The sequence below is a fragment of the Bacillus sp. SDLI1 genome, assembly GCF_001553895.1.
In the GTDB taxonomy this organism is placed as follows: domain Bacteria; phylum Bacillota; class Bacilli; order Bacillales; family Bacillaceae; genus Bacillus; species Bacillus siamensis.
The window spans coordinates 2,235,001-2,292,671 of the sequence record NZ_CP013950.1 but is presented as its reverse complement, the minus strand read 5'-3'; the positions used below and the strand labels follow the sequence as shown (position 1 = coordinate 2,292,671).

Here is a 57,671-nt window from a genome sequence, read left to right as displayed (position 1 = left end):
CGACTCACTTTTATTTAAATCTCCGACTTGCACAGAGCAGGATATCGCGGCGGCAAAAGAGCTTGCTGAAATTGCCGGCGTAGATGCGGAAGAGTACGGCTTAAACATGCTGAAAGCAGGCGCCGACTTAAGCAAAAAAACGGTGGAAGAGCTGATTTCCCTTGATGCGAAAGAGTTCACGCTCGGCAGCAAAAAAGTCGAAATCGCCCAAGTCAACACAGTTGATATTGAAGATGTCAAAAAGCGTCAGCCGGAATTAGAAGCGGCCCTTTCAAAAGTCATTGCTGAGAAAAACCTTGATCTGTTCCTTCTCGTGATTACGGACATTTTGGAAAACGATTCCCTTGCGCTTGCCATCGGCGATCAGGCGTCAAAAGTGGAAAAAGCATTCAATGTCACTTTAGAAAACAACACGGCTCTTTTAAAAGGCGTCGTATCCAGAAAGAAACAAGTCGTTCCTGTTTTAACAGACGCGATTGCAGAATAACCAAAACGCCCCGGGAACCCGTCGGGGTGTTTTTTTTACGACCTTTTTTGTAAGCGCTAACTAAAAAAATCGCTTTGACGCGTTTTGATATGTAATATATAATATATCACATGAAAGGCGTTTTCTATTAATTGTAAATCAATACAGCAAAGGGGGGTTCTACACTGGAGAAACACGCTGCTCTTTCCTATTCACGAACAACAGGAATTTGGCTTGTGCTTACAGGAGCTATCTTATGGGGGGTCTCAGGAACAGTTGCCCAGTATCTGTTTCAGGACCGCCATTTTAATACAGAATGGCTGACCTCTGTACGGCTGCTGCTTTCAGGGGCGCTTCTGCTCGGAATCGCGTACCGCAAAGAAAAAGGACGCATATGGGCTGTTTGGAAAGACAGACGGGACAAGGTTCCTCTTCTTTTATTCGGGATTTTCGGAATGTTAGGCGTTCAATACACCTATTTCGCGGCAATTGAGTACGGCAATGCGGCCACCGCTACCGTTCTCCAATATTTAGGGCCGGCCATTATTACATGCTTTTTAGCGATCCGCGCAAAGAGAATGCCTTCAGCGAAAGAACTGCTCGCCGTCTTATTAGCGGCTGCAGGCACATTTATTTTGGTCACGCACGGGAATGCCGGCAGCCTGTCCATATCCGGCCTGGCCGTGTTTTGGGGTATCAGCTCAGCCTTTGCGCTGGCGTTTTACACTCTTCAGCCGCATCGGCTTTTGAAGAAATGGGGATCGGCCATTATCGTCGGATGGGGCATGCTGATCGGCGGGGCCGCTCTCAGCTTAGTCCGGCCGCCTTGGAAATTTGAAGGCCAATGGTCATTATCCGCATATGCCGCGATTGTATTTATCATCATTTTCGGAACGCTCATCGCTTTTTATTGCTACTTGGAAAGCCTGAAATATCTGAGTGCCTCTGAAACCAGCCTGTTCGCCTGTGCGGAGCCGCTGTCGGCAGCTTTTTTAGCAGTGATCTGGCTGCATGTTCCCTTCGGACTATCAGAATGGCTGGGTACTTTATTGATTTTAGCCACCATCGCTTTATTATCTATCAAGAAAAAATAACCTCTCTTTTTTTAGAGAGGTTTTTTCCTAGGCCTGGAGCATCCCTTAGTCTCAATTACCCATATATTAAAGGGTCTTTTTTCATTTTACTATCTTCCAAAAGAGGAAATTAGACCAGTTGTCAATAGATTCAGAGTCGAATAGAATGATGTCGACAAGTAAATCACGCAGGATTGTTACTGATAAAGCAGGCAAGACCTAAAATGTGTTAAGGGCAAAGTGTATTCTTTGGCGTCACCCCTGGCATATTTTAGGTCTTTTTTTCTGTAACAAACCTGCCATCCATGAATGCGGGAGGATCGAATCGGCAGATCGCAACAAAGTACATACAAAAGGAGACATGGACATGAACATCAAAAAATTTGCAAAACGAGCCACAGTTCTAACTTTTACGACTGCACTTCTGGCAGGGGGAGCGACTCAAGCCTTCGCGAAAGAAAATACCCAAAAACCTTACAAAGAAACGTACGGCGTCTCTCATATCACACGCCATGATATGCTGCAGATCCCTAAACAGCAGCAAGACGAAAAATACCAAGTGCCTCAATTCGATCAATCAACGATTAAAAATATTGAATCTGCAAAAGGACTGGATGTGTGGGACAGCTGGCCGCTCCAAAACGCTGACGGAACAGTAGCTGAATACAACGGCTATCACGTCGTGTTTGCTCTTGCTGGAAGCCCGAAAGACGCTGATGACACATCAATCTACATGTTTTATCAAAAGGTCGGCGACAACTCGATCGACAGCTGGAAAAACGCGGGCCGTGTCTTTAAAGACAGCGATAAGTTCGACGCCAACGATGAAATCCTGAAAGATCAGACACAAGAATGGTCCGGTTCTGCCACCCTTACTTCTGACGGAAAAATCCGTTTATTCTACACTGACTTTTCCGGTAAACATTACGGCAAACAAAGTATTACAACGGCGCAGGTAAATGTGTCAAAATCCGATAGCACGCTCAACATCAACGGAGTGGAAGACCACAAAACGATTTTTGACGGCGACGGAAAAACATATCAGAACGTTCAGCAGTTTATCGATGAAGGCAACTATACATCCGGCGACAACCATACGCTGAGAGACCCTCACTACGTTGAAGACAAAGGCCATAAATACCTTGTATTCGAAGCCAACACAGGAACAGATAACGGATACCAAGGCGAAGAATCTTTATTTAACAAAGCGTACTACGGCGGCAGCACGAACTTCTTCCGTAAAGAAAGCCAGAAGCTTCAGCAGAGTGCTAAAAAACGCGATGCTGAATTAGCGAACGGCGCCCTCGGTATGATAGAGTTAAATAATGACTACACATTGAAAAAAGTCATGAAGCCGCTGATCACTTCAAACACGGTAACTGATGAAATCGAGCGCGCGAACGTTTTCAAAATGAACGGCAAATGGTACTTGTTCACTGATTCACGCGGTTCAAAAATGACGATCGACGGTATTAATTCAAACGATATTTACATGCTTGGTTATGTATCAAACTCTTTAACAGGTCCTTACAAGCCGCTTAACAAAACAGGTCTTGTACTGCAAATGGGTCTTGATCCTAACGATGTGACATTCACATACTCTCACTTTGCAGTGCCTCAAGCCAAAGGCAACAATGTCGTGATCACAAGCTACATGACAAACAGAGGCTTCTTTGAGGATAAAAAAGCAACTTTTGCGCCAAGCTTCTTAATGAACATCAAAGGCAAGAAAACATCCGTTGTCAAAAACAGCATCCTTGAACAAGGACAGCTTACGGTTAACAACTAATCATAATAAAAAGAAAATGCCGATATTTCATTGGCATTTTCTTTTATTTCTAAACAAGATGGTGAATTCAATCATGGCACGAAAATGGCCCATTGCAATATTGATCATTCTGGGTGCGTTCCTGTTTGTCGGCTTACTGCCGGACAAAAGCAACAATTCCTCTAAAACAAACACGAAGAATAAACCGGATTACCGGGCGGCATATCATTTCACAACCCCGGACAAATGGAAAAACGACCCTCAAAAACCCGTTTTTTTCGATGGGAAATATCATTACTATTATCTTTATAATCGGGATTATCCGAACGGCAACGGCACTGAATGGCGGCACGCTGTATCAGAGGACTTGGTGCACTGGACGGACGAAGGCACGGCTATTCCGAAATACACCAACCCAAACGGCGATATATGGTCCGGTTCTGTCGTCATTGATAAACACAACACGGCAGGCTTCGGCAAAAACGCACTGGTCGCCATCACAACGCAGCCGACGGCCAAAACCGAAGCACAAGAACAATATTTATGGTACAGCACGGATAAAGGAAAAACATTTACATCCTATAGTGATCAGCCCGTCATGAAAAACCCGGGCACTAAAGATTTCCGGGACCCGAAGGTGATTTGGGATGAACAGGATAATAAATGGGTGATGGCCATGGCCGAGGGCGAAAAAATCGGCTTTTATGAATCACCCGATTTAAAGAATTGGCATTACACGGGCGGTTTTATTACCCAGCAGATCGGCCTCATCGAATGCCCTGACCTTTATATGATGCGTGCAGATGACGGAACGGCCATGTGGATTCTCGGCGCAAGCGCAAACGGCAAACCTCAGGGCAAACCGAATACGTACGCTTATTGGACCGGAAACTTTGACGGAAAAGAATTTACTGCCGATCAAGCGGAGCCGCAATGGCTCGATTACGGGTTTGACTGGTACGGGGGCGTCACATTTGAGGACGGCAATAGCAAAGATCCGCTGACAAAACGCTATGCGCTGGCATGGATGAACAATTGGGATTATCCGAATGAAACACCGACACTAAAGAACGGCTTTAACGGCACGGATTCTATCGTTCGTGAAATCCGCCTTCAGCAGCAGGACGGCGGCACCTACAGCCTGATGTCAGAGCCGGTTGAAGCATTGAACCAATTAACCTCTTCAACGGACGGCACTGAAGACAAACAGGTGAACGGTTCTGAAACACTGCCGATCAAGGGTGATACGTATCAGCTTGACATGGATATCTCTTGGTCTGATATCAAAAATGCAGGCGTCAGACTCAGAGAATCAGCAGACCAAAAGCGGCATATTGATGTCGGTATTTCAGCAGAAGACGGCTGTGCCTATGTGAACAGATCATTTACAGATCAGCCTGATAAAACCGGGACATATACTGAAAGCAAAGCACCATTTGACGGAAAAAAAGGGCGCGTTCATCTGAAAATTCTCGTGGATAAAACGAGTATTGAAGTATTTGCAGATGACGGAAAAACCGTTCTCACAAATGAAGTGTTTCCAAAACCCGAAGATCAGGGAATCACGCTCTATTCTGAAGGCGGTTCCGCTGACTTTCAGCATATTGAGATAAAGCATCTCGGTTCAATTCAACCTTAGATCTCTCTTCATTTCTAACCGGCGTTCAGACTGTGTTAAAATGCTTGTATGTATACTACGATTCATGAGGTGTTCCATTGGATAATCAAAACAAAGAACCTGTGCTGAAAAGAACCATCATGCGGGACGAAGTGTATCACACGCTCAGAAACTGGATCATAACAGGCAGGCTCAAACCTGAAACAAAGTTAAAGGACAAGGAACTGTCGGAAACATTGGGAATCAGCCGCACTCCGATACGGGAAGCCTTATTGCGCTTGGAAGATGACGGCTTGGTCATGACAAAGGCAAACAGATGGACGCTTGTCGCTCCGATTGAGTTAAAAGAAGCGGAAAACTTGTATTCCATTGTCTGGACGCTTGAAAAACTCGCCCTGCAGCAAGCCCTCCCGCATATGGACGCTGCAGTGATTCAGGAATTGAAACAGCTTAATGAAGAGCTGCTTCAAACGGTGAAAGCCGGCGATAAAATGGCCATTCTGGAAGCGGATAATGCATTTCACCATCGCATCATTCTGCTTACAGACAATGCCGAACTCTGCAAATTGCTTGCGGGCCTGAAGGTGAAAATCCAGAGAATGGAGATCCGCTATTTCAGCGAAGATGATGCATTGACCAGATCATACAATGAACACGCTGCTATCATTCACGCATTAGAACAGCAGGATGACGCCGCTGCCCTTGCAGCGCTTGAAGCGAATTGGAAAAACAGTTTAGAACGTTTGCAGAACATGTCTTAGCAAACGAAAAAGCCAAATCATATGATTTGGCTTTTTACGGATATAACAAGGCAGCCGACTTGGCTGTCTTGTTTACTTTTTGTTTATATATAAATAAATACCGTAATCCGTCGGCACAGAAGCATACCCCATCTGTCTGAGCATGGCTGTTATATTCCCGCGATGATACGTTCCGTGGTTCACAACATGGAGAATCATATCGGCCGCCGTGGTTTTCATGATGTCACCTGACGGATGCTCTATTTCAAGGGAGAGATTGATATTTTCCTCCTTTTGCAAAAATAGTTGATATCGGTCTGACAATTCCAAAAATAGATCTTCCAGCTCTTCTATCTCTTTAGACAAGATGTCCTCTTTTTGCTGTTCAGCTGATTTCAGCGTATCCTCCAGACGCTCTCCGGAGAACACATCAAACCACCCCTTATCCGACAGATACACATGAGTCAATACACCGGCTATCGACGGAAAGACACTTTGAATCTCTTTACGGTACACATCCTCCGGAAGCTCTTTAAGCCGGGTGAATATTTGCTGATTTGCCCAAAGATGATAATCATACAATTGCAGTGCCAGATGTCCCACAAAACCCTCTCCTCTCTCGATACAGAACGTACGTTCCTCATTATACCACGCTACATGCGGCTCTGTACCGTTTTCTTCATTTGCAGCTGAGAAAACCCGATAAAGGCTGAAAATAATAAAAGAATCCCCGCGCTTATATAAATAAACCGCACGCCGAATACATCCGAGATCATCCCCGTCCCGATAATGGAAAACATAAAAATGAACTGAACTAATGCTGATCTCGCCGCTAAAATATTGACTCGTGTCTGTTCGGTCGTGATGTTTTGAAGAAAGGTTTCCTGCGTCAGATCTCTTAATACACAAGCCGGCCCCATACACAGCACCAGAAAAAGGGCCAGAACGGCACTGCTGGTCAATCCATAAATAAAAGTGAGCATTCCATATGCCAAGGCTCCCGTCAGCATAAGCGGAATGAGGCTTCGCTGAAACTTACCGGATAACCTATAGATGATCAATCCGCCGATCATCGTACCTGCATAATAGGCTCCGTTCACATATCCCCACCACGCTTCTCCTTTTTGAAGGACGTCATGCACATAAGTTAAGGACACAGATCCGATCCATATCATGCCTGCCCACGATTCGATCACATCCATCACCATAAGGGCCCGCAGCTGTTTCTGCTGAAATAAATACACCCAGCCGCTTGCCGCATCTGCAAAAAGTGAACGTTCCCTGACTGCTGCCGGCGCACACATGCGTACTTGAAGAAACAGAATGATGCCCAAAACCGAAGAAACCAGTAACATGACAGTGATGATTATTGTATAGCTTTCTCCCAAAAACGAGATGATGACGCCGCCCAGAGACCATCCGGCAAACTGTACGGTCTGATCCGCCGCAGATAATAAGCCGTTCGCCTTCGCCCTTTGATCAGGAGGAATGATTTCTCCAATCAGCGCGCTTTTTATCGGAGCGAACCAGCCGTTGCAAAAAGAAATCCCTCCGATCAGACAAAACAGCAGAAAAAAGAATGCGGATGAACCGGTTTGGATCACATAAAACAAACAGACTAACAGTGTCACCTGTATCAATTGAGAACCGATTAACAAAGACCGAAGCGTGAACCGGGCGGTGACCAGCGGCAAAACGGCGCTTCCCAATACGCGAAAGACAATGCTGACGAACGTCATGAGAGAAGCCGCCGCCGTCGAACCGGTTTTTGTAAACAAAAACAAGATAACAGCCATTGTATAAAGTGAGAATCCTAAATTGATAGCGGTCTGGCTGTATAAAATAGAGTAATACGCCCTCTTCAAATTCATCTTCTGCAACCCCGCTCCCTAATTATGTAAATCATACCATATTTGCCGATCAGCTCTCTTAAAAACAGAGTTCACTCCATCTATTAGTCTTTCATGAGCAGAAAGGAAACTTTCAGCAAAAGAATAATGAAACACCCTGGCTCATAGCACAACGAAGGATATCAATAGAAAAAACCGAGATTTTCGGTTGTGTACATATATGCCATTGCCATACTGGCACCTGCCCCTTATGATGTATAATGCATAATAAATATATCTATAATGCCTATAAGTAATAAAATGAAAGAGGTGACATTGATGGAATGGGAACAGCTTGAATATTTCCAAACGCTCGCACAAACTGAGCATGTCACAAAAGCCGCAAAGCTATTGTCCATCTCACAGCCCGCACTCTCCCGCTCAATTTCCCGATTGGAAAACCACTTAGGCGTCCCGCTGTTTGACAGACAGGGCCGTTCGATTACATTGAACAAATACGGAGCAATGTTTTTAAAACGGGTTCAGACCATGATGAAAGAGTATACTGACGGCCGAGAGGAAATTCAGGCTTTATTGCAGCCGGATCAAGGAGAAGTATCTCTTGGATTTTTACATACACTCGGGACAGCCATCGTTCCGGATGTCATCAAGACCTTCCGGAAAAAACACCCCGGAATCGGCATTACATTAAGACAAAACCATTCCTATTGGCTGCTCGATCAGCTGAAAGAAGGTAAGCTTGATCTCTGCCTTCTCGCATCCACTAAACCCGAAAAGTCGATTCGATGGGTGCAATTATGGAGTGAGGAACTCTTTTTATATGTACCGAAAGGACATCGGCTGGCGCATCGTGAAACCGTCACCCTGGACGAACTCGCCGAAGAACCTTTTATATTGCTGAAAGAGGGGTATGCGCTCCGTATGACGGCTGATCAGCTATTTGAACAGGCAGATATCCATCCGAAGATTATGTTCGAAAGTGAAGAGGCGGCAACTGCGGCCGGCTTCACGGCCTCCGGTCTCGGCGTTTCCATTCTGCCTGATTTAAAAGGCTTGGATCAAAGCAACCTCTCAAAAATACGCATCAGCTGGCCAAAATGCCAGCGCGTGATCGGCATCGCCTGGATAGAAGGCAGATTTTTATCTCCTGTTGCTGAAACGTTCAAACAGCATGTGATTGAACATTTCGGCTGAACAATGCCGTCCTGACAAAAAAAGCCGATGCGCGCAAGCATCGGCGGCCGAACCTGTTCTTCAAAACAGAATAAAAAAAGAGGGCTTCCGAGAAGGAAGCCCTCACTCCGTCTGCTACGCCGCTAAAAGAAAAATAAGCGCTAAAACAGCCGGAAGTCCTTGTTTTACGATAATTGATTTGTTTGAAGTAAAGCCGCCGAAAAGAGCAGCGATGACCACGCAGATGACGAAAAACAATTGAATCATATGGCCAATCGGATCAGCTTCGAGGATCAGCCCCCAAATGAGGCCGGCAGCCAGAAATCCATTATACAGGCCTTGATTTGCAAACATGACCGCCACATTCCGATCACCTTCTAAATGCTTAGGCAACTTGAAGGACCGCTTAGCTGCCTTCGAATTGATAAAAAACATTTCAAGTATCATGATAAATATATGTTCTAAAGCTACAATTCCGACGAAAACAGCTGCAATCATGTCCACTGTCTCTCTCCTCTCAGCTTCACTTCAACCTTATTTCCATTGTGCGATGGTTTCGATAGGAAGACGGTAGGAAGCATATCCTTCGTCCGCCGCTTTTCCGATTGATAACAGCATGACCGGTACATAACGCTCTTTATCCATTCCGAAAACCTCGGCGATCTTTTCTTTGTCGTAGCCGCCGATCGGGTTTGTGTCATAGCCGTGCGCACGTGCCGTAAGCATCAGCTGCATAGAAACGAGGCCTCCGTCAATCAGAATCGTTTCACGGTTTACTTGCTCCGGCAGTTTTTCAAAGTGTGCCGTCAGCGCAGCGATTTGTCTGTCTTTTACTTCCTGCGGCATGTAGCCCAGTTCGACCGCTTTTGAATAAATTTCTTCTAAATAGTCATCACTGTTCATATCTGCGAAAACCGCGATCACCGCAGATGATGTGCTGACTTGCGTTTGGTTAAAGCTGGCGAGCGGCGCGAGTTTTTCTTTTCCTTCAGGGCTGTCAATGACGAGGAAACGCCATGGCTGCGCGTTAACTGAAGACGGCGCTGTCGTTGCTTCTTCCAAGATTTGAGTCATTTCTTCTTTGCTGATTTTTACAGCCGGATCGTAATTTCGAATGGAACGGCGGCCTTTCATAATGTCCATAAAGTCGTTTGTTTTCAGTTCTGTTTCCATGTGTAATACACTCCTATGCTTTCATATTTTCTATATTATTCTGCATCTGCGACAATACGTTTTTTAACATACTGCGCTCTTCCGCGCTGACACCGGCAAGCATTTCCTTTATGAAACGCTCCTTCTCTTTTTTGGAAGTCTCAATTCTCTCCCGTCCCTGTTCAGTAAGCCGGACAAGTATAATGCGGTTGTCCTCAGGTTTGCGCCTTCTTGTGACCATTTCTTTGGTTTCAAGCTGTTTCAAGTGTCTTGTAACAGCCGCACCATCAATATTCACCTTTTTCTGAAGATCGCTTTGACTGATCTCGTCGACGTGAAAGAGCACGGCGAGAAGCTCAAGACGGGATTGGCTGATTCCGGTGCACGCTTCAAACTTCGCTCCGATTACTTTATGCAGTGATTGAAGCTGATATAAAATCTCGCCTTCCTCTGAACAACATGCTGTCAAAACCCATCCCTACTTTCTTTTGCGCAATTAATTGACCAGTCAATGTTTGATATATCAATAATATACATCCGTTATTCTTTTTTTGCAAGTGTTTTCTCCTTTTTAAAAAAAGCTGCCGGTGAACGGCAGCTCGCTTCTTAATGATTATGAACTTTTCTGAAATTACTGCCTTTTACTTCAGCCACATCATATACCGTTACAAAGGCGTGCTTATCAATGTCATTAATAATTTCCTTCAGTTTGGTCTCTTCCAAACGGTTGATGACACATGTGATTTCTTTGAATTTTTCATGAGAAAAACCGCCGTATGCTTCTTTATACGTAGCGCTTCGGCCTAATTCCTCACGAATGGTTTCGACCATTAATGCAGGCTCGTTGGTGATAATCTGAAATGTTTTCGAACCGCTTAAGCCTTCCTCAACCACATGAATCACCTTAGACGCAATATAGTAAGCAATCACGGAAAGCAAAGCACCTTGCAGCCCGAATACAAAAGAAACAAAAATAAACACAAAAATGTTTAAAAATAAAATGAGGTCGCTCGTGCCGAACGGCAATTTCCGTGACAGCAGCACGGCCAGCATATCAATTCCGTCTAATGCGCCGCCGTTGCGCAATGCCAAGCCCATTCCCAAGCCGATAATAATCCCGCCGACAACGGTGATTAACAGAGTGTCTCCCTCGATGATAGCCGGCGTGTGATGGAAAAAGCTTGTACCCGCGGCAAGTGAGATAATGCCGATAATGGATAGAAACGCAAAACCTTTCCCGATTTGCTTATATCCCAACCAGACAAACGGTATATTGATCACCGCAATTAAGATCCCTAGAGGCAAATGAAACAGCTGTGAACCGACAATGCTGAGTCCGGTCACCCCGCCGTCAGATACACTATTCGGAATCAATACGGTTTCCAGCCCATACGCGGCAATGATTCCGCCGATGATGACCATGATGGCCCGTACGATGGATTTTGCTTTGGATTTCTTACGTTTTTGTTTTTCGATTGTATTCATATCATTCCCCGCTTCAATTATTTTTGTCTAATTTAAATATACCATAATTGATACTTTTCGTTACAAACAAGCCTATCGGCCGATTGTGAAGCAGGTGCCGAGGAAAGTGATTTTACAGATAAAGTATCCATTTACGGCTTTAATCATTCAAAATACAATCACACAGCAAAAGGAATTATTATCCTTTAGTAATCCCTTTTGTTTCCCTTCTTCACATATTCCCAATCATGTTCTATATTTTTTCTCACCCGCTGTAGAAGGCTGAAAATGGTTTCTTTTTCTTCAGACGTAAAGCCGGCCAAGGCTACTTCCGCAGAGTGCTCTCCTTCTCTTTGCAATAACGGATAAACCTTTCTTCCTTTTTCGGTCGGGAACAGTTTTTTTATTTTTTTATTTTGATCATCAGGACGTTTTTCAATAAACCCTTGTATTTCCAGTTTTTTTATCGCTCTCGCCGCTGTTGTTCGGTCGACTTTAATCATTTCCGCCAATTTTTCCTGTATCATTCCCGGGTTTTCACATATACGAACAAGATAGAGATACTGCCCTTTTGTTAAGTCTAATTCTTTAAATTCAATATTGCTGATGGAATCCAATGCCCGTGCAATCATGCCGATTTCCCGCAAAATATCAGTCATATCTTTTCAAACCCTTCGTATTTTTGTTGCATTTACAATATAATTGTTTTATCGTTACTTCTATAAGACCACAAGCAAGCCGTGCAGTCCAGACTAATATGTGAAAAGGATTGGTTAATGATGAGGATAAAAAGAATAACGACGGAAATTGATTTACAAGCAGCGCTCGAGATTAGAAAAACAGTATTCATTGAGGAACAGCAAGTACCCGAATCCGATGAGTTTGATCAATTTGATACGCTTCAGGAACAGTGCGGGCATGTCTTGGTTTATCATGAAAATCAGCCTGCCGGCACAGGACGCGTCCGCATCGTAAACCATTCAGGCAAGCTCGAACGAATCTGCATCCTGAAGCCTTACCGCAAATACGGGTTGGGCAAAGTCATCATAAGAGAATTAGAAAACATGATAAAAGAAAAAGGCATCACCCAATGTAAACTGCATGGACAAACACAAGCGGAAGGCTTTTATCACAAACTGGGCTATCAGACAGATTCACCGGAATTTATGGAAGACGGTATCCCGCATGTCTTAATGACAAAAGAGTTGGCTTAACCGAATAACAAACGGCCGGATGCAAGATTGACCGTAGTTAAAGGAGATTAGAATATTCTGATCTCCCTTAAACTTTCTTATCTATCTCTGCCTTGTCACTCACTTCATCCCGATTCGCCAAGTTTAAAACGAACCATGCAGTTTGAATTCCGGCATGCTGCTGTCTTTTAAATTTATCTGCTTGCCAATTCCCCAATAATCAAACCCAATTCATAAATTCCCTTTTGAAGGTCTTCCAAGGATGCGTAAGCATATGACAGGCGAATATAATTTCCTTTTTCTTGAGCATAGATACTGCCGAGATTAAGCAGAATTCCCTTTGCTAAAGCTTTTTTATAAAGTAATTTCATAGATATTGAAGGGATTATTTTTAACCAAATAAAAAATCCCCCCTCTGGAATACTCCATTGAGCCGCATTCTTCATATAGGTTTCCAAAGCAATCGTCACATGTCGCCTTCTCATCTTTAATTGATGTCTCACATAGTCTAAGTGCTGCTGATATTCCCCGGATATCAGCCACTCCGCCGCAACCCTTTGAGATAATGAACTGGAGCCGTAATCTGTCTGCATTTTAATATCAGATAAACGTTCAATCACTGGTTCCGGCCCCACCATCCATCCAATTCTCAATCCCGGACTTAACGTTTTCGATAAACTTCCCAAATATAAAACATGGCCATTCTTATCCATTGTTTTAATAGGCGCCGGCGGGATGTTATCTATCCACAGCTCACGATATATATCATCTTCAATAATGGGCAGCTGGTTTTTCTCACTTGCCGTAAGGATTTCTTCCCGCCGCCGTTCTGACATTAAAATGCCGGTTGGATTATGAAAACAGGGATTTGTATATAATATGGCTCTTCCCCGTTCTCCCTTTGTCATATGAATGTGGTTTGGCAGAAGTCCCTCTTTATCCATAGGGAGCCCGGTAAGATTCATCCCGGCTGACTGAAATACGTGCAGCGAATAAAGATAAGACGGCTGATCGAGAAATACGGTCGATCCTCTTTGCAAAAGCCCCATTGATATAAGCTGTAAGGCCTGCAGCGCTCCAGAAACAATAAGAATCGAAGAAGGCGAAGCTTGAATCCCGATTGTTCTTAAATAGCCGCTTAATGCTTCTCTCAAAGGCAGATATCCTTTTGGTTCCTCATATCCGAATGCCTCTATGTTTTGAGAGACCTTTCCCATTATGTCTTTCATAACAGCCAAAGGAAAAATCTCATTTGAAAGCTCCCCTTTGCTGAGCTGAATAAGTTCCGGATTTGATTCTGATGTATTGATTTCTTGGACGATTCTTCTGCTTGGCTGCTGAATTCCGGAGTTTACATACTGATCCCAATCTGGGGAGGAATTTTTAGCTAAAAGTGTCCATGTATTATTGATAACAACTGTCCCTTTACCCATTCTGCCTTCGATTAATCCATCCGCCGTCAATTCCTCTAAAGCTGTAATGACTGTGCTTCTGTTTACCTCAAAGTGTTTAGCGAGCGTGCGCTGGCTTGGAATCTTACTTCCAATCGGCCATTCTCCATTTCCTATTTTCTCTTTTATATAATCAATGATCTGTAAGTATTTCGGCCGTTTTCTAACCGTTTTTCCCTCTGTAAAACTCATAAAAAGCGATCTCCTTTACCAAAAGTGGTTGGGTCAACATTTGATTAACTGGTTGAAGCCATTTTATCAAATCTTTATTAGTATAAAACACATTAAATAACTGGTTGGTTTTTATCAGATAAGGAGTGAAATTTTGAAAAAGAATACGGTTCGAATCTGTATATCTTACAGTCTGATGATTGGATTGTGGGCATCAGCTTTTCCGGGAATCCATGCGGGTCTTGAGAGTTACACGCCGGAACACCTCGCTTTGTTTCGCTTGTTGATTGGGTCAATGGCACTGTTGGTTTTTGCTGTTTTGACTCATATGCGTTTACCTGACATAAAGGATATCCCTGCGATTTTATCTTTAGGATTTTTAGGTTTTACACTCTATCACATTTTGCTGAATATCGGAGAAAAAACAGTCAGTGCTGGAGTTGCAAGCTTACTCGTAACCATGACACCGATTTTTTCTGCAATGTTATCTCGTCTGTTTTTTGGTGAACATTTCGGTCTTCCCAAATGGGCCGGATCTATCATTAGCTTATTGGGTGTAGCATTAATTTCATTTGGGGCAGCAGACTATGCTCATTCAATAAAAGGCATTCTTTTCATTTTGCTGGCTGCTTTTTCAGAGAGTATCTATTTTGTCTTTCAATCCCGCTTTATAAAAAAGTATGGTTTTATTCCATTTGTGACATTCACCATTTGGGGTGCAACATTGCCAATGCTGGTATTTCTTCCGGGGTTATGGGGAGAGGTTGTTCACGCATCGATGAATTCTACATGGTCTGTCGTTTACTTAGGCCTATTACCAACGGTTATCCCATACTTTGCACTTGCATACGTCACTTCAATCGTCGGCGCTTCAGAAGCAGCCATTTCACTTTACGCAACACCCGCTTTATCCTTACTCATTTCTTGGATTTGGATAGGCGAAGCCCCCGCCTTTATTTCTCTTTTAGGCGGAGCAGTCACAGTCATCGGGGTGTGTTTTATCTATTTGGAAGCAAATAAAATCAGGCTTAACTGAATTTTTCAGAATTGTGATATGTTAAGTATATCAATATTAAAAGGAAGAAAATCCATGATGCGATAGGTTGCAGCTTCTTTGCCATGCTTGGCGCATAAAAGGGGTGTAAGGAAAATGAAGATAACAGATAGTATTTATGGCGATTATGTTGTAGATGGAATTCTTGAAGAGCTTATTTTCAGTCATCCAGTACAAAGACTAAAAGGTGTTTACCAAGGAGGAGCAAGTTATGTTGTGAATCAAAAGTGGAATGTCACGAGGTATGAACATTCCATAGGCGTAATGCTTCTCATAAAAAAATTGGGCGGCTCTTTAGAAGAACAAATCGCAGGTTTACTTCACGATGTATCTCATACTGCATTTTCACACGTTATTGATTTTGTGTTTAACAATAAAAATGAGGATTATCACGAAAACATTTATCATCAAATCATAACTGATTCAGAAATCCCCCATATTCTCAGTACATATGGATTACATTACAAAGACATTCTATTAGACAACTCTAATTGGAATTTGCTCGAACAGCCAGCTCCTGAGTTATGCGCTGACAGAATCGATTATACCTTAAGAGATATGTATCGGTACGAAAACATCACAATGGAGGAAGTTGATCATTTCTTAGATCATCTAATAATTAAAGAAGGAAAAATATACTTAAAAGATATAAAAACTGCTGAATGGTTTGTAAGAACTTATTATCATGTTCTAAGTGTTGCTGATATTGATCGGATATAAACCACTCCCGCTGCAACCCTTTGGGATAATGAACTGGACCCGTAATCTATCTGCATTTTAATATCCTGGTTCGGCCCCACTATCCATCCAATCCTTAACCCCGGAGTTAAAGTTTTCAATAAATTTCCCAAATATAAAACATGGCCATTCTTATCCATTGTTTTAATATGCATCGGCGGGAGGATATACTTCCCGTTGATATAGATGATGTGCCGGCAGCCTTTTTTGCAATTAACAGTTCCGTCGCTTTTTACCGACTATAAAAGTCATTGTCCTGACAAAAGATGAAGACGTCATGGGGGATACTTTCATCCGTGGTCTCTTATTCGAATTGACGTTGTAGGGTATAGCTTTTTTATTTCACACTTCATACAAGAGTATAATCATGGGTTGCTTGTCATTCGCCAATGTAAGTATTGTTCTGACGGATTCAGAAAAGGGGGATACAAAAGGCTCCAGATAAACAGCATGTGCTGAATTTTTATTTCAGCAAGTCGAAGATCCAGTTTTAAACCAAGGAAAAAAGTTTGATAATAAATTCAAAAGCTACTTTAAATTTCAAGACCCTAGATTAGTGTATTTAAGTTATATTATTCCATTTTTGCATCAGATATCAATTCACACTTTGATAGATATAAACCTCCTCCAATTAAGAGGGTAATACAAACAGTAAGTATTGTGACTAATGAAATACTAATAGAAACAACAGGAGAGAAACCAAATAAAGGATGTCTAATCAACATGCTTTCATTTCCAAGTAATATCGGGCTATCTGAAAAAATTGAGAAAAACAAAATACAGCTACAAATTACGAAGCTATAAATTGTTTTAAAGATTAACGAAAAAAACGCAAAAATAAAAGTAATGAGAAATGTTCCGCCTATATTTAAAACAATAGAATAAATAATTATTTGACTATAGGATAATTGAAATGATGAGTATCTCAGAATGCTTTCGCCGTAAACTGTCAACTCCCTTGTTGTACCCCCACTCAATTTCCAAACAACCCAAGTTAAGGACAATAATGATATGTAAAACACAATGATTACAGTACAAGAAAAAAACAGCTTGCTTACCCATAATTTGAATATTGATTTTGCTCTGATCCTGACAAAAGCACTGTGAGCAAATAGATCATCCTTTATGTATGTGTTGATCAATATTGCCCCGCTTAGCTGAAATAGTAACCACCCAAAAGGAAACTCAAATGTATGTTGTTGGACAAGTTCAAAAGGGACACCTAAAAAGGTTTTACCAATGAGATCCCAAAAGGCGATAGAACTGTCAGGTATGTTAGTACGAAGAAAATACAGAGGATAAAGAAAATTCAATAGCGCAATCATAAATAATATAATGAAAACCCTGGTGGTTTTATTAACTCCAAGGGCCAAGTCCCTTTTAAAAAGCAAGAATAAACTATTCATAAAATAAATTCCTTTCCTATAAATCAACTAGGTATTAGCATAACACAGCATTTGAAATAAATAAATTAAAAGGTATTATTTTCTTTTAATATATGTTATAATCATTTAGTACCGGTACAAATTATGGGTTTTTTGGAGAAGAAAGTGAAAAAAATATTTTTGGTTTATTTTAGTCTAATTGCTATAACTATGCTTAGTGCATGTCAAACAAACAAATACAATAACGTAATAAAAGATAAAACCCCAGATCCTTCTATAAGGATTGAAGATTTGGATAACAACAATAAAGAAAGACCGAATATTTTTTATTTTGATACCGAACAAGGTCGAAGTTTGTTTGAGGTTATATTTTGGGACAAGATGGAAGATGATCATTATTATCAAGGTCAAATAAAAAATAATGATGTGAGAATTGATAGGGTTTTTAAAGGCAAGAAAATAGAAGTCGGACCGCTTCCTAAAAATTATGAACTGGCGATGACCTTTAGTCAGAAAGAGCCGTTTCCGTCAACCATATTGGGAAAGGTTCAAGATGATAAAGGACATACATATAATTGGAAGCAGTCTTACGAAAGTGAAGCTGCAGATCATGATTATTTAATCAACTTGCCTAAGTTTAAAGGCAAAAAAGCAAAGATAGCGCTAAGAATGATTTGGTTAAATAAAAATGGCGATTGCATCGGCGTTGCAGATAAATTTTTTATTTTAGAAAAACAATAAGGAGAAACACATGATAAAGAAGCTAATAACTACACTAACTTTAGTACTAGGGTTATCTCTTTCTACTATAGGAATTATGCATGCTTATGCAGGAGAACCGACCGCAAACTATAAGAATACAGATTATAATTTTCGGTTTCTAAAAGGAAATCCTTATGACGAAACCACATCCAGAACAAAATTTACTGATTCTTATTATTATATGTTTAATACAGAAAATAATACTTCTTATGAAGCTTGGGCAAGATCTCGCGGAAAAGATGTTTCAGGCGGGCACTATTATACAATAAAGAAAAACTACTATGGAAGAAAACTACTATGGAACTTGGCTGTTGAAAACACATGGTTTGGCTTGGGAACACCTTCTGTTACAATAGGTGCAAAGAAAAATGCGGCTGGTCATGCATATGGTAAGTGGAGTCCTGATTATGATCCAAAGAGTCCTTGATGAGATCAGAAGACTGAAATTATGAAAAAATCATATGAAAGTCGGCGACTCAGGTTTTTCTGAGTCGCTTCTATATTTAATAAAAGTGAGAGAAGGAAATTTATGTTTTATTTACTGCTATTTCGATTACTAAAACGACCGTCTTTTTATGTCTCATTGGCAATTGGAGCAGTTTTGGCCACGGCCTATTTTTGGACAGAGGAAATGCCATTAACAGAACATTTGGAACTAACTGGAGGGGTTTCTTTTACACCCTATACAAAATGGATGGGGATAGGTGGAATCTCCGATTATCCGGCTCTTTACATGTTCTTGCTCCCAATTCTGGCAACACTTCCATTTTCGGATCTTTACGCAAGAGATCGTTCAACTGGGTTTATTCGTTTTTTAATGATCCGAGGCAAGCATACACAATACTTTTTCAGTTTATTTTTCATTAATTTCTTAGCTGGAGTCGTGACTGCCATTTTTCCTCTATTGTTAAATATCTATTTGTCATTTATGAAACTTCCAAATATAAGGCCTGATAGAGCTATTAACAACGAGATGCCCTTGGCATCTGATAATACCTTCTTTCCAGAATTATATTATACACATCCCTTTGTTCATATGATGTTATATGTAATTATCATTGGCATTTTTTCCGGCATGTTTGCAAGTGTAGCTTTGGGAGCGGGAATGTTTATCAAAAGATCATTTATAGTTTTACTTATACCCTTTGCAAGTTTATACGTAATTAACATGCTGCTTTCAACGATTGGCCATCAAGAAATGATTTCAACTAGCTTTTTGCAGGAACAGGCTACAGATGGTGTTAGTTTGAAGAGTCTTATTTTACACTTGATCGTTGGGTTCATCTTAGGTCTTCTACTATACATTCTAGGAGCTAAGAAAAATGTTGTTCGTTAACGAGCTTCGTTTTGTTTTAGTAGATATGTGTCGTCATAAAAGGCGGTTAAGCTTTTGGTTCTTGTGTTTTTTGCTTTGTATAGTATATCTGGTAAAAGAAGGTATTCCGAAAGAAGGGATAATGGGACCGCCTCAGGCGCTTAATTTATTTTTCTCTTCCTATACATTTGCTTTTCCAGTGTTGCCCCTGTTTTTAATGTTCCTTTCTTTCGGGGTACTGCCTTTTTTTGATTCAGTCCGTTTTATTCGTTATCAAAAACGAGAGAGAGTATTTTTATCATTATTATCTCGTGTTTTTTGGATTTCTTTAATGTTTACCATTCTGTATCTCGTTGGCGGAGTCCTTCTCGGCGTTTTTCTGTCTGGAAGATGGGATAATGTATGGCTATCGCCAGAAGGGGCTCCTTATTTTTTATATGGCAATAAATTACCTTTGGATCAATACTATTCATCGAATGTGATGATAGTTAGATATATCATTACAAGCTTATTGTTGTTTCATATGATTGGACTATTTGCAGTCGTTTGTTATGTCTTTATTAAGAAGTATATATACAGCTTTATCATTGTCACATCTGTGGTCATTCTTGATAAGATGCTTCATACTTACTTTGAGTTTTCTTTAATTAATGACCCGATTTCATTAGAAATGACGTCTTGGCTGATACCCGGATTATTTTCAGAAATGATTTATTTAATTGGCGGTTTCGGGATAATATTTGCTGTAGTTCTCTATATATGTTTAATCAACCAAGATTATTTTAATGAATACAGCATCGATAATGAAAAAGAACTTTGATTGAGGTGAAGCTCGTGTCAGAAGAATATATTAAAGTTGAAAGTGTAAACAAAGTTATCAAAAAGAACATTGTTCTTAAAAATATAAATTTATCTTTGAAAAAGGGAATGATATATGGATTTCGTGGACCTAATGGGTCTGGAAAAACAATGTTGTTTCGTGTGTTATCGGGATTGGTGAAACCAAGTGAAGGCAAAGTAATTATTGATGGAAAGGTATTACACAAAAATATTTCTTTTCCTGAAAGTATCGGAATATTAATTGAGTACCCTGGGTTTATTCCGGAATATACTGGTTTTGCAAACTTGAAATTGCTATCTATGATTCAAAATAAAATCAATGATCATGAAGTTTCTGCTGTAATCTCTCGTGTGGGTCTTGATCCAAATGACAAGCGAAAGTTCAGAAAGTATTCACTCGGCATGAAACAGCGCTTGGGGATCGCTCAAGCGATCATGGAAAATCCGGAGTTGCTTATTTTGGACGAACCGACTAATGCTTTGGATGAAGAAGCGGTTAAAACAGTACACCAATTGCTATTATCATTAAAAAATGAAGGAAAAACAATTCTGGTTGCAAGCCATGATAGAGAAACGCTTCAAAAGATTTCTGATATTATTTATGATATTGAGTCTGGGAAAATTGTTAAAGAAACTATGATCGATAAGGAAAAGAAAAATGACTAGAAAAAAAATCATTTTAGTAACGGTCGTTTTTTTTATTTTTTTCATTTTGATCAGCTTATTTCGATACCAACAAGTGAATGGGGAGTACTCCAACTATAAAGTAACCGAAAAAAATGTTACCACGAATGAAACGTTTGAGTTTCTAAAAATATCTCATACGTTTAGAAAAGCAAAGAAAATTAATACAATTGATGAAATGAGAAATAAAGTAACAGAGTATCGTATCCCAATTGAATTAAAAAATACGACAAAAGATAAGCTTACACTTCACCCTGAATTTTACAGAATGATGAGAGGTGAGGAAGAAACTGAGACAATAGACTTTATTGATAATAAGACAGGGGAAAAAATTTCGGATTTAAAACCCTATCAATTATTAAATGGAACGGTAACTTTTACATTTTTAAATAATAGTGAGAGCAAATATCAACCTGTTGATCTTCATATTATTGGAAGTGATGGAGTGTCAGTGCAAAAGTTTATTGTGAAAGTTTATTAGTTTCGTTAGCACTATGATGTTCTTAGGCTAAAGACAACGACAGCTCTATCTTTTTGCTGTCGTTGTCTTTAGTATGCTATGCTCTTTTCTCAAATAACTTCGCACTTTCCACAACAACATTCACAGCTTTCACCATATTGTCGGCGGAAATATATTTGTATTTGCCGTGAAGTTTCCCCGCAAGTATTAAGATATTCGGGCAAGGCTCCCCCATGTATACAGCCGGGAGCCGTCTGTTCCGCCGCAGATTAGTTTGAAGACAGACTCGATGTCCAAGTTTTTCATCGCCTGAAAGGTAATGTCTAAGATCAACTTTTACAGGTTCGATTTTTTTCTCTTGTTGTAATACAGTCATTTATCTCGACATAAATTCTGTCTTTGCCATATTGCGCCCTCAATTCATGCAACACATCCAAGTCAATAGCCCCCTATCATCCTAATAGACAATATAATATCTTCTGTACTTGTTCATAGCACAGAATAAGTATTGAATGTAAAAGACACAAAAAGAATGTAGATGTAAAAAGGGCAAGAGCATTAGGGGAGGCTCTAGCAAAAGCAACAAGTTTGATTGTTAATAAAGGTTTCACTAAGGGGGCTCTAGAATACATAAGGGATAAGCCAACGTTGGAATTAATAGGAGGCCAAGAATTAATTCATTTCCTTGATGAAAATTTGGAGTAACTGGTTTGACCTTTATACCTAGTTGTATAAAAGAATTAGCCCAGATAAAATAAAACACAAAAATAAGAAATGACTGAAAAAGCACAATCATAAAGCTAGGTACATATTTCTCAACACACTGAGAAATATAATTATGATTAATTAATTTAAGATAAAGAAGGTGATCCCATGCCAAACAATAGCAAACCCAACGGCTTAATCACGGAGAAGTCACCGTACTTACTTCAACACGCCCACAACCCAGTAAACTGGCACCCTTGGGGAGAAGAAGCCTTCGAAAAAGCGAAACGCGAAAACAAGCCGGTTCTTGTCAGCATCGGCTATTCGACTTGTCATTGGTGTCACGTCATGGCTCACGAGTCCTTTGAGGACGAAGAGATCGCCGGTATTCTAAATGATAAATTTATAGCCATCAAGGTTGATCGTGAGGAGCGGCCTGATGTCGATTCCGTGTATATGAGGATCTGCCAGCTGATGACGGGGCAAGGCGGGTGGCCGCTGAATGTGTTTATCACACCTGATCAGAAGCCGTTTTATGCGGGGACATATTTTCCGAAGACGAGCAAATTTAACCGTCCGGGCTTTATCGATGTGCTTGAACATCTGTCCGAAACGTTTGCGAATGACCGGCAGCATGTCGAGGATATTGCCGAAAACGCCGCCGCTCATCTTGAAGTCAAGGTTCACCCGGCTGAGGGCATGCTTGGCGAACAGGCAGTTCATGACACGTACCGCCAGCTGGCCGGCGGGTTTGACACGGTGTACGGCGGGTTCGGCCAGGCTCCGAAGTTTCCGATGCCGCATATGCTCATGTTTCTGCTTCGCTACTACAGCTATACGGGTAAGGAACAGGCATTGGCAGGCGTAACCAAGACACTCGACAGCATGGCGAACGGCGGTATTTTTGACCACATCGGGTTCGGCTTTGCCCGCTACTCGACTGATAATGAATGGCTCGTGCCGCACTTTGAGAAAATGCTGTATGACAACGCCCTTCTCCTGACCGCATATACAGAAGCCTATCAAGTCACGGGCAACGAGCGCTACAGACAGGTTGCGATGCAGATCGTGACGTTTATTCAGCGGGAAATGATACATGAAGACGGCAGCTTTTTCTCAGCCTTAGACGCTGATACCGAAGGCCGCGAGGGGAAATATTACATATGGTCAAAAAAAGAAATCATGGATCTTCTCGGTGATGAACTCGGCTCGCTTTATTGCAAAGTATATAACATCACAGATCAAGGCAATTTCGAAGGAGAAAACATCCCGAACCTTATTTTCACGCGGCGGGAAGCCATCCTCGAAGAGACCGGCCTCACCGGACATGAGCTGACCGAACGTCTTGAAGGTGCAAGAAAAAAATTGCTGGAGGCGCGGGAAAACAGAAGCTATCCGCACACAGATGACAAAGTGCTGACCTCATGGAACGCGCTCATGATTGCCGGACTGGCAAAAGCCGCGAAGGTATTTCACGAGCCGGACTTTCTCAGCATGGCGGAAACAGCGATCCGCTTTCTCGAACGTCATCTCATGCCGGACGGGCGAGTCATGGTCCGCTACCGTGAGGGCGAAGTGAAAAACAAAGGATTTATCGATGATTACGCTTTTCTCATTTGGGCTTACCTTGACCTGTATGAAGCGGATTTTGATGCGTCTTATCTGCAAAAAGCGAAAACGTTATGTACAAGCATGCTGGATCTGTTCTGGGATGAAGGACACGGAGGTTTCTTCTTTACGGGGAATGACGCCGAGACTCTTCTTGTCAGGGAAAAAGAAGTTTATGACGGAGCCGTGCCTTCCGGAAACAGCGCGGCTGCCGTACAGCTGCTTCGCCTCGGCCGCCTGACGGGTGATGGATCACTGATCGAAAAAGCTGAAGCCATGTTTTCTGTTTTCAAACGGGAAATCGAGGCCTACCCGAGCAGCAACGCTTTCTTCATGCAAAGCGTACTGGCGTATACAATGCCGCAAAAAGAAATCGTTGTGTTCGGAAGCAAAGATGATCCGGACAGAAAGCGTTTCATTGAGGCGCTTCAGGAACATTTCACTCCCGCCTATACGATTCTCACTGTGGAACATCCGTCAGAGCTTGCAGGCATTTCTGATTTTGCTGCGGGTTATCAAATGATTGACGGTAAAACGACGGTTTACATTTGTGAAAATTTTACCTGCCGCAGGCCGACGACGGATATTGATGAAGCGATGAACACATTACAAATCAGCAGCAGAGCCTAGGCGGCCTGCTGCTTTTCTTTTTTCACAAAACGGAACGCGAGCCATGCGAAGATGATATTGATCACCAGAGTCGATATGCAATCATATATGTCATAGCCGCCGGCAGCTGTTGCAAATAGCGACGGAATGCCGCTGTACACCGAATGATCCTCTGTGAGAAAGATAAATAAAAACATATTATTGGCAGCGTGACCGCCCAAGGACATCTCCAGACTGCCTGTTTTAATCGTGATAAAGGTCCAGATCATGCCGATGGTGACATATCCGATTCCCGCCCAGAGAGCCCCGTTTTCCATCTCCGGATTTCCGAAATGAAGTGCGCCGAATAATCCACCGACGATGACAGTCAAAACCACCGCATTTGCCGTCAGTTTTCCGGCGAACTGAAGCAGAAAACCCCGAAAGAGAAATTCCTCCGCGGAGGTTTGAATCGGCACCAAAAAGACGGCAGCCGCTAACAGCAGCAGAAAGCGTGAAGCATGGAATTCCTGAAGCGAGAAGCGATCCGGATGGATTGAAAAATCAATCAGCCCCGCCATAAACATCAACAAAAAGTAAGTGCCGAATCCAAAGAAAATCCGCTTCCAGTTCAGCGACTGATTCGGTGTGATGATGGATAAAAACCGCCGTTTCATAATGAAACGAACCGCTATCCAAATGCCCGGGATGGCTATGAAATAGACGATATGCTGTAAATAAATATCCGCCAGCGGGTCACTTAATGCCGCTTCATCCCAATCTATCGTCAATGAAGGATTGAACTCGGACGTGAGAAACATATAAAACACGGTCAATATGCTTCCAAAAAAGAACAAACCCGCAATGACCAACAGAGAAAGAAGATATCTCCACACACTATTTCTTCCTTCTGCAGGCCTTATAAACATATTCATATTTATGCATCAACTTCCTTTCCTTCAACATTTTACAATATAAACAGAATCAGATATAGAAAATGTTATATATTTTTAAGAAGAAAGCGCTATGCCGTTTCCTTCGGCTCTGGTTATTTGCACTCTGTTTTTGCCATAAAAAGACCTTTATAATGTATTTGTCAGATGAATTTACAGTATTTTCTGATTACATTTTGCCAAGTCAGGGGGTTTTTTATGAAACATCAGACATTCTCAAATGTAGCGAACCGATTAGACCGTCTCCCCATTTCGCGTGTGCACTATCAAGTATTAACCGCTCTCGGAATCATCTATTTTTTCGATCTCGCTGATTTGTTTACGCTCAGCAACGTGGCTCCTGCGCTGATTGAGCATTGGGGCGTGAAGCTGTCCACCATTGCTGACATCACGGCTGCGTCCTTCCTCGGCATGTTTTTAGGCGCCTCCATCGGCGGCAGGCTGTCCGATCGGATCGGCAGGAAAAAAGCGCTGAATTGTTTTGTCCTTATCTTTTCGATCTCATCTTTTCTGAATGCGCTGGCATGGGACATTCCTTCCTTAATGATTTTCAGGTTTTTGACAGGTCTCGGCGTCGCGGCCGCCATGATTGTCACTAACAGCTACTTGGCGGAATTCTTCCCATCCTCCGTTCGGGGAAAATACATCTCCTTTTGCGCCATGATCGGCTTAATCGGCGTTCCCGTCACAAACGTCGTATCCGCTTTTGTCATTCCGTTAGGCTCATGGGGATGGCGGCTCGTTTTTGTATGGGGCGCGGCCGGTCTCATTTATTTCTTTTTTATCCGCCGGCTTGAGGAATCGCCGCGCTGGCACGAAAATCGGGGGGCATATGATCAGGCAAACGCCATTATGAATCGTCTTGAAGCCCGCGTAGAGAAAGAAAAAGGCCCGCTTCCCGCGCCAAAAGAAGCGGCAGAAGTACATACAGTGAAGCACGCCGGCTACTTAGGGCTGTTTCAGGGCAGGAATTTAAAGATCACCATCATCCTGTCTGCAGTATGGATTCTTGAAACCTTTGGCTTTTACGGCTTTGCCTCATGGGTGCCCAGCCTGCTGAAAAGCAACGGCATCACCATGGAAAAAACGCTGTGGTACAATGTGCTTCACTCTGTCGGCGCCCCGCTTGGCGCATTGCTCGGTTCCATGATATCCGAGACGTTCCAAAGAAAATGGATTCTAGCCGCAAGCGCCTTTCTGACTGCCATTGCCGGACTGTTATACGGCATGACGTTTATTCCCGTGATGATTATTGTGTTTGGATTTGTCGTCAACGTCACGGAACGGGTTTTCACCTCAAATTTATACGCATACACATCAGAGCCGTATCCGACGGAATATCGTTCAGCGGGCAGCGGGCTGGCGTACGGGCTCGGCCGTTTTTCCAACATATTCGGTTCCCTGCTCGTCGGATTTATTGCCGTAAAACTCGGATACATCAGTGTCTTTTTGTTCATCGGCGGCTGCTGGCTTCTATGTTCCGTTTTGTTAATCCTCTTCGGCCCGAAAACAAATGCACAGCAAATTTAATCAATAAAACAGTGCGGGTTCACCCCGCACTGTTACACTGTGATTTCTATCAAATTGCCTTCCCCATCCTCTATCACGCTCTCATAATAGCCGTCACCCGTTACGCGCGGGCTGCTTACAACCTGAAATCCGTCATTTTTAAACGTCTCCGTCAGTTCATTCACCCGCTCCTTGCTGCCTGTAGAAAACGCGAGATGCGCCCATCCGGTCATATTCTGTGACGGAGTTTCATCAATGCCGCCTTTTTTCATAAGTTCCAGCCTGCATCCGGAGTCAAATGACAGAAAGTACGATTTGAAATCCTTTTTCTCATTATGGTAAAGGTCATTGGCCTTTGCCCCGAAGTATTTCTCATAAAATTCTTTCATCCGTTCTAAATCTTTCACCCATATCGCTGCATGTTCAATTCGCATATGTCCGCCTCCTTTTTTTCTCAATCTAGTTATAAGGCATGAAATCCATTTCAGCTCAAGACTTTTTCCTCCGAAATTGATGCATAATTTGTTTTTTAGCCGTTTCTCCGTGCAAAAACAGCAAAAACGCTTCTTTTCCGACCTGTTCTAAATGAAGTTCCAGGGATGGAATATTCAAAACCCGGCTGACGCTCAAATTTCCTTCACCGATGATCTCCGCGTCCCATTTCTGCTCTTTCGCAAATTGGTACAAGCCGGCAGCCACATCATCACTGTGCGCATAGACGGCCGTCGGCGGCTTGCTGAACCCCCAGAAATGCTCACCCGCACGCTTTCCATCGTCCATATCATGGCAACCGACCATAATGCGGGTTTCATCCAGAGAACCGAAAACCGCCTTATATGCATTTACCTTGTCGGCCGTACTCGGGCTTTTTTCCGCTTCCCGCACACATGTAAAAGCAACATCTTGATGCCCGCGGTTTTTCAAATACATAAAGCTCTCTCTGTAAGCCGCCTGCCTGTCATTATAAGCGCAGGGAATCTCTTCATGCTGTGTATATTCACAAGCGACAATGGGGCCGTATTCAAGGTAAGGCACGGCTGTTTCCCATTCATTCGCGCGGGAGGTGACAATCAGTCCGTCAATCTTTTTCATTTTCAGCAGTTCGAAATACGTCATCTCTATGGCGGGGTCATAGTTGGTGGGGAGAAGGGTTGTCACGTAGTCATAAGCAAACGCTTCCTTCGTGATACCGTTTACAATTTTGTCAAAGCAGGGATGGTCACTGTACGGCAATATCACGCCGATCGTATTGGTCTTTCCGCGAATCAGATCAATGGCTGTTCGATTAGGGGTATAATCCAGCTCCTTCATCACTTGATTCACAAGACGCCTTTTCTCCTCAGATACGTACGGATGTTGGTTTAACACGCGTGATACGGTGGCCACCGACACATTCGCCAGTTTCGCAATCTCTTTTATATTTGCCATGTGCTCCTCCATTTTCGATAATAAAAAAGCAGCAAGAGTGGATTTCTCTTACTGCTATCTCATCATAAATCCACTGTCATTTCAACAGGGCAATGGTCAGAACCCATGATATCGGCACAAATGGCCGCTTGGCTGATCCGGTGCTTCAGCCTGTCTGAAACAATAACATAATCGAGCCGCCAGCCGATATTTTTCTCGCGTGCATTCGTCCTGTAAGACCACCAGGAATACGCGCCTTCCTGATCGGGATATAAATAGCGGAACGAGTCGGTAAATCCCGCGTTCAGCAGAGTGCTGAACGCTTCCCGCTCCTGATCCGAGAAACCGGCGTTCTTTCGGTTGGCTTTTGGATTTTTCAAGTCTATCTCCCTGTGTGCGACATTCAAATCGCCGCATAAGATCACAGGCTTCTTCCGGTCAAGCTTCTGCAGATAATCCTTAAAATCCGCCTCCCATTGAAGACGGTAATCAATTCGCTCTAATCCGCGTTTGGCATTTGGCGTGTAGCAGTTGACGACGAACACGTGCTCAAATTCAAGCGTGATCATCCGTCCTTCTTGGTCATGGCCGTCAATTCCCATTCCATAGGACACGTGCAGCGGCTCTTCTTTCGAGAAAACAGCCGTGCCCGAGTAGCCTTTTTTCACCGCATAGTTCCAATAGGCGTGATATCCTTCTGGCTGTAATGATACTTGTCCGTCCTGTACTTTTGTTTCTTGCAGACATAGAATATCGGCTTTCGTTTCCTGAACGTAAGTATTGATATCTCTTTTTTTCATCACGGCACGCAAGCCGTTTACATTCCAAGAAATCAGTTTCATGTGTTCCCTCCCGTCGGCTCAGCCGGTTAACATTCAGCATGTGTCTATTTCCATGTTTTATTGTGCCTGCCCTCTAATGCCAGCAGCTGTTTTTTCATTTCTAAACCGCCTCTGAATCCGGTCAGTTTCCCGTTTTTCCCGATGACACGATGGCACGGAACCGTAATCAATACCGGATTTTTCCCGATTGCGGCGCCCACGGCTCTTACGGCTGACGGTTTCCGGATCATTTCTGCTATATCCGAATAGGAGTATATCTCACCATACGGTATGTCCATAAGCGCTTTCCATACAGCAAGCTGAAATTCCGTCCCATAAAGATCGAGCGGGACGGAAAATACCGATCTGTCATTTTTGATGTACTCAGACAGCTCTGCTGTGTAAGGCGCCAGTTTTTCATCATCACGCACCAATTGGTATTCCGGCATGGCTTTTCCTGCCCACTGCGCAAGTTCTTCAAAGTTACCATGATTTGAACCTATGAAGCAAAGCCCCTTGGAAGTAGCGGCTGTATACAGGCGCCAATCATTCCATGTGAAGCGTGTCCAATAGATCATCGTCTCTTTACTCATAATGAACCTCCCTGTCTCGTTCCGGCAGTTTTTCTGTATTCTGTGGGCGAACTTCCGGTTCTCTTTTTGAAAAGGGTCGCAAAATGCGCTGTGTTTGGAAATCCGACAGTCAGAGCGATCTCCATAACTGTCTTATCAGTATGCATTAAAAGATCTCCCGCCTTCGCGAATCTTTTTTTCTGTATATACTCAATCGGAGATATCCCTGTGATTTTTTTAAATGTCCGCTGTAAATGATAGGGGCTGCCGTGACACATATCTGCCAGTACGCTCAGAGTCAGGGGTTCGTGATAATGGCCGTCAATATACTCAGTGATTTGCGCAACCCATTCTTCATCTGGGAGACGAAGGCCGTTCGGCCGGCACCTTTTACAAGGACGAAAATGTCTCTTTAGCGCTCCTTCAGCCGTAGCAAACACCAGTACGTTTTCCTTATTCGGAACCCTCGATTTACAAGAAGGGCGGCAGAAAATCCCCGTCGTTTTTACCGCATAATAAAATGTCCCGTCATAGGAAACATCATTGTGTATGATTGCGTTCCACTTCTCATCTGTCACCGTCTCTATCTCAGTCACCCCCTGTTCTTCAGTATAAACAAATTCATTTTATAAGTACGCATATTTGAATAGGCGAGCAAGATAACAAAGACGGATGTAAGAAGCCCTTCCATGTTTCATGTGAAACATTTCGGCAGGATGGAGAGGGAATGATATAAAAAAAGAGCAGGAGCCCGCAGGCTCTTGCTCTTTTCTTTCGGCTTACTCGCCAGTTACGTATGGAAGTAAAGCCATTTGACGTGCGCGTTTGATCGCGATAGTCAATTTACGTTGGTATTTCGCATTTGTTCCAGTTACACGGCGAGGTAAGATTTTACCACGCTCAGAAACAAACTTTCTAAGAAGATCTACATCTTTGTAATCGATGTGCGTAATGCCGTTAGAAGTGAAGTAACAAACCTTACGGCGTTTCGCACGACCGCCTCTGCGTCCTCCTGCCATTGTCATTTCCCACCTTTCTTGTTATGAATATAGCGATAATCTATTAGAACGGAAGATCATCATCCGAGATGTCAATCGGCTTGCCGTCGTTGGCAAATGGATCATCATTAAAGCTGTTCCCTTGATTTCTTCTCTGGCTGTTCTGATTTCCGCCGAACGGATTATCATTTTGGCCTCCGCCAAAGTATTGGCCTCCGCCGCTGTTTCCTTCGTTGTATCCACCTGAACCAGAACCGCCGCTTTTAGGCTCAAGAAATTGAACACTTTCAGCTTGGACTTCTGTCACGAAGACACGCTGTCCCTGCTGGTTTTCGTAATTTCTTGTCTGGAGTCGGCCGTCTACGCCGGCAAGACTTCCTTTTTTAAGAAAGTTTGCAACGTTTTCGGCTTGTCTTCTCCAAGTGACACAATTAATGAAATCGGCTTCACGTTCTCCGGACTGGTTCGTGAATGTACGATTCACAGCAAGAGTAAACGTGGCGACAGCCGCACCGCTTGGCGTATAACGAAGCTCTGGGTCTTTTGTCAGTCTTCCGACTAATACAACTCGGTTAAGCATATGAAAGACCACCTTTTAACATTATATATTTCAAATTGCTTATTCTTCTTCTTTAACAACGATGTGGCGAATGATATCGTCACTGATCTTAGCTAAACGGTCGAATTCAGCAACCGCTGCAGCTTCAGACTGAACGTTTAAGATTTGGTAGAAACCGTCACGGAAATCGTTGATTTCGTAAGCAAGACGACGTTTACCCCAATCTTTTGTTCCAGTGATCTCCGCTCCGTTAGAAGTCAAAACGTTGTTGAAACGCTCGATAACTGCCTTCTTTGACTCTTCGTCAATGTTTGGACGGATAATGTACATAACTTCGTACTTTTTCATCTGTTTGCACCTCCTTTTGGTCTAAGCGGCCCTTAAATGGGCAAGGAGCAATAATTCTATTACTCACAAGTTTATATTATACCAAAGCTCTTGTCCCTTTACAACTGTGTCCTATACATTAAATCGGAAATGAATGACATCTCCGTCTTGGACGATATATTCCTTACCCTCCAGGCGCACTTTTCCGGCTTCTTTAGCTCCGGACATTCCGCCGCCTGCCAAGAGGTCTTCATAAGCAACCGTTTCAGCGCGGATAAAGCCGCGTTCAAAGTCAGTGTGGATGATACCCGCACACTCAGGAGCTTTCATGCCTTTTCTGAATGTCCAAGCACGCACTTCCTGTTCGCCCGCCGTAAAGTATGTCGCAAGGCCGAGAAGAGAGTATGACGCTTTAATCAGCTGATCAAGGCCTGACTCTTCAATGCCGAGCTCTTCAAGGAACATTTGCTTTTCTTCGCCTTCCAATTCAGCAATTTCAGACTCAATTTTCGCGCAGACGACGATGACTTCGGCATTTTCACCCGCGGCGTACTCACGGATTTTCGCAACGTATTCATTGTCTGAAGGATCAGCCACTTCATCCTCGCTAACATTCGCCACATAAAGCACGGGTTTTGACGTAAGCAAATGAAGCTGCTTCACAAGCTTTTGCTGTTCTTCCGTAAATTCAACGGAACGTGCAGGCTTTTCTTGTTCGAAAGCTTCTTTTAATTTAGACAGAATATCAAATTCAAAAACCGCTTCTTTGTCTTTTTGCTTCGCAAGCTTGCTTACCCGTGTGATGCGTTTTTCGACTGTCTCCATGTCGGCAAGAATCAATTCAAGATTGATCGTTTCAATATCATCAATCGGATCGACTTTCCCTGACACGTGCGTAATATTGTCATCAGCGAATGCCCGTACAACGTGACAGATCGCGTCTACCTGACGGATATGAGAAAGAAACTTATTTCCCAGTCCTTCACCTTTAGATGCGCCTTTTACGATCCCCGCGATATCAGTGAATTCAAACGCAGTCGGCACCGTTTTTTTCGGGTTCACCAATTCAGTCAGCTTTTGCAGACGTTCATCAGGCACTTCCACGATTCCCACGTTCGGATCAATTGTACAGAACGGGTAGTTGGCTGATTCGGCACCAGCCTGGGTAATTGCATTAAATAACGTCGATTTTCCGACATTCGGCAAACCGACAATTCCAGCAGTTAAAGCCATTCTTTCATCTCCTCTATATCAAACCATCATCGTATTAAACGTATTGTAAACCTAGAGCAATTATAAGGAGGTTCATAGGAAAAGACAAGCTGAGAAAAAAGCATTTCCCGCCCTCTCTCTCCTTAGATTATCCTTTTTTAACCGCTACCAGACAGTCAAAAAGCGTACTTCCCATTCCATTATCGGAATTTGAATCTTTTGTAAGCATGTTGACCGAGCCTCCGAATGCCGACCACATGCCTTCATCTATATTCACCGTCTTCGGGTGAGCCTGCTTCATGATTTTCACCCTGCCGCGCAGACGTCCGCGGTCATTGTATACCTCTGCCGTATCTCCGTCCTGAAGAGAAAGCTCCTCGGCGATATCCGGCGACAGATCCACCTGAATCTGCTGAAGCTTTTCAATAAACGGCACGTGCTGCGAATGATTGGAGCGCTGTGGGTGAATGGACAGCAGCGTATACGGATATTTCCCGGCCAGCCCGGCGTCGTGATAAACGGATTCTTCCGGCACTTCCAATTGAGGGAGGCCGCTGTATCCTTTCTGTTCTGCCAATGACGAGACGAATTCAAACTTTCCGCTTGGGGTTAAAAACTGGAAATCATTCCATGGAACCTGTTTGACCGGAAGCGGCATATGGCCTTTTTCCTTTAATCGCTCAAGGGTGATTCCTTCTTCCTCCAAAGAAGAGAGCCCCATTTTCAAAAAATCTTCCGTACTGTAATCAAACAGCTCCCCGAATCCGAGACGCTTGGCGAGCTCCGTCCAGATCCAGCGGTCTGATTTCGCCTCTCCCTGCGGTTCCGCAAGCTTTTTGCCATACTGAACATAGTGATGATACATGCTGGAGTAATAAATATCTTCTTCTTCAAAAACAACGGCCGTCGGCAGTACATAGTCACAGAGCTTCGCCGTATCGGTCATGATCGAATCAATGGCCACTGTGACCGGTGTTTTTTCAAACGCTTCCTTCACTTTTTTTGTATTCGGCACCTGTGTCAGCGGATTGCCGCACGTCACGATAATCATCTCAATCGGCGGGTCGGCTGCATTCAGCGCCTCTTCGGCCTGTGTCATCATCGAAAACGTTCTCGTGTTTTTCTTCAGGTCAGGACGGGTGAGTTCGGTCTTTGCAAAGCTTTCACCGACTTGGACATTTCCGAAGTTGGCTCCGCCGCCTTTAATACCGACATTTCCGCTTGCTGCCGTTAAAGCGTCAATCCAGCGTATCGTCCCGCCGCCGTTTTTATATCTCTGCATCCCAAGACCCATAAAAGTAGAAGCAGGACCGTCAGCATATAGATCAGCAAGATATTCAAGCACTTCTAAAGATGTTTCGGTTTTCTCAATGATCTCATCCAATGAAATCGTGTGCAGCAGCTTTTCTATTTCTTCAAAACCGATCGAATGCTTTTGAATGAAATCGGCATCCGTTCTGCCGGTTTGGCATAATATTTTCAAAACACCCGCCGCAAGCCAGCCATCCATCCCGGGTTTAACGGAGATATACCGGTCGGCAAGCTTTGCAGTCGGGTTAAAAATAGGATCAATGACCGTCAGTGTCGCTCCTTTTTTCTTCACCTGCTGCAAATGATGATAGAGGTGCATATTCGTCCGTGACACGTTTCTGCCCCATACGATCACATGCTTGCTGTGATAAATATCAAGCGGTCCATGCCCGTAAGAACGGCCGAAATCCCAGCGCTGCGCCTCAATTCCGGACCCCCAGCAAATGCTGCCCGCAATCTCCGTCACACCGCCGTATCCATTGAAAAAACGCTGGTCGAGCGCTTTCAAAAGACCGTTATTGGCATAATCATGACTGTGCAGCACAGCGGCAGTGCCCAGTGTTTCCTTAATCTCCGCCATTTTTTCCGCAATTTCATCTAACGCCTGCTCCCAGGAAATGCGGACAAATTCGCCGTCTTTCTTTTTTAAAGGAAAACGAAGCCGCTCCGGTGCATTTGTTTTCGTCTCCAGCATTCTGCCCCGGCCGCAAATTTTCCCTTCTGTGATGGGGTGACTCGGGTCTCCGTCTACTTTCGTCACCTTTCCATCCTCAACTGTCACCAAAAAGCCGCAGCTGTCCCAGCAATTCAGCGGACACGCTGACTGATGCACTTTGCTCATCTGGCCTCTTCCTCTCCTCTATATGAAAAAGCATGAGCGTCAGCCTTTATGATGTAGGCTCCTCATGCTTGACGAGTACTTTTTTCAGCTTTCTCTCAAAATCTCTTCTCGGTATCATGACACTGTGGGAACAACCCGTGCATTTGATCCGAATATCCATTCCCATCCGAATGATTTTCCACCTGTTTTCACCGCAAGGGTGCGGCTTCTTCATTTCAACAATATCATTCAGGCCAAAGTCTTTATCTGCCAAGACCCTTCACCTCTCTTCATAGACTGCTTTATTCATTGTACAAAAAAAGTCAGGATAAGAGCAACGTCGGCACTCAAAATGAGCATTATACTTTTTTCCATCTTCCTAATATAGGGTAAAGAAGAAGACATACCAGCAAATAAAGACTTAAGAGCCCGTAAATGGGATACAAAATGGCGATTAAATCTGAAAAGCCGATTGTCGTAAAAGGCACCATCACAGCTAAAAGAAGAAGAACGAGCGTCCACCTCGGCAATTTCACAAAAACAAGCATGCGGCTGGACAGCCCGAACAGACCGGTCACGGTTGTCGTATAAATGGCTAAAAAAAGCACGGCTGTCATACAAAGAAACAATGGATAAGGAGCACCTTCAAGTACGGCAAAGAGAGGAATCTCATAATGTGTGAGACTGCCTGAGAGCTGTACAAGCGTTTCATTGTAGACAAATGAAATCACACCGAAAATCAGCCCGCTGACAACACTGGCGATTTTCGCTTCCCCCAGTCCCTTCATATCCTTCCCGACAGAAGAAAGAACCGCCACAACAGAAAGGATATTTAATGACGTAAAGGTGATGCTTGCCGGCCAATTATATTGACGGGTCAAATCTATCGTCCACGTATAGTGATGGGTTGTCTGAAAAAAGATCAAGGCATATAACAGCCCCGCTACAAGAATCGGTATCAAAATACTATTCAGAGATAATATTCCTTTTATATCCCAAAAGAATAAACAGATGGTCACAATGCAAAGAAGAAAAATACCGATCCAAAACGGCAGCTTGTACATTTGCAGCGTCACACCGCCGCCGGCAATCATGACCGTCGTCGTTGAAAATAAATAAAACATGATAAGAACATCATAGATTTTGGCAAGAGCCGGCCCCATCAAATGCTCTAGCACAGGTAAAAAGTGCGTTGATTGGACCTGATAGCTGATCTTCAGCACAATATAAGCCGAAATGGTGAACATGACTGTAAACAATACAATGGCCAGTCCGCTTTCAACACCGAAAAACTGCCATATTTCCTGCCCGCTTGCATACCCGGCTCCAATCTGGCTGCTTAATATGAGCAGCATCCACCTCATTCCGGCTCTCCACAACCTTATCACCTCATAAAATTTCTGATAATCTCCGCATATTGCTACTATATTGAGCGACAGCGGCAATCATTCATACAAACGGGACAAATATGGTACGATTAAGATGATTGACTACTCAGAAAATTCATTCGTGTAAGGAGCTCAAATCATGTACATCAGGCGTTTAACAGCAATTGACACCCAGCTTTACTCCAGCATCAGGCTCAAAGCCTTAAAAGATCACCCGGACGCATTTGCGGTCAGCTATGATGAGGAGAAAGAATGGCCGCCCGAAAAATTCAAAGCCAGGCTTGAAGCCGACAATGCTATAGTGCTTGGCGCCATTGAGAAAAGCAGTCTTATAGGCATCATTAAAATATCCAATCATCCGCTTTATAAACTAAGACACATTGCGGTTATCGGTTCTATGTATGTTTCTCCTAAACATCGAGGATCCGGCGCAGGAAAAGCCTTAATGACTGAAGCCATCAGCCAAGCAAAAAAGATGAAAGATACGGAACAGCTCCACCTCTCGGTTACTTCAACCAATGAACCAGCAAAAAAACTTTACGCTCAGTTAGGTTTTATCCTCTTCTCTACAGAAAAAAGAGCGCTGAAATTAGATCACCAACAATATGTCGATGTAGATCATATGGTCTTATACATTTCATGAACTTGAAGAACAACAGCTTCAGGTTCATTTTTTTTACCCGGCAGATTGATTATGACATAAGCATAAAAAAAGACAGTGCTGGATATACTGTAAACAACCATACATCACCACAAACATCAGTGTAATACTCGTATGACATGACAAGGAAGTGAACCCTATGAATCGAAAAGGCGGGCTTTTTTCTCAGGAACGGGCAAAACAATATGTGTCGCATACGGATTCCTCTGCCGCGAATCAAATACAAGCGATCCTTGCTTCATCTTTACGTAAAGCAGGCGGCAGGCCGTTAGTCACCGTGTGTATCGGTACAGATCGATCAACCGGAGATTCATTAGGTCCGCTTGTGGGAACAAAATTAGAAAAAATGAAGTTAGGCAGATTACACGTTTACGGAACACTGTCAGACCCCGTTCACGCCGTAAATATGAAAGACAAACTGAAACATATTCAACATATACATAAAAATCCGTTTATTATAGCGGTTGACGCTTGTTTAGGCCGCGTTAAAAGCGTAGGATCATTTCAAATCGGCGATGGACCGCTGAAGCCCGGAGCCGGTGTTCAAAAAGACCTTCCTGAGATCGGTGACGTTCATATTAATGGAATTGTCAATGTCAGCGGGTTTATGGAGTATTTTGTCCTGCAGAATACGAGGCTTCATCTTGTGATGAGCATGGCGAATGTTTTGGCAGAGGGATTACAGCTGACGGATAAATCAGAAGGACGACAGGAACGGCTTAGTCCGTTTCATAAGCTGACAAGACGTATATAAAAAACCATCTTTTATAAAAAGATGGTTTTTATGCTTCTCTTTCTGACAACAGTTCGAGGATACGTTCAAGGTCTTCATTTGAGAAAAACTCAATCTCAATTTTCCCTTTTTTCTTTTGTCTCTTAATATTGACTGTTGTTCCGAAGTAATTTTGCAAATATGATTCCCGCTCTTTTAACACCGCGTCTTGAACAGGTTCTTTTTTCTTTGTTTCACGTGGAACATTATTGTTTAACTGCTGAATGAGCTGTTCAAGCTGACGGACGTTCAGCTGTTCTTCAACCACTTTCTTCACCAGCGGTTCAAGCTTGTTTTTATTTTTCAAACCGAGCAAGGTCCTGCCGTGCCCCATGGATAACGTACCTTCTGCAATAAGGTTTTGGATGCTTTCAGGCAGTGTCAGCAGTCTCAAATGGTTGGCAATATGAGGTCTGCTTTTCCCGAGCCGTTTAGCGAGCTGTTCCTGGGTAATATCCAAATGTTTCAGTAGTGAATCATATGCCAGAGCTTCTTCAAGCGGTGATAAATCTTCACGCTGAAGGTTCTCCAAAAGCGCGATTTCCCGCATCAGCGATTCAGATAACTCCCGCACGATAGCCGGCACTGTTTCTTTCCCGGCAAGCTTTGCAGCGCGATAACGGCGTTCCCCGGCTACAATATCGTAGCCTTTCAGTGATTTTCTCACGATAATGGGCTGAAGAATGCCATGCTGAATGATGGATTCCTTCAGTTCAGCTAATGACTCATCATCAAATTGTTTTCTTGGCTGATAAGGATTGGGGCGCAAATCACTGATTTTAATCTCTTCCACTGTCTCTTCAGACAAATCAACTTGATTAAACAACGCATTAATCCCTTTTCCGAGCCCGCCTTTAGCCATTCGCTGCCACTTCCTTTGCTAAATCTAAATATACTTCCGCACCTCTCGAACGCGGATCGTATAATATGATCGGCTTGCCGTGACTCGGCGCCTCACTTAAACGGACATTACGAGGAATAATGGTTTGATATACTTTATCTCTAAAGTATTTCTTTACCTCTTCTATCACTTGAATGCCGAGATTCGTTCTGGCATCAAGCATCGTCAGAAGCACTCCTTCTATCATTAAGTCTGTATTTAAATGTTTTTGCACAAGCCGAACTGTATTTAATAATTGACTCAATCCTTCAAGAGCGTAGTATTCGCACTGAACCGGGATAACAACTGAATCTGATGCGGTAAGCGCATTAATCGTTAATAACCCGAGAGACGGAGGACAATCAATAATCATGTAGTCGTAATTTTGTTTCACTGATTCTAATGCTCTTTTCAGCCTTACCTCCCGTGAGATCGTCGGAACCAATTCGATTTCCGCTCCCGCAAGCTGGATTGTGGCTGGAATGACATCTAAGTTCTCTACTGAAGTCGGTTTAATAATATCTGTTACATCTGCGTCATCTACTAAAATGTCGTACACACAATGATCCACATCGGCTTTTTCAATCCCTAATCCGCTCGTTGCGTTGCCCTGCGGATCAATATCAACAAGAAGAACCCTTTTACCTATGTAAGCTAAGCAAGCCCCCAGATTAACAGAAGTCGTTGTTTTCCCGACTCCGCCTTTTTGGTTCGTAATTGCTATGATTTTTCCCACGATGTCACCTACCTTCACATGAACATGTACTGTCTTGTTTCTATCTTATCAAAAAAAGAGTAAAGCGTTTTATTTTTTTCATAATTTGTTTATCAGCAAGTGAAAAAAATGCAAACGAAAAAGACACTTTCTCTTATAAATTCTCCGATAAAGTGACTTTTTTGACTGTAAAAAGACAATTCACGACACAAAAAGATAAATTTTTACATTTATAATACATAGTGCAGAATACATCTATTATTATCCCAAAATAGTTTTTTGACTAAAATAAAAACTCCCCTGCTGATCAGGAGAGTTTTTATTTAGGTATCCGAATGGTAAGCTGAATGTACTCTTCGAATTCTTCTTCCTCAGTATTCAGTCTGACGCCGCTGTCTTCCACCATGGACAAGGACTGGCGAATCGTATTCATCGCAATTCTTGTATCCCTGCTGAACGCTTTGCGTCTCGGCTTCGGTTTCTGCTTATTCTGTTCAAGCATTTTCACCACTCGGTCTTCCGTCTGCTTGACGTTTAAGCTTTTCTCGATGATTTCCGCAAGCAATGTGACCTGAAGCTCAGGCTGTTTGAGCGGAATCAGGGCTCTTGCATGGCGTTCCGTGATTTTTTTCTCCATAATCGCATCCTGGACGGGTTCCGGAAGCTTTAACAATCGGAGCTTGTTCGCAATCGTTGACTGGCCTTTTCCTAAGCGCTGCGCCAAGGCTTCCTGTGTTAAATCATGAAGTTCTAACAGCCTTGCGTACGCATGAGCTTCCTCAATGGAGGACAATTCTTCTCTCTGCAGGTTTTCAATCAAAGCAACAGAAGCTGTTTCCGTATCAGAGAAATTCTTTATAATCGCGGGAATATTTTCCCATTCAAGCGTCTGTACCGCTCTCCAGCGCCTTTCACCCGCAATGAGCTCATATTGTCCTTCATCTTCTGTATGTCTGACAACAATCGGCTGAATGATGCCGTGTGTATGGATAGTCATTGCTAACTCTTTGATCTTTTCATCTGAGAAAATGGTGCGTGGCTGAAAACGGTTGGGAACGATAGCATGTACCGGTATTTCGAGTATCTCTTCTTTGTTTGTATCATGCTCTGCTATCTCCGGTTCCTCTTCCTTCTCACCAAACCCGAAGAAACGAGAGAATGAATGCTTCATGTACCTACACCACCTTTAAAAACTGCCATTTTTATAATTCTATTTTCTCATGGTTTTTCCTGCTGTATCTTCATCAATTTTGCAGAAAATATGATGGAATTGTCACATCAGGCTGTCTAAATTACCCTTCAATTGGCGATTTATTCGGAGTACCCGGTTTTCTCGGATATTTTTTCGGAGTGCTTTTCGTCTTGCGAATGATCATAATGTTCCGTTCACTTTCTTCGACGGGAAGTGTAAAGGAATGAACTTGTTCAAGCTCTCCTCCCAATACTTTAATCGCCTTTTGCCCCGCTTTCAGTTCTTCATCAGCGGCTGCTGCTTTTAGTGCCGCAAATACGCCGTTTTTCTTGACAAGCGGCAGACAAAGCTCACTCAGGACTGACAGACGCGCCACCGCACGAGCGGTCACGAGATCAAAGCTTTCCCGGACGTCCTTCCGCTGTCCGAATGTCTCTGCCCTGTCATGGACAAATGTCGTATGCTCTAATTGTAAAGCATCAGAGAGAGTTTCCAAAAACGTAATCCGCTTATTCAGTGAATCGACGATGGTGACATGCAGATGCGGGAAGCAGATTTTGACGGGCAGGCTTGGAAAACCGGCACCGGCGCCAACGTCACAAAGAGTAGTGACCTTTTCAAAATCAATATAAAATGCCGCCGTAATCGAATCATAAAAATGCTTAAGATATACTTCCTTTTTCTCAGTGATGGACGTCAGATTCATTTTTTCGTTCCATTCCACGAGCATCTGGTAATACAACTCGAATTGCTCCAGCTGGCGGTCAGAAAGGGAAATCCCTTTCTCCGCTAAACTGGATGTAAATTCCTCTATATTCATGCCGTCATCCTTTCTATTCAGCTACCTTGGCAATACGGCCCTGCTCCAGGTAAACCAGCAGGATTGAAATGTCTGCCGGATTGACCCCGGAAATACGGGACGCTTGAGCAACTGATAAAGGACGCACTTCTTTCAGCTTTTGACGGGCTTCAGTAGCAATTCCTTTAATGGCGTCATAATCAATCCGATCAGGGATTTTTTTGTTTTCCATCTTCTTCAGCTTCTCCACTTGCTGCAAGGATTTTTCGATATATCCTTCATATTTCACTTGGATTTCCACTTGTTCCGCCACATCTTGCGGAACCGGAGAATCAGCAGGCGCAAGTTTTGTCACTGTTTCATAGTTCATTTCCGGACGTTTCATTAAATCTGTGCCGCGCACTCCATCTTTCAGCTCGCTTCCGCCGAGTGAACGGATATATTCCTGATTCTCAGGAGACGGCTTGATAATAACAGACCAGAGACGTTTTTTCTCAGCCTCGATCGCCGCTTTTTTCTTTTCAAACGCTTCATAGCGCTCATCCGAAATTAAGCCGATCTCATGGCCGATTTCCGTCAGACGAAGATCCGCGTTGTCATGGCGGAGCAGCAGTCTGTATTCCGCCCGTGAAGTCAGCAGACGATACGGTTCATTGGTTCCTTTCGTTACCAAATCATCAATCAATACACCGATATACGCATCGGAACGGCTGAGGATAACCTCTTCTTTTCCAAGCGCTTTGCGGCCTGCGTTAATTCCTGCCATAATTCCTTGCCCGGCTGCTTCCTCATAGCCTGATGTACCGTTAATTTGACCGGCCGTGTACAGGTTAGGGATTTTTTTCGTCTCCAGTGTAGGCCAGAGCTGCGTCGGTACGATCGCGTCATACTCAATCGCGTATCCGGCTCTCATCATCTGCACCTTTTCCAGTCCCGGAATGGTCGCCAGCATCCGCTGCTGCACGTCCTCAGGAAGGCTCGTGGATAAACCTTGAACGTATACTTCCTGCGTATTTCTGCCTTCCGGCTCAAGGAAAATCTGGTGACGCGGTTTATCATTAAAGCGAACGACTTTATCTTCAATGGAAGGGCAATATCGCGGTCCTGTTCCCTTAATCATACCGGAATACATTGGTGAACGATGCAGGTTGCTGTCAATGATCTCATGAGTCTCAGGACTCGTGTAAGTCAGCCAGCAAGGCAGCTGATCGGTAATGTATTCAACCGTTTCATATGAGAAAGCGCGCGGAACCGGATCTCCCGGCTGGATTTCCGTTTTGCTGTAATCAATGGAATCACTTGAGACGCGTGGAGGCGTTCCCGTTTTAAAACGAACGAGATCAAAACCAAGCTCCTCTAAGTGCTCAGAAAGTTTAATAGACGGCTGCTGGTTATTCGGACCGCTTGAGTAAGACAGATCTCCGAGAATGATCCGCCCTCTTAAATACGTTCCGGTTGTCAGCACGACCGATTTTGCCTTATATTCAGCACCGGTTTGCGTAATGACACCGCGGCACTTACCGTCTTCAATGATTAAACGCTCGGCAATCCCTTGAAGAAGTGTCAAATTCGGTGTTTTTTCCAGCGTATGCTTCATTTCATGCTGATATTGGAATTTATCCGCCTGCGCACGCAGCGCCCGTACGGCCGGACCTTTCCCTGTATTCAGCATTCTCATTTGAATATGAGTTTTATCTATATTTCTAGCCATTTCTCCGCCGAGCGCGTCAATTTCGCGGACGACAATCCCTTTTGCGGGGCCGCCGACAGACGGATTACATGGCATAAACGCAACCATATCAAGATTAATCGTCAAAACAAGCGTTTTAGCTCCCTGGCGCGCGGATGCGAGGGCAGCCTCAACACCGGCATGCCCGGCGCCGATGACGATCACGTCGTATTGGCCTGCTTCATACCCCATGGTTTTTTCCTCCCTTTTATTTACCTAAACAAAATTGTGAAAAGAGCTGATCAATTAAGCTTTCGTGGACGGCATCACCGATGATTTCGCCCAGCAGCTCCCAGCACCTTGTCAGATCAATTTGCACCATATCAATCGGAACATCCTGTTCAATTCCGTTCAGCGCATCATCAATCGCTTGCTTTGCCTGATGCAGAATCGAGATATGACGGGTATTGCTGACATATGTGAGATCTCCGCTTTCGATCGCTCCTGTATAAAATAGCGACTGAATCGCTTCCTCTAAATCTTGAATGCCTTCTTCTTTCAGCAATGAGGTCGTGACGACAGGCCGGCCTTTCGCAAGCTCCTTGACGCGCTCAGCGTCAATCTTAGCCTCAAGATCCGTCTTATTCATAATGACTATGACGTCCATTCCCTCAACAGCTTCAAATAATTTCACATCTTCTTCAGAAAGCTCTTCGCTGTGGTTAAGCACAAGCAAAATGAGATCCGCTTCCTTCAGAACCTGGCGTGAGCGTTCTACACCGATTCTTTCGACGATGTCTTCGGTCTCACGGATTCCGGCAGTATCGACAAGCCGGAGCGGCACGCCTCGGACATTGACATATTCCTCAATCACATCACGCGTCGTTCCCGGAATATCCGTTACGATCGCCTTCGTTTCATGGACAAGACTGTTAAGCAAAGAGGATTTCCCGACGTTCGGACGGCCGATGATTACGGTAGACAATCCCTCGCGTAAAATTTTCCCCTGCTCAGACGTACGAAGCAGCGCTTCAATTTCTTTCTTCACGCCGCCCGCCTTCTCCACCAGAAGCTGATGAGTCATTTCTTCGACGTCATCATATTCCGGATAATCTATATTAACCTCAACATGGGCAAGTGTTTCTAACAATTCATCCCGAAGACGGCGGACTAGCGCGGAAAGCCGTCCTTCCATCTGGTTCATGGCGACATTCATGGCACGGTCCGTTTTGGCCCTGATCAGATCCATCACCGCTTCCGCCTGTGAAAGGTCAATCCGTCCGTTTAAAAATGCGCGCTTCGTAAACTCACCGGGTTCCGCCAGTCTCGCACCTTCTCTTAAAGCAAGCTGGAGCACCTGATTAACCGTCACAATTCCTCCGTGACAGTTGATTTCAATGACATCTTCCCTTGTGAATGTTCTGGGCGCTCTTAAAACAGACACCATCACTTCCTCAATAATCCGTCCCGTCGTGCTGTCTGCGATATGCCCGTAATGAATGGTATGCGATTCTGCCGAACTGAGCGTTTTGCCTTTCGGACCTTTGTACATTTTGTCGGCAATTTTCACGGCTTCCGGCCCGCTCAGCCGAACGATCGCGATCGCGCCTTCACCCATCGGAGTTGAAATCGCTGCAATTGTATCCATGCTGTTCACCTCTCTTTATCTCTGTTTCCATCTATATAAAAAATTGATTTACGCCAAAATTAAAAGATAACATAGTTTGGTTTGAAGTGGAAGATACGTTATCCACAAAGGCAGAAATTCATCCCTTATTACTTTAACTTATCCACATGTGAATAACAATTAATTTTATTTCCTAAAACCTTTTTTATCAACAGCATACACCGAAAAAGAAAAAACTTAAACGCAAAAAATGCGATTCTGCTTAGGAATAGAGCCGTTTTTGCCAATAAAAAAACCGAAGTTCCGATTTTACCCGGACTTCGGTTTTCTGCTATCTTTATGGGAAATAACGAGATGGCGGTACCGGCCTTCACCGGTAGAAAAAGTTTTGATATTTGGGTGCTTCGACAGAGCGTCATGGATGATTTTTCTTTCGCCTGACGGCATCGGTTCTAAATGCACATCTTTTTTCGTTTTCAACACCTGTCTGGCCAGCCTGTTTGCCAGCTGGTCCAGAATTTCTCTTCTTTTCAGACGATAATTTTCAGCGTCGACAACGGCGTGGCGATACTGGCCGGAGCCGCGGTTCAAAACAAGCTGCGCCAATGTTTCCAGAGCATTGAGTGTTTGTCCTCTTTTGCCGATAAGCAGCGCTGCTTTTTCACCTTTAATATGAAAACAAACTGTTTTTTTGTTTTCTTCCGTGACAATCTCAGAAGGCCCCGCAATGGAATTGATGATTTCTTCCAGATACGCTTTCGCTTCCTGAACAGGATTTTTTTTCTCTTCCAGTTCTACGATCGCATTCTTTTTTCCGAAAATACCCAAAAATCCTTTAGATTCTTCCTGCACCACCGTTATTTCTACTTGATCTTCCGTCAGTTGAAGTTCCTGAAGGCCTGATTGAACTGCTTCTTTGACATTCCGTCCCGCAGCAGTCACCTTCTTCACTTTTTCTTTCCTCCCGCTTTCTGCGTTTCCGGATCGTGTTTAATGTCAGGCCCTTTAATAAGGAATGTCTGAGCAATCATAAACAGGTTTCCGACTACCCAATACAGAGAAAGCGCGCTCGGGAAGTTGATCGCAAATACGATGATCATGATCGGCATAATCCATACCATCATTGCCATTTGAGGATTCTGAGATGGATTTCCGGCCATCATCAGCTTCTGCTGGACAAAAGTGGCCACACCGGCAACGATAGGAAGAATATAGTAAGGATCTTTCTCTCCTAAATCAAACCATAAAAAGCTGTGCTGTGAAATGGCTTGCGTACGCATAATCGCGTGGTAGAATCCGATCAAAATCGGCATTTGAATCAGGATCGGAAAACATCCCGCCAATGGGTTTACCCCATGCTTTGAAAACAGGGCCATTGTTTCCTGCTGAAGCTTCTGCTGCGTTTTTTGATCTTTTGAGCTGTATTTTTCTCTAAGCTTCTGCATTTCCGGCTGAAGCGCCTGCATTGCTTTTGAGCTTCGAAGCTGCTTGATCATCAGCGGCAGAATCAGCAGACGGATTAAAATCGTAACGATGATGATCGATAAACCATAGTTATCGCCCGTCAGTTTTGCTACGTACGTAATGACTTCTGACAATGGGTACACAACATATTTGTCCCAGAAATGCGGACTATTCGCCGTAATCGGCTCTTTTACACTCGAGCACCCGGCCAGCAGCACGAGCATACCGACCATACTCAGTAGTAACCATATTCTCCTTTTCAAGAACGTTTCCTCCTATACCATTCTTTATAAACCTTGTATGTATTTTAGCATCTTTCAGTTTTAAATGGCGGTCATTTTTCGCCAAACAAAAGGAAGCGCTTTTAAAAACGTGAAGAAAACAAAATATGAGCTATTTTGACGAAGATTTCTTATATAAAGAGGTTTTTCTGAATAAGTGCTGCAGACTTTTTTTTGTTTCTTCAAAACTGAGGTCGGCGGCGGGTTTTCTAGCGATAATAATAAAATCTTTCGGCTTGAGCAGCTCTTTTTCCTCCTGAACCGCCTGTCTGATTAACCGCTTCACCCGGTTGCGCACGACGGCGTTGCCGATTTTTTTACTGACAGAAAGCCCTACCCGGAGCTCTTCCTGCTGCGGCTGATCAAGCGTATACAGCACGAACTGGCGGTTTGCCATAGACGTTCCGCGTTTAAACACTTTTTGAAAATCTTCATTTTTCTTTAACCGATTTCGCTTCTTCACTTTGATTCACTCCGATATTCACTCGCAGAAACTTTTATTTCTATCCTAAAAAAAACGGGCCGCCGGAATACTGAAGAAATTTCTCCAGTACCGGGCGACGCATGATCTCTTTTCTCTTAATGTGAAAAAAGACCACTGACATTATTCAGTGGCCTAAGCTGATAATACTTTTCTGCCTTTGCGGCGACGGCGTGCTAATACTAGACGACCGTTTTTTGAACTCATACGGCTTCTGAAGCCATGAACTTTACTGCGTTTACGGTTATTCGGTTGGAATGTTCTTTTCATTTATGACACCTCCCTCGAGGAATAGCTGTTAAAGACAGTCTTACTTATTATATTTGTGCTGCCTATTCATTGTCAACTTCAGCAGTGCTTTTATTTCTTACAACCATAATAGGATAACATACCTTAACCAGATTAGAAACCTTAATTTTCATATTCCTTTTTTTAACGCAAAAACGCCGCGCGCCCTCCGGAAAAAACGGTATGTGGATAATTTTTTGGCCTTTTTTTAATATCCACAATCGTTATCGACAACATTTTCACATTGCTAACCCCTGTGGACAAAGATTTTTCAACAAGTTGTCAGGTTTGTGGATAAGATTACGAGAACCGTTGCAAGTCCTCGCTTAATTTGATATTATATTTGTGTTTTAACTCTTAATTATTGATTCACTCCGTTCTCTTTATCCACAAAGTGTGGATAAGTTGTGGATTGTTTTCACACAGCTTGTGTAGATTGTTGTCCACAACTTGTGGAATTTGTCGAAAAGCTATTTTTCTACTATACTATATGTTTTCAACATTTCGTGTGTACGAATGGTCAGAGCCATATGCTCTTTTTTTGTGTTCTATAACAGGGGAAGAGCGCTAATTTTAAAGAAAAGGAGGGCTGTGCCGGATAATGGAGAATATATTAGATCTTTGGAATCAAGCTTTAGCTCAGATAGAGAAAAAGTTAAGCAAACCGAGCTTCGAAACTTGGATGAAGTCGACGAAAGCCCATTCGCTGCAAGGAGATACCTTAACCATCACCGCTCCCAATGAATTTGCCAGAGACTGGCTGGAGTCCAGGTACTTACATCTCATTGCAGATACCATATATGAATTGACCGGGGAAGAATTGAGCGTCAAATTTGTCATTCCTCAAAATCAGGATGCGGAAGACTTTTTGCCGAAACCGCAAGTGAAAAAAGCGGCAAAAGAGGAACCGTCTGATTTTCCCCAAAGCATGCTCAACCCGAAATATACATTCGACACATTCGTCATCGGATCGGGAAACCGATTCGCCCATGCAGCATCACTGGCTGTAGCGGAAGCACCCGCTAAAGCGTACAACCCTTTATTTATTTACGGGGGAGTCGGTTTAGGAAAAACCCACTTAATGCACGCAATCGGCCATTATGTCATTGATCATAATCCTTCAGCCAAAGTGGTGTACCTGTCTTCTGAAAAATTCACAAATGAATTCATCAACTCAATACGCGACAATAAAGCCGTTGATTTTCGCAACCGCTACCGGAATGTTGATGTACTTTTGATAGATGATATTCAATTTTTAGCCGGAAAAGAACAAACACAGGAAGAGTTTTTCCATACATTCAATACGCTTCATGAAGAAAGCAAACAAATCGTGATTTCCAGTGACAGACCGCCGAAAGAGATCCCGACCCTTGAAGATCGCCTGCGTTCGCGATTCGAATGGGGATTGATTACGGATATCACGCCGCCTGATCTGGAAACGCGGATTGCCATCCTGAGAAAAAAAGCGAAGGCGGAAGGCCTTGATATTCCGAACGAGGTCATGCTTTACATCGCGAATCAGATTGACAGCAACATCCGTGAACTGGAAGGGGCATTAATCCGGGTTGTTGCCTATTCATCTTTAATCAATAAAGACATTAATGCGGACCTGGCTGCAGAAGCATTGAAAGATATTATTCCTTCCGCAAAGCCTAAGGTCATCACGATAAAAGAGATTCAGCGGATTGTCGGACAGCAGTTCAACATTAAGCTTGAAGATTTCAAAGCGAAAAAGCGTACGAAATCCGTTGCGTTCCCAAGACAAATTGCCATGTATCTTTCCAGAGAAATGACGGACTCTTCTTTGCCTAAAATCGGAGAAGAATTTGGCGGGAGAGACCATACAACCGTCATTCATGCTCATGAAAAGATTTCAAAACTGCTGATTGATGACGAGCAGCTTCAGCAACAGGTAAAAGAAATAAAAGAACAGCTTAAATAATAGAGCCCGCGGATGAATCGGGGAAAGTGTGAATAACTTTTCGCTAGCCATGCACAGTCTGTCCACATGTGGATAGGCTGTGTTTCCTGTCTTTCTCACAACTTATCCACAAATCCACAGGCCCTACTATTACTACTGCTATTTTTAAAATATATTAATTATATTATCCGTTAGGAGGATAAACATGAAATTTACGATTCAAAAAGATCGTTTAGTTGAAAGTGTACAAGACGTTCTAAAAGCCGTTTCATCCAGAACTACAATTCCCATTCTCACCGGTATTAAGATCGTAGCCTCAGATGAAGGAGTATCTTTTACGGGAAGCGATTCTGATATTTCAATCGAGTCATTCATTCCGAAAGAAGAAGATGACAAAGAAATCGTGACGATTGATCAGCCGGGTAGTATCGTGCTGCAAGCGCGTTTCTTCAGTGAAATCGTTAAAAAACTGCCGATGGCGACGGTTGAAATGGAAGTTCAAAATCAATATTTAACAATTATCCGTTCCGGAAAAGCGGAATTTAATTTGAACGGTCTTGATGCAGATGAATATCCGCATCTTCCGCAAATCGAAGAGCACCATGCCATTCAGATTCCGACGGATCTTTTGAAAAACTTAATCCGTCAAACCGTGTTTGCTGTGTCCGCCTCAGAAACACGCCCTATCTTGACAGGTGTAAACTGGAAAGTGGAAAACGGTGAATTATTATGCACTGCCACGGATAGCCATCGACTTGCTTTAAGAAAGGCAAAGCTTGATATTCCGGAAGACAGCTCTTACAACGTCGTCATCCCCGGAAAAAGTTTAACCGAGCTGAGCAAAATTCTTGATGACAATCAAGAGCTGGTGGATATCGTCATTACAGAAACCCAAGTTCTGTTTAAAGCGAAAAACGTCTTGTTCTTCTCAAGGCTGCTTGACGGAAACTATCCGGATACGACCAGCTTAATTCCGCAGGAAAGCAAAACGGAAATCGTCGTGAACACAAAAGAATTTTTACAGGCGATAGACCGTGCTTCTTTATTGGCGAGAGAAGGCCGCAACAACGTTGTAAAGCTTTCTGCCAAACCGGCGGACTCGCTTGAAATTTCATCAAATTCTCCTGAAATCGGGAAAGTGGTCGAAGCTGTGCTCGCTGACCGGATTGACGGTGAGGAATTAAATATTTCATTCAGTCCAAAATATATGATGGACGCACTGAAAGTACTTGAAGGAGCGGACATCCGTATCAGCTTTACGGGAGCGATGAGACCGTTTCTTATCCGTACGCCGAATGATGAAACCATCGTTCAGCTCATCCTTCCGGTCCGAACGTATTAATCAAACAGAATGTGCTGCCGGCTTAGTTCGGCAGCACATTCTGTTCATCAGCCTGCTCCCTCAAGTTTTCCCTTTCCTTATTTCAGGATTTTTTAGTACAATTAGATATTAGTGATATTTGAAAGAGGTCGATATTATGGCAAATCCGATTTCGATTGACACAGAAATGATTACGCTTGGCCAGTTTTTAAAATTAGCCGATGTGATTCAGTCCGGCGGTATGGCGAAATGGTTTCTGAGCGAGCATGAGGTGACTGTCAATAATGAACCTGACAATCGCCGCGGCAGAAAGCTCTATGTTGGAGACGTGGTCGCGATTGAAGGATTTGGTTCATTTCAAGTCGTCAATTAAAGCGGGTGACAGCGGTTGTATATCCAAAATTTAGAATTAACATCCTACCGTAATTATGAGCGCGCTGAGCTTCAATTCGAAAACAAGGTGAATGTGATCATCGGAGAGAATGCCCAAGGCAAAACCAATCTGATGGAAGCCATCTATGTCCTTTCGATGGCAAAATCACACCGCACCTCAAATGATAAAGAACTTATACGGTGGGACGAAGACTATGCTAAAATAGAAGGAAGAGTGATGAAGCGCAACGGGGACATCCCGATGCAGTTGGTCATCTCCAAAAAAGGTAAAAAGGGCAAGGTCAATCACATAGAACAGCAAAAACTCAGTCAGTATGTCGGAGCGCTGAACACCATTATGTTCGCCCCGGAGGACTTAAATCTCGTCAAAGGCAGCCCGCAGGTCAGGAGGAGATTTCTTGATATGGAGATCGGGCAGGTTTCTGCCGTTTATCTGTATGATTTATCTCTTTATCAAAAAATCCTTTCCCAGCGGAATCATTTTCTGAAACAGCTGCAAAGCCGGAAACAGACTGACCGGACTATGCTTGACGTTCTCACTGATCAGCTGATTGAGGCAGCCGCAAAAGTTGTCGCCAAACGTCTGCAGTTTACGGAGCAGCTTGAAAAATGGGCGCAGCCGATCCATTCGGGCATTTCCCGGGGGCTTGAGGAACTGACGCTTAAGTATCACACGGCGCTTGATGTATCAGATCCTAAAGATTTGTCGAAAATAGGTAACAGCTACCAGGAGTCTTTTTCGAAATTAAAAGAAAAAGAAATAGAACGGGGCGTCACCTTATTCGGACCGCATCGGGATGATGTCCTTTTTTATGTGAACGGACGCGATGTGCAGACTTACGGTTCGCAGGGACAGCAGCGTACGACGGCTTTGTCTTTGAAGCTGGCCGAAATAGATTTGATTCATGAAGAAATTGGAGAATACCCCATTTTACTTTTGGATGATGTACTAAGCGAGCTGGATGATTACCGCCAGTCCCATTTGCTTCATACAATCCAAGGCCGTGTGCAGACATTTGTCACCACGACGAGCGTGGACGGCATTGACCACGAAACCTTACATCAAGCAGGAATGTTCCGTGTGGAAAACGGTGCGTTAGTGAAGTGAAGAAATGAGGTGAGCGATTGTATATTCATTTAGGTGACGACTTTGTCGTTTCAACACGCGATATCGTCGGCATTTTTGACTGCAAGGTCAATGTATCGCCGATTGTTGAAGAATTTCTGGACAGACAGAAAGAAAAAGTAGTGCCGTCCGTAAACGGCACGCCAAAGTCTATCGTAGTCACGACTGAGAATATATATTACTCTCCCTTATCTTCCGGCACACTGAAGAAACGTGCGCAATTTATGTTAGAAATAGATTCTTAGCGGATCTTTACAATGAATATATCGTTTAAGAAAAGTGTAGGTGAATGTGCATGGCTATGGAACAGCAGCAAAATAGTTATGATGAGAATCAGATACAGGTATTAGAAGGTTTGGAAGCTGTTCGAAAGAGACCGGGGATGTACATCGGATCAACTAACAGCAAAGGCCTTCACCATTTGGTATGGGAAATCGTCGACAACAGTATTGACGAAGCCCTGGCCGGTTATTGTACAGATATTAACATCGTGATTGAGAAAGATAACAGCATTACCGTTACAGACAACGGGCGCGGAATTCCGGTCGGTATCCAAGAGAAGATGGGCCGCCCTGCGGTTGAAGTCATCATGACCGTTCTTCACGCCGGCGGTAAATTTGACGGAAGCGGATATAAAGTATCCGGCGGTCTTCACGGTGTAGGGGCGTCTGTCGTAAACGCCTTGTCGACCACTCTTGACGTTACGGTCCATCGTGACGGGAAAATCCATTATCAGGCGTATGAACGCGGTGTTCCGGCGGCTGATCTTGAAGTGATCGGTGACACTGACAAGACCGGGACGATTACGCACTTCGTTCCCGATCCGGAAATTTTCAAAGAAACAACTGTATACGACTATGATCTGCTTTCAAACCGTGTCCGCGAATTGGCCTTCCTGACAAAAGGCGTAAACATCACGATTGAAGACAAACGTGAAGGACTAGAACGGAAAAACGAGTACCACTACGAAGGCGGAATCAAGAGCTATGTTGAGTACTTAAACCGTTCCAAAGAAGTCGTTCACGAAGAGCCGATTTATATCGAAGGCGAGAAAGACGGCATTACGGTTGAAGTTGCATTGCAATACAACGACAGCTATACAAGCAATATTTATTCTTTCGCGAATAATATCAACACATACGAAGGCGGCACACACGAGGCCGGATTTAAAACCGGTCTGACCCGTGTCATAAACGACTATGCAAGGAGAAAAGGGATTTTCAAAGAAAATGATCCGAATTTAAGCGGGGATGATGTGAGAGAAGGGCTGACTGCCATTATTTCAATTAAGCACCCTGATCCGCAATTTGAAGGGCAGACGAAAACGAAGCTCGGCAACTCTGAAGCGAGAACGATCACTGATACGCTGTTTTCTGCTGCGCTGGAAACATTCCTTCTTGAAAATCCGGATTCAGCCCGCAAAATCGTTGAAAAAGGCTTAATGGCCGCAAGAGCGCGGATGGCGGCGAAAAAAGCGCGGGAATTGACCCGCCGCAAAAGCGCGCTTGAGATTTCCAATCTGCCGGGTAAACTGGCCGACTGTTCTTCTAAAGATCCTAGCATTTCCGAGCTCTATATCGTAGAGGGTGACTCTGCGGGCGGATCAGCGAAACAGGGACGGGACCGCCATTTCCAAGCCATTCTGCCGCTGCGCGGTAAGATTCTGAACGTTGAGAAAGCCAGACTTGATAAGATTCTCTCAAATAATGAGGTCAGATCAATGATTACGGCTCTCGGCACGGGTATCGGAGAAGATTTTAATCTTGAAAAAGCGCGTTATCATAAAGTAGTCATCATGACGGATGCCGATGTCGACGGCGCCCACATCAGAACGCTTTTATTAACGTTCTTCTACAGATACATGCGGGAAATTATTGAAAACGGCTATGTCTACATTGCTCAGCCGCCGCTTTATAAAGTGCAGCAGGGAAAACGGGTGGAATACGCTTATAACGATAAGCAGCTTGATGAGCTTTTAAAAGAGCTTCCGCAATCGCCTAAGCCCGGCCTCCAGCGTTATAAAGGTCTTGGAGAAATGAATGCGACTCAGCTTTGGGAAACGACAATGGATCCGGCGACCAGAACGCTTCTGCAAGTCAATCTTGAAGATGCGATGGACGCTGATGAGACGTTCGAAATGCTGATGGGCGATAAAGTAGAACCGCGCAGAAATTTCATAGAAGCAAACGCCAGATACGTGAAAAACCTTGATATTTAACCATGAAAGCCTTATTTTCGTTAAGAAATAAGGCTTTTTTCTCAAAGCGGCTTCAAGCAGCCTCTGAAAACCCGCAAAACCCGTATATTCTGCTAAATTAATGTGTATAAACACAAGTTTATTGATATAATGGAGAATAGTGAAATCGTATTGAAGATCATAATGGACAATCTACTCCCACATTATTTCATGTGATACTTCAGGGAGGTTTTTTTAATGAGTGAACAAAACACACCACAAGTACGTGAAGTCAATATCAGTCAGGAAATGCGGACATCCTTCCTGGACTATGCAATGAGCGTTATCGTATCCCGGGCGCTTCCGGATGTGCGTGACGGTCTGAAGCCGGTTCACAGACGGATTTTGTACGCAATGAATGATTTAGGCATGACCAGTGACAAACCATATAAAAAATCAGCCCGTATCGTCGGCGAAGTTATCGGTAAGTACCACCCGCACGGTGATTCAGCGGTTTACGAATCAATGGTCAGAATGGCGCAGGATTTTAACTACCGCTACATGCTTGTTGACGGACACGGCAACTTCGGTTCGGTAGACGGCGACTCTGCGGCTGCGATGCGTTACACAGAAGCGAGAATGTCAAAAATCGCAATGGAAATCCTCCGGGACATTACGAAAGACACGATTGACTATCAAGACAACTATGACGGTTCAGAAAGAGAACCTGCCGTCATGCCTTCGAGATTTCCGAATCTGCTCGTAAACGGGGCTGCCGGTATTGCGGTCGGAATGGCGACAAACATTCCCCCGCATCAGCTTGGAGAAGTCATAGAAGGCGTGCTTGCCGTAAGTGAGAATCCTGAGATCACAATCCAAGAGCTGATGGAATATATTCCGGGCCCTGATTTTCCGACGGCCGGTCAGATTTTAGGCCGGAGCGGCATCCGCAAGGCATATGAATCCGGACGGGGATCAATCACGATCCGGGCTAAGGCTGAAATCGAAGAGACATCCTCGGGAAAAGAAAGAATTATTGTTACGGAACTTCCTTATCAGGTCAACAAAGCGAGATTAATTGAAAAAATCGCAGATCTCGTCCGGGACAAAAAAATCGAAGGAATCACCGATCTGCGTGACGAATCCGACCGTAACGGAATGAGAGTCGTCATCGAGATCCGCCGTGACGCCAATGCTCACGTCATTCTGAATAACCTGTACAAACAAACGGCTCTGCAGACGTCTTTCGGAATCAACCTGCTGGCGCTCGTCGATGGACAGCCGAAGGTATTAAACCTGAAAGAATGTCTGGAGCACTATCTTGATCACCAAAAGGTCGTGATCCGACGCAGAACGGCTTACGAACTTCGTAAAGCGGAGGCGAGAGCTCACATTCTGGAAGGGTTAAGAATCGCTCTCGATCATTTAGACGCGGTGATTTCTCTTATCCGTAGTTCTCAGACGGCTGAAATTGCGAGAACGGGTTTAATCGAACAATTTTCACTGACTGAAAAACAGGCGCAAGCCATTCTGGACATGCGTCTTCAGCGATTAACCGGTCTGGAGCGCGAAAAGATCGAAGAGGAATATCAATCACTTGTTGCGCTTATCGCCGAGCTGAAAGATATTTTAGCCAATGAAGAAAGAGTGCTCGAGATCATCCGTGAAGAACTCAACGAAATCAAAGAGCGGTTCAATGATGAGAGACGCACTGAAATCGTGACGTCCGGTCTTGAAACAATTGAAGATGAAGATCTCATCGAGAGAGAAAACATCGTCATCACGCTGACTCATAACGGCTATGTTAAACGCCTCCCAGCGTCCACATACCGCAGTCAAAAACGGGGCGGAAAAGGCGTGCAGGGAATGGGAACGAATGAAGATGACTTTGTGGAACACTTAATTTCTACATCGACGCACGATACGATTCTGTTCTTCTCTAATAAAGGGAAGGTATATCGTTCAAAAGGATATGAAATCCCTGAATACGGCCGTACCGCAAAAGGCATTCCGATTATTAACCTCCTGGAGGTTGAAAAAGGCGAATGGATTAATGCCATTATTCCGGTCAGCACATTTGATGAGGAGCTTTACCTCTTCTTCACGACCAAACAAGGGGTGTCGAAACGTACGGCACTGTCCCAGTTTGCGAATATACGGAATAACGGGCTGATCGCTTTAGGTCTTCGGGAAGACGATGAACTGATGGCCGTCCGTCTGACTGACGGCAAGAAACAAATCATCATCGGAACGAAGAATGGCTTGCTGATCCGTTTCCCTGAAGAAGATGTAAGACAAATGGGACGCACCGCTGCAGGTGTTAAAGGCATTACGCTGACAGATGATGATGTCGTGGTAGGCATGGAGATTCTTGAAGAAGACTCCCATGTCCTCATAGTGACGGAAAACGGCTATGGCAAACGTACGCCGGCCTCAGAATACAGAGTCCAAAGCCGGGGCGGAAAAGGCCTTAAAACATGTAAAATCACTGACAGCAACGGTCCGCTAGTAACAGTAAAAGCCACAAGAGGCGAAGAAGACCTAATGATTATTACGGCAAGCGGCGTGTTAATCAGAATGGATATTAACGATATCTCCACTACGGGACGCGTAACACAAGGCGTCCGTCTGATCCGCATGTCCGATGAAGAGCACGTGGCCACTGTGGCGCTAGTGGAAAAGAATGAAGAAGAGCCGGAAGAAACGGAAGAAGAATAGATGAAAAAGCGCAGCTGTAACAGGCTGCGCTTTTTCTATATAAAGAAACGAAAAAAGCTTTGACACACAACGATGATGCTGATATAATTCTTTTTGTTGTCTTTTCAACACAAAGACAGTCTGCTGAAAAAGTTTTTTAAAAAAGTATTGACCTATCAAACTGAAAATGTTATGATTAAGAGGTCGCTTCGAGAGAAGTGAAAAAAGTTCTTTGAAAACTAAACAAGACAAAACGTACCTGTTAATTCAAAGTTTTAAATAAATCGCACAGTGATGTGCGTAGTCAGTCAAACTACTTATCGGAGAGTTTGATCCTGGCTCAGGACGAACGCTGGCGGCGTGCCTAATACATGCAAGTCGAGCGGACAGATGGGAGCTTGCTCCCTGATGTTAGCGGCGGACGGGTGAGTAACACGTGGGTAACCTGCCTGTAAGACTGGGATAACTCCGGGAAACCGGGGCTAATACCGGATGGTTGTTTGAACCGCATGGTTCAGACATAAAAGGTGGCTTCGGCTACCACTTACAGATGGACCCGCGGCGCATTAGCTAGTTGGTGAGGTAACGGCTCACCAAGGCGACGATGCGTAGCCGACCTGAGAGGGTGATCGGCCACACTGGGACTGAGACACGGCCCAGACTCCTACGGGAGGCAGCAGTAGGGAATCTTCCGCAATGGACGAAAGTCTGACGGAGCAACGCCGCGTGAGTGATGAAGGTTTTCGGATCGTAAAGCTCTGTTGTTAGGGAAGAACAAGTGCCGTTCAAATAGGGCGGCACCTTGACGGTACCTAACCAGAAAGCCACGGCTAACTACGTGCCAGCAGCCGCGGTAATACGTAGGTGGCAAGCGTTGTCCGGAATTATTGGGCGTAAAGGGCTCGCAGGCGGTTTCTTAAGTCTGATGTGAAAGCCCCCGGCTCAACCGGGGAGGGTCATTGGAAACTGGGGAACTTGAGTGCAGAAGAGGAGAGTGGAATTCCACGTGTAGCGGTGAAATGCGTAGAGATGTGGAGGAACACCAGTGGCGAAGGCGACTCTCTGGTCTGTAA

58 protein-coding genes, 1 rRNA gene and 3 pseudogenes (2 of these 62 only partly in view) are annotated in these 57,671 nt (G+C 43.8%); 28 read left to right on the top strand and 34 right to left on the bottom strand.

Going from position 1 to position 57,671, the window contains the following annotated elements; all coding sequences use genetic code 11:
- The 5 genes from AUL54_RS11010 to AUL54_RS10990 all read left to right on the top strand — a co-directional run.
- Positions 1-487 carry the 3' portion of a manganese-dependent inorganic pyrophosphatase gene (locus AUL54_RS11010; RefSeq protein ID WP_004393053.1) on the top strand. It extends 443 nt beyond the left edge of the window, so the window shows 487 of its 930 coding nt (coding positions 444-930); its start codon lies off the left edge, out of view; its stop codon occupies positions 485-487.
- A 137-nt stretch (positions 488-624) separates the two neighbouring features.
- Complete coding sequence (locus tag AUL54_RS11005; RefSeq protein WP_420913156.1) at positions 625-1,560, top strand: DMT family transporter; 936 nt, start codon at positions 625-627, stop codon at positions 1,558-1,560.
- 346 nt (positions 1,561-1,906) lie between these two features.
- A complete protein-coding gene (locus AUL54_RS11000) occupies positions 1,907-3,328 on the top strand; it encodes a glycoside hydrolase family 68 protein (RefSeq protein ID WP_060963825.1) in 1,422 nt (473 codons plus the stop codon).
- A 61-nt stretch (positions 3,329-3,389) separates the two neighbouring features.
- Positions 3,390-4,946, top strand: a complete 1,557-nt coding sequence (locus AUL54_RS10995; protein WP_420913146.1) for a glycoside hydrolase family 32 protein — start codon at positions 3,390-3,392, stop codon at positions 4,944-4,946.
- Positions 4,947-5,023: 77 nt separating this feature from the next.
- The gene (locus tag AUL54_RS10990; protein ID WP_060963823.1) at positions 5,024-5,686 is read left to right on the top strand and encodes a GntR family transcriptional regulator; all 663 of its coding nucleotides are present in this window, start codon (positions 5,024-5,026) and stop codon (positions 5,684-5,686) included.
- 72 nt (positions 5,687-5,758) lie between these two features.
- Here the strand turns inward: AUL54_RS10990 and AUL54_RS10985 are convergent, their stop codons facing one another.
- Both AUL54_RS10985 and AUL54_RS10980 read right to left on the bottom strand, forming a co-directional pair.
- Positions 5,759-6,268, bottom strand: a complete 510-nt coding sequence (locus AUL54_RS10985; RefSeq protein WP_060963822.1) for a DinB family protein — start codon at positions 6,266-6,268, stop codon at positions 5,759-5,761.
- Positions 6,269-6,318: 50 nt separating this feature from the next.
- Entirely contained in the window at positions 6,319-7,536 is a 1,218-nt protein-coding gene (locus AUL54_RS10980) for an MFS transporter (protein ID WP_060963821.1), read from the bottom strand.
- 297 nt (positions 7,537-7,833) lie between these two features.
- Here AUL54_RS10980 and AUL54_RS10975 point away from each other — a divergent pair, with 297 nt between their 5' ends.
- Positions 7,834-8,709: a LysR family transcriptional regulator gene (locus AUL54_RS10975; protein ID WP_060963820.1), complete on the top strand. Its 876-nt coding sequence runs from the start codon at positions 7,834-7,836 to the stop codon at positions 8,707-8,709.
- 114 nt (positions 8,710-8,823) lie between these two features.
- Here AUL54_RS10975 and AUL54_RS10970 read toward each other — a convergent pair whose 3' ends face one another.
- From AUL54_RS10970 to AUL54_RS10950, 5 genes are all read right to left on the bottom strand, one after another.
- Complete coding sequence (locus AUL54_RS10970) at positions 8,824-9,192, bottom strand: DUF1304 domain-containing protein (RefSeq protein WP_060963819.1); 369 nt, start codon at positions 9,190-9,192, stop codon at positions 8,824-8,826.
- A gap of 30 nt (positions 9,193-9,222) precedes the next feature.
- Entirely contained in the window at positions 9,223-9,861 is a 639-nt protein-coding gene (locus AUL54_RS10965) for a nitroreductase family protein (protein ID WP_060963818.1), read from the bottom strand.
- Between the two features lie 13 nt (positions 9,862-9,874).
- Positions 9,875-10,309, bottom strand: a complete 435-nt coding sequence (locus AUL54_RS10960; RefSeq protein ID WP_016937339.1) for a MarR family winged helix-turn-helix transcriptional regulator — start codon at positions 10,307-10,309, stop codon at positions 9,875-9,877.
- A 137-nt stretch (positions 10,310-10,446) separates the two neighbouring features.
- Positions 10,447-11,325 carry a YitT family protein gene (locus AUL54_RS10955; protein ID WP_060963817.1) on the bottom strand — a complete coding sequence of 293 codons (879 nt, stop codon included), beginning with the start codon at positions 11,323-11,325 and terminating at the stop codon, positions 10,447-10,449.
- A gap of 185 nt (positions 11,326-11,510) precedes the next feature.
- The gene (locus AUL54_RS10950) at positions 11,511-11,963 is read right to left on the bottom strand and encodes a MarR family winged helix-turn-helix transcriptional regulator (protein ID WP_045925748.1); all 453 of its coding nucleotides are present in this window, start codon (positions 11,961-11,963) and stop codon (positions 11,511-11,513) included.
- A gap of 120 nt (positions 11,964-12,083) precedes the next feature.
- Here AUL54_RS10950 and AUL54_RS10945 point away from each other — a divergent pair, with 120 nt between their 5' ends.
- Complete coding sequence (locus AUL54_RS10945) at positions 12,084-12,518, top strand: GNAT family N-acetyltransferase (protein ID WP_060963816.1); 435 nt, start codon at positions 12,084-12,086, stop codon at positions 12,516-12,518.
- A 173-nt stretch (positions 12,519-12,691) separates the two neighbouring features.
- On the opposite strand, the gene pdxR is transcribed toward AUL54_RS10945, so the two are convergent.
- The gene (gene pdxR, locus AUL54_RS10940; protein WP_060963815.1) at positions 12,692-14,140 is read right to left on the bottom strand and encodes a MocR-like pyridoxine biosynthesis transcription factor PdxR; all 1,449 of its coding nucleotides are present in this window, start codon (positions 14,138-14,140) and stop codon (positions 12,692-12,694) included.
- A gap of 133 nt (positions 14,141-14,273) precedes the next feature.
- Between pdxR and AUL54_RS10935 the strand changes: the two genes are divergently transcribed.
- Entirely contained in the window at positions 14,274-15,155 is an 882-nt protein-coding gene (locus AUL54_RS10935) for a DMT family transporter (protein WP_060963814.1), read from the top strand.
- 114 nt (positions 15,156-15,269) lie between these two features.
- Positions 15,270-15,857, top strand: a pseudogene (locus AUL54_RS10930) (HD domain-containing protein); the annotation flags it as partial.
- Between the two features lie 4 nt (positions 15,858-15,861).
- Here AUL54_RS10930 and AUL54_RS21725 read toward each other — a convergent pair.
- Both AUL54_RS21725 and AUL54_RS10925 read right to left on the bottom strand, forming a co-directional pair.
- A pseudogene (locus AUL54_RS21725) lies at positions 15,862-16,075 on the bottom strand (PLP-dependent aminotransferase family protein); the annotation flags it as partial.
- Between the two features lie 408 nt (positions 16,076-16,483).
- Positions 16,484-17,317 carry a hypothetical protein gene (locus tag AUL54_RS10925; protein ID WP_060963813.1) on the bottom strand — a complete coding sequence of 278 codons (834 nt, stop codon included), beginning with the start codon at positions 17,315-17,317 and terminating at the stop codon, positions 16,484-16,486.
- Between the two features lie 144 nt (positions 17,318-17,461).
- Here AUL54_RS10925 and AUL54_RS10920 point away from each other — a divergent pair, with 144 nt between their 5' ends.
- The 6 genes from AUL54_RS10920 to AUL54_RS10895 all read left to right on the top strand — a co-directional run bounded on the left by AUL54_RS10920 (position 17,462) and on the right by AUL54_RS10895 (position 21,378).
- Complete coding sequence (locus AUL54_RS10920) at positions 17,462-18,037, top strand: hypothetical protein (protein ID WP_082761633.1); 576 nt, start codon at positions 17,462-17,464, stop codon at positions 18,035-18,037.
- Between the two features lie 10 nt (positions 18,038-18,047).
- Positions 18,048-18,485 carry a DUF2712 domain-containing protein gene (locus tag AUL54_RS10915; RefSeq protein WP_060963811.1) on the top strand — a complete coding sequence of 146 codons (438 nt, stop codon included), beginning with the start codon at positions 18,048-18,050 and terminating at the stop codon, positions 18,483-18,485.
- A gap of 102 nt (positions 18,486-18,587) precedes the next feature.
- Entirely contained in the window at positions 18,588-19,394 is an 807-nt protein-coding gene (locus AUL54_RS10910; protein WP_060963810.1) for a hypothetical protein, read from the top strand.
- Positions 19,381-20,193, top strand: a complete 813-nt coding sequence (locus AUL54_RS10905; protein ID WP_060963809.1) for a hypothetical protein — start codon at positions 19,381-19,383, stop codon at positions 20,191-20,193. Before AUL54_RS10910 ends, AUL54_RS10905 begins: the two co-directional genes overlap by 14 nt.
- Before the next feature lie 14 nt (positions 20,194-20,207).
- Positions 20,208-20,879, top strand: coding sequence for an ATP-binding cassette domain-containing protein (locus AUL54_RS10900; RefSeq protein WP_025650112.1), 672 nt, complete (start codon positions 20,208-20,210; stop codon positions 20,877-20,879).
- On the top strand, positions 20,872-21,378 hold the full coding sequence (locus AUL54_RS10895; RefSeq protein ID WP_060963808.1) for a hypothetical protein: 507 nt from the start codon (positions 20,872-20,874) through the stop codon (positions 21,376-21,378). The genes AUL54_RS10900 and AUL54_RS10895 overlap by 8 nt, the downstream gene beginning before the upstream one ends.
- Before the next feature lie 76 nt (positions 21,379-21,454).
- On the opposite strand, the pseudogene AUL54_RS21960 reads toward AUL54_RS10895, so the two are convergent.
- Positions 21,455-21,788 (bottom strand): annotated as a pseudogene (locus AUL54_RS21960) (peptidase T); the annotation flags it as partial.
- 70 nt (positions 21,789-21,858) lie between these two features.
- Here AUL54_RS21960 and AUL54_RS21955 point away from each other — a divergent pair.
- Together AUL54_RS21955 and AUL54_RS10885 are read left to right on the top strand one after the other, a co-directional pair.
- Entirely contained in the window at positions 21,859-22,062 is a 204-nt protein-coding gene (locus AUL54_RS21955; RefSeq protein ID WP_082761632.1) for a restriction endonuclease, read from the top strand.
- A 168-nt stretch (positions 22,063-22,230) separates the two neighbouring features.
- On the top strand, positions 22,231-24,300 hold the full coding sequence (locus tag AUL54_RS10885; protein ID WP_060963806.1) for a thioredoxin domain-containing protein: 2,070 nt from the start codon (positions 22,231-22,233) through the stop codon (positions 24,298-24,300).
- On the opposite strand, the gene AUL54_RS10880 is transcribed toward AUL54_RS10885, so the two are convergent.
- On the bottom strand, positions 24,297-25,193 hold the full coding sequence (locus tag AUL54_RS10880; protein WP_060963805.1) for a CPBP family intramembrane glutamic endopeptidase: 897 nt from the start codon (positions 25,191-25,193) through the stop codon (positions 24,297-24,299). The two genes, AUL54_RS10885 and AUL54_RS10880, sit on opposite strands and share 4 nt — an antisense overlap.
- A 216-nt stretch (positions 25,194-25,409) precedes the next feature.
- On the opposite strand from AUL54_RS10880, the gene AUL54_RS10875 reads away from it, so the two are divergent.
- The gene (locus tag AUL54_RS10875) at positions 25,410-26,741 is read left to right on the top strand and encodes an MFS transporter (protein ID WP_060963804.1); all 1,332 of its coding nucleotides are present in this window, start codon (positions 25,410-25,412) and stop codon (positions 26,739-26,741) included.
- Positions 26,742-26,773: 32 nt separating this feature from the next.
- On the opposite strand, the gene AUL54_RS10870 is transcribed toward AUL54_RS10875, so the two are convergent.
- The 12 genes from AUL54_RS10870 to AUL54_RS10815 all read right to left on the bottom strand — a co-directional run bounded on the left by AUL54_RS10870 (position 26,774) and on the right by AUL54_RS10815 (position 36,111).
- On the bottom strand, positions 26,774-27,154 hold the full coding sequence (locus AUL54_RS10870; RefSeq protein WP_060963803.1) for a VOC family protein: 381 nt from the start codon (positions 27,152-27,154) through the stop codon (positions 26,774-26,776).
- Positions 27,155-27,209: 55 nt separating this feature from the next.
- Positions 27,210-28,148: a LacI family DNA-binding transcriptional regulator gene (locus AUL54_RS10865; RefSeq protein WP_060963802.1), complete on the bottom strand. Its 939-nt coding sequence runs from the start codon at positions 28,146-28,148 to the stop codon at positions 27,210-27,212.
- Positions 28,149-28,210: 62 nt separating this feature from the next.
- On the bottom strand, positions 28,211-28,969 hold the full coding sequence (gene xth, locus AUL54_RS10860; RefSeq protein ID WP_060963801.1) for an exodeoxyribonuclease III: 759 nt from the start codon (positions 28,967-28,969) through the stop codon (positions 28,211-28,213).
- 44 nt (positions 28,970-29,013) lie between these two features.
- Positions 29,014-29,541, bottom strand: coding sequence for a methylated-DNA--[protein]-cysteine S-methyltransferase (locus AUL54_RS10855; RefSeq protein WP_060963800.1), 528 nt, complete (start codon positions 29,539-29,541; stop codon positions 29,014-29,016).
- A complete protein-coding gene (locus AUL54_RS10850) occupies positions 29,538-30,116 on the bottom strand; it encodes a bifunctional transcriptional activator/DNA repair enzyme AdaA (RefSeq protein WP_060963799.1) in 579 nt (192 codons plus the stop codon). Before AUL54_RS10850 ends, AUL54_RS10855 begins: the two co-directional genes overlap by 4 nt.
- Positions 30,117-30,299: 183 nt before the next feature.
- On the bottom strand, positions 30,300-30,539 hold the full coding sequence (gene rpsR / locus AUL54_RS10845; RefSeq protein WP_004392983.1) for a 30S ribosomal protein S18: 240 nt from the start codon (positions 30,537-30,539) through the stop codon (positions 30,300-30,302).
- A gap of 43 nt (positions 30,540-30,582) precedes the next feature.
- Entirely contained in the window at positions 30,583-31,098 is a 516-nt protein-coding gene (gene ssbA / locus AUL54_RS10840; RefSeq protein WP_016937325.1) for a single-stranded DNA-binding protein SsbA, read from the bottom strand.
- Positions 31,099-31,137: 39 nt separating this feature from the next.
- Positions 31,138-31,425 carry a 30S ribosomal protein S6 gene (gene rpsF, locus AUL54_RS10835; protein ID WP_004392977.1) on the bottom strand — a complete coding sequence of 96 codons (288 nt, stop codon included), beginning with the start codon at positions 31,423-31,425 and terminating at the stop codon, positions 31,138-31,140.
- Positions 31,426-31,536: 111 nt separating this feature from the next.
- Positions 31,537-32,637, bottom strand: a complete 1,101-nt coding sequence (gene ychF, locus AUL54_RS10830) for a redox-regulated ATPase YchF (RefSeq protein ID WP_045925735.1) — start codon at positions 32,635-32,637, stop codon at positions 31,537-31,539.
- A gap of 127 nt (positions 32,638-32,764) precedes the next feature.
- Positions 32,765-34,768: a molybdopterin-dependent oxidoreductase gene (locus tag AUL54_RS10825; protein ID WP_060963798.1), complete on the bottom strand. Its 2,004-nt coding sequence runs from the start codon at positions 34,766-34,768 to the stop codon at positions 32,765-32,767.
- A 46-nt stretch (positions 34,769-34,814) separates the two neighbouring features.
- Positions 34,815-35,021: a DUF951 domain-containing protein gene (locus AUL54_RS10820; protein WP_004392973.1), complete on the bottom strand. Its 207-nt coding sequence runs from the start codon at positions 35,019-35,021 to the stop codon at positions 34,815-34,817.
- An 85-nt stretch (positions 35,022-35,106) separates the two neighbouring features.
- On the bottom strand, positions 35,107-36,111 hold the full coding sequence (locus AUL54_RS10815; protein ID WP_060963797.1) for a YkvI family membrane protein: 1,005 nt from the start codon (positions 36,109-36,111) through the stop codon (positions 35,107-35,109).
- 163 nt (positions 36,112-36,274) lie between these two features.
- Here AUL54_RS10815 and AUL54_RS10810 point away from each other — a divergent pair, with 163 nt between their 5' ends.
- Together AUL54_RS10810 and yyaC are read left to right on the top strand one after the other, a co-directional pair.
- Positions 36,275-36,778 (top strand): GNAT family N-acetyltransferase, encoded by a 504-nt coding sequence (locus AUL54_RS10810; protein WP_060963796.1) that lies wholly within the window; start codon positions 36,275-36,277, stop codon positions 36,776-36,778.
- 157 nt (positions 36,779-36,935) lie between these two features.
- Positions 36,936-37,550: a spore protease YyaC gene (yyaC, locus tag AUL54_RS10805; protein WP_060963795.1), complete on the top strand. Its 615-nt coding sequence runs from the start codon at positions 36,936-36,938 to the stop codon at positions 37,548-37,550.
- A gap of 28 nt (positions 37,551-37,578) precedes the next feature.
- On the opposite strand, the gene AUL54_RS10800 is transcribed toward yyaC, so the two are convergent.
- The 10 genes from AUL54_RS10800 to rpmH all read right to left on the bottom strand — a co-directional run bounded on the left by AUL54_RS10800 (position 37,579) and on the right by rpmH (position 46,946).
- Positions 37,579-38,430 (bottom strand): ParB/RepB/Spo0J family partition protein, encoded by an 852-nt coding sequence (locus AUL54_RS10800; RefSeq protein ID WP_060963794.1) that lies wholly within the window; start codon positions 38,428-38,430, stop codon positions 37,579-37,581.
- Entirely contained in the window at positions 38,423-39,184 is a 762-nt protein-coding gene (gene soj / locus AUL54_RS10795) for a sporulation initiation inhibitor protein Soj (RefSeq protein ID WP_007409899.1), read from the bottom strand. Before soj ends, AUL54_RS10800 begins: the two co-directional genes overlap by 8 nt.
- A gap of 298 nt (positions 39,185-39,482) precedes the next feature.
- Positions 39,483-40,334 (bottom strand): nucleoid occlusion protein, encoded by an 852-nt coding sequence (gene noc / locus AUL54_RS10790; RefSeq protein WP_016937318.1) that lies wholly within the window; start codon positions 40,332-40,334, stop codon positions 39,483-39,485.
- 121 nt (positions 40,335-40,455) lie between these two features.
- Positions 40,456-41,175 carry a 16S rRNA (guanine(527)-N(7))-methyltransferase RsmG gene (gene rsmG / locus AUL54_RS10785; RefSeq protein WP_045925731.1) on the bottom strand — a complete coding sequence of 240 codons (720 nt, stop codon included), beginning with the start codon at positions 41,173-41,175 and terminating at the stop codon, positions 40,456-40,458.
- A gap of 13 nt (positions 41,176-41,188) precedes the next feature.
- Entirely contained in the window at positions 41,189-43,075 is a 1,887-nt protein-coding gene (gene mnmG, locus AUL54_RS10780; RefSeq protein ID WP_060963793.1) for a tRNA uridine-5-carboxymethylaminomethyl(34) synthesis enzyme MnmG, read from the bottom strand.
- A 16-nt stretch (positions 43,076-43,091) separates the two neighbouring features.
- The gene (mnmE, locus tag AUL54_RS10775; RefSeq protein ID WP_014419389.1) at positions 43,092-44,471 is read right to left on the bottom strand and encodes a tRNA uridine-5-carboxymethylaminomethyl(34) synthesis GTPase MnmE; all 1,380 of its coding nucleotides are present in this window, start codon (positions 44,469-44,471) and stop codon (positions 43,092-43,094) included.
- A gap of 288 nt (positions 44,472-44,759) precedes the next feature.
- The gene (gene jag, locus AUL54_RS10770; RefSeq protein WP_060963792.1) at positions 44,760-45,401 is read right to left on the bottom strand and encodes an RNA-binding cell elongation regulator Jag/EloR; all 642 of its coding nucleotides are present in this window, start codon (positions 45,399-45,401) and stop codon (positions 44,760-44,762) included.
- Entirely contained in the window at positions 45,398-46,147 is a 750-nt protein-coding gene (gene spoIIIJ / locus AUL54_RS10765; RefSeq protein WP_014471334.1) for a YidC family membrane integrase SpoIIIJ, read from the bottom strand. Before spoIIIJ ends, jag begins: the two co-directional genes overlap by 4 nt.
- A 160-nt stretch (positions 46,148-46,307) precedes the next feature.
- A complete protein-coding gene (gene rnpA / locus AUL54_RS10760; RefSeq protein ID WP_016937314.1) occupies positions 46,308-46,658 on the bottom strand; it encodes a ribonuclease P protein component in 351 nt (116 codons plus the stop codon).
- 153 nt (positions 46,659-46,811) lie between these two features.
- Positions 46,812-46,946 carry a 50S ribosomal protein L34 gene (gene rpmH, locus AUL54_RS20705; protein WP_003178075.1) on the bottom strand — a complete coding sequence of 45 codons (135 nt, stop codon included), beginning with the start codon at positions 46,944-46,946 and terminating at the stop codon, positions 46,812-46,814.
- 619 nt (positions 46,947-47,565) lie between these two features.
- On the opposite strand from rpmH, the gene dnaA reads away from it, so the two are divergent.
- The 8 genes from dnaA to AUL54_RS10720 all read left to right on the top strand — a co-directional run.
- Positions 47,566-48,906 (top strand): chromosomal replication initiator protein DnaA, encoded by a 1,341-nt coding sequence (gene dnaA, locus AUL54_RS10755; protein WP_016937312.1) that lies wholly within the window; start codon positions 47,566-47,568, stop codon positions 48,904-48,906.
- 184 nt (positions 48,907-49,090) lie between these two features.
- Positions 49,091-50,227 carry a DNA polymerase III subunit beta gene (gene dnaN / locus AUL54_RS10750; RefSeq protein WP_060963791.1) on the top strand — a complete coding sequence of 379 codons (1,137 nt, stop codon included), beginning with the start codon at positions 49,091-49,093 and terminating at the stop codon, positions 50,225-50,227.
- Positions 50,228-50,363: 136 nt separating this feature from the next.
- On the top strand, positions 50,364-50,579 hold the full coding sequence (gene rlbA, locus AUL54_RS10745; RefSeq protein WP_004392910.1) for a ribosome maturation protein RlbA: 216 nt from the start codon (positions 50,364-50,366) through the stop codon (positions 50,577-50,579).
- Positions 50,580-50,594: 15 nt separating this feature from the next.
- A complete protein-coding gene (gene recF / locus AUL54_RS10740) occupies positions 50,595-51,707 on the top strand; it encodes a DNA replication/repair protein RecF (RefSeq protein WP_060963790.1) in 1,113 nt (370 codons plus the stop codon).
- A gap of 17 nt (positions 51,708-51,724) precedes the next feature.
- Positions 51,725-51,970 (top strand): extracellular matrix regulator RemB, encoded by a 246-nt coding sequence (gene remB, locus AUL54_RS10735; RefSeq protein WP_004392908.1) that lies wholly within the window; start codon positions 51,725-51,727, stop codon positions 51,968-51,970.
- A gap of 56 nt (positions 51,971-52,026) precedes the next feature.
- A complete protein-coding gene (gene gyrB / locus AUL54_RS10730) occupies positions 52,027-53,943 on the top strand; it encodes a DNA topoisomerase (ATP-hydrolyzing) subunit B (RefSeq protein ID WP_060965087.1) in 1,917 nt (638 codons plus the stop codon).
- A gap of 216 nt (positions 53,944-54,159) precedes the next feature.
- Complete coding sequence (gene gyrA, locus AUL54_RS10725; protein WP_060963789.1) at positions 54,160-56,619, top strand: DNA gyrase subunit A; 2,460 nt, start codon at positions 54,160-54,162, stop codon at positions 56,617-56,619.
- 296 nt (positions 56,620-56,915) lie between these two features.
- Positions 56,916-57,671 (top strand): 16S ribosomal RNA (locus AUL54_RS10720); it runs 793 nt beyond the window's last position.

Coding starts and splice junctions, on each gene's coding strand:
- AUL54_RS10965 (WP_060963818.1), bottom strand. CDS start 9,861: ATGGAAACAGAACTGAAAACAAACGACTTTATGGACATTATGAAAGGC.
- rlbA (WP_004392910.1), top strand. CDS start 50,364: ATGGCAAATCCGATTTCGATTGACACAGAAATGATTACGCTTGGCCAG.
- AUL54_RS10855 (WP_060963800.1), bottom strand. CDS start 29,541: ATGAGTAAAGAGACGATGATCTATTGGACACGCTTCACATGGAATGAT.
- AUL54_RS10950 (WP_045925748.1), bottom strand. CDS start 11,963: ATGACTGATATTTTGCGGGAAATCGGCATGATTGCACGGGCATTGGAT.
- noc (WP_016937318.1), bottom strand. CDS start 40,334: ATGAAGCATTCATTCTCTCGTTTCTTCGGGTTTGGTGAGAAGGAAGAG.
- AUL54_RS10910 (WP_060963810.1), top strand. CDS start 18,588: ATGTTTTATTTACTGCTATTTCGATTACTAAAACGACCGTCTTTTTAT.
- spoIIIJ (WP_014471334.1), bottom strand. CDS start 46,147: ATGGTCGGTATGCTCGTGCTGCTGGCCGGGTGCTCGAGTGTAAAAGAG.
- AUL54_RS10980 (WP_060963821.1), bottom strand. CDS start 7,536: ATGAATTTGAAGAGGGCGTATTACTCTATTTTATACAGCCAGACCGCT.
- rpsF (WP_004392977.1), bottom strand. CDS start 31,425: ATGAAAAAGTACGAAGTTATGTACATTATCCGTCCAAACATTGACGAA.
- AUL54_RS10925 (WP_060963813.1), bottom strand. CDS start 17,317: ATGAATAGTTTATTCTTGCTTTTTAAAAGGGACTTGGCCCTTGGAGTT.
- AUL54_RS10905 (WP_060963809.1), top strand. CDS start 19,381: ATGTTGTTCGTTAACGAGCTTCGTTTTGTTTTAGTAGATATGTGTCGT.
- AUL54_RS10880 (WP_060963805.1), bottom strand. CDS start 25,193: ATGAATATGTTTATAAGGCCTGCAGAAGGAAGAAATAGTGTGTGGAGA.
- mnmE (WP_014419389.1), bottom strand. CDS start 44,471: ATGGATACAATTGCAGCGATTTCAACTCCGATGGGTGAAGGCGCGATC.
- AUL54_RS10810 (WP_060963796.1), top strand. CDS start 36,275: ATGTACATCAGGCGTTTAACAGCAATTGACACCCAGCTTTACTCCAGC.
- AUL54_RS10800 (WP_060963794.1), bottom strand. CDS start 38,430: ATGGCTAAAGGCGGGCTCGGAAAAGGGATTAATGCGTTGTTTAATCAA.
- dnaN (WP_060963791.1), top strand. CDS start 49,091: ATGAAATTTACGATTCAAAAAGATCGTTTAGTTGAAAGTGTACAAGAC.
- ychF (WP_045925735.1), bottom strand. CDS start 32,637: ATGGCTTTAACTGCTGGAATTGTCGGTTTGCCGAATGTCGGAAAATCG.
- AUL54_RS10870 (WP_060963803.1), bottom strand. CDS start 27,154: ATGCGAATTGAACATGCAGCGATATGGGTGAAAGATTTAGAACGGATG.
- AUL54_RS10915 (WP_060963811.1), top strand. CDS start 18,048: ATGATAAAGAAGCTAATAACTACACTAACTTTAGTACTAGGGTTATCT.
- gyrB (WP_060965087.1), top strand. CDS start 52,027: ATGGAACAGCAGCAAAATAGTTATGATGAGAATCAGATACAGGTATTA.
- yyaC (WP_060963795.1), top strand. CDS start 36,936: ATGAATCGAAAAGGCGGGCTTTTTTCTCAGGAACGGGCAAAACAATAT.
- gyrA (WP_060963789.1), top strand. CDS start 54,160: ATGAGTGAACAAAACACACCACAAGTACGTGAAGTCAATATCAGTCAG.
- rsmG (WP_045925731.1), bottom strand. CDS start 41,175: ATGAATATAGAGGAATTTACATCCAGTTTAGCGGAGAAAGGGATTTCC.
- AUL54_RS10865 (WP_060963802.1), bottom strand. CDS start 28,148: ATGGCAAATATAAAAGAGATTGCGAAACTGGCGAATGTGTCGGTGGCC.
- AUL54_RS10815 (WP_060963797.1), bottom strand. CDS start 36,111: ATGAGGTGGATGCTGCTCATATTAAGCAGCCAGATTGGAGCCGGGTAT.
- pdxR (WP_060963815.1), bottom strand. CDS start 14,140: ATGAGTTTTACAGAGGGAAAAACGGTTAGAAAACGGCCGAAATACTTA.
- dnaA (WP_016937312.1), top strand. CDS start 47,566: ATGGAGAATATATTAGATCTTTGGAATCAAGCTTTAGCTCAGATAGAG.
- rpsR (WP_004392983.1), bottom strand. CDS start 30,539: ATGGCAGGAGGACGCAGAGGCGGTCGTGCGAAACGCCGTAAGGTTTGT.
- xth (WP_060963801.1), bottom strand. CDS start 28,969: ATGAAACTGATTTCTTGGAATGTAAACGGCTTGCGTGCCGTGATGAAA.
- AUL54_RS10945 (WP_060963816.1), top strand. CDS start 12,084: ATGAGGATAAAAAGAATAACGACGGAAATTGATTTACAAGCAGCGCTC.
- AUL54_RS11000 (WP_060963825.1), top strand. CDS start 1,907: ATGAACATCAAAAAATTTGCAAAACGAGCCACAGTTCTAACTTTTACG.
- AUL54_RS10955 (WP_060963817.1), bottom strand. CDS start 11,325: ATGAATACAATCGAAAAACAAAAACGTAAGAAATCCAAAGCAAAATCC.
- AUL54_RS10895 (WP_060963808.1), top strand. CDS start 20,872: ATGACTAGAAAAAAAATCATTTTAGTAACGGTCGTTTTTTTTATTTTT.
- AUL54_RS10885 (WP_060963806.1), top strand. CDS start 22,231: ATGCCAAACAATAGCAAACCCAACGGCTTAATCACGGAGAAGTCACCG.
- ssbA (WP_016937325.1), bottom strand. CDS start 31,098: ATGCTTAACCGAGTTGTATTAGTCGGAAGACTGACAAAAGACCCAGAG.
- AUL54_RS10975 (WP_060963820.1), top strand. CDS start 7,834: ATGGAATGGGAACAGCTTGAATATTTCCAAACGCTCGCACAAACTGAG.
- AUL54_RS10825 (WP_060963798.1), bottom strand. CDS start 34,768: ATGAGCAAAGTGCATCAGTCAGCGTGTCCGCTGAATTGCTGGGACAGC.
- mnmG (WP_060963793.1), bottom strand. CDS start 43,075: ATGGGGTATGAAGCAGGCCAATACGACGTGATCGTCATCGGCGCCGGG.
- rpmH (WP_003178075.1), bottom strand. CDS start 46,946: ATGAAAAGAACATTCCAACCGAATAACCGTAAACGCAGTAAAGTTCAT.
- AUL54_RS10875 (WP_060963804.1), top strand. CDS start 25,410: ATGAAACATCAGACATTCTCAAATGTAGCGAACCGATTAGACCGTCTC.